Source organism: Burkholderia sp. MS389 (genome assembly GCF_016899425.1).
Lineage (GTDB): Bacteria > Pseudomonadota > Gammaproteobacteria > Burkholderiales > Burkholderiaceae > Burkholderia > Burkholderia sola.
Genome location: NZ_CP045994.1, coordinates 3476556 through 3532688 on the forward strand (window position 1 = coordinate 3476556; position 56133 = coordinate 3532688).

Genomic DNA, 56133 nt, shown 5'->3' on the forward strand with positions numbered 1-56133 from the left:
TCCTGCTCGACATCTCGCTGCCCGACGCGAACGGCATCGAGGTGCTCAAGCGCCTCAAGCGCAAGCTCGCGCGTGCGCCGGTGCTGATGTTCTCGATGTACCGCGAGGATCAGTACGCGGTACGCGCGCTGAAGGCCGGCGCGGCCGGCTACCTGTCGAAGACGGTCAACGCCGCGCAGATGATCGGCGCGATCCAGCAGGTCGCGGCCGGCCGCAAGTACGTGAGCCCCGCGATGGCCGAGGCGCTCGCCGAATACGTGTCGTTCGAGAACGAACCGCTGCCGCACGAGAAGCTGTCCGATCGCGAATACCAGACGCTCTGCATGCTCGCGTCCGGCAAGCGGCTCACCGATATCGCGAACACGCTGTCGCTGTCGGTGAAGACGGTCAGCGTGTACCGGTCGCGGCTGCTCGAGAAGATGCGGCTGTCGAACAACGCGGAACTCACGTTCTACGTGATGAGCAATCGGCTCGTCGACATGGCGCCCACGGCCGGCGCCTGATCGCCCGGCCAGCCCCGCATTCGTCCGATCCGGCGACGCGGCGAACGCCGCGCCGCGCCGCGCTCGATCGCGCCCGCTTCGCCTCCGTTTCACCCCGTGTCGCGCGCAAACGCTTGTTTTTTCGGACGATTCCGCGACGCGCCGCTGCACCGCAACGGGGCTTGCACGCCAAATCGGCTAAAATTATCGGTTTTCACTCAGTCGGCGCGCCGTGCCCGCGCGTGCTGGCGATTCATCCGCAATGTCTCTCTTCCGCAAGAAAAACGTCGATCGCATGATCGCCGGCGCGCAAGCCGCCGGGCTCAAGAAAGCGCTCGGCGCGATCGACCTCACGTTCCTCGGCATCGGCGCGATCATCGGCACCGGTATTTTCGTGCTGACCGGCACCGGCGCCGTTCAGGCCGGCCCCGCGCTGATGCTGTCGTTCGTGATCGCCGCGATCGCGTGCGGCCTGGCCGCGTTGTCGTATGCGGAGTTCGCGTCGTCGATCCCCGTCGCCGGCTCGATCTACACGTATTCGTACGCGACGCTCGGCGAGCTCGTCGCGTGGATCATCGGCTGGGATCTGATGCTCGAGTACGGCCTCGCGTCGTCGGCCGTGTCGGTCGGCTGGTCGGGCTATCTGCAATCGCTGCTGCAGGGCTTCGGGCTGTCGCTGCCGACCGTGCTGACGGCCGCGCCCGGCGCGGTGCCCGGCGTCACCACGTGGTTCAACCTGCCCGCGTTCCTCGTGATGATCGTGATCACGACGCTGCTGTCGATCGGCATCCGCGAATCGACCCGCATCAACAACATCATGGTGTTCATCAAGGTGTCGGTCGTGCTGCTCGTGATCGCGGTCGGCCTGTTCCACGTGACGCCCGCGAACTGGAAGCCGTTCATGCCGCACGGCTGGAACGGCGTGTTCGGCGCGGCCGCCGTGATGTTCTTCGCGTTCATCGGCTTCGACGCGGTGTCGTCGGCGGCCGAGGAAGTGAAGAACCCGAAGCGCGATCTGCCGATCGGCATCATCGCGTCGCTCGCGGTGTGCGCGGTGCTGTACGTGACGGTCGCCGCGGTCGCGACCGGCATCGTGCCGTCGGCCCAGTACGCGAACATCTCGCACCCGATCTCGTATGCGCTGCAGGTCGCCGGCGAGAAGTGGGTCGCGGGCTTCATCGATCTCGGCGCGGTGCTCGGCATGCTGACCGTGATCCTCGTGATGAGCTACGGCCAGACGCGCGTGATCTTCGCGATGTCGCGCGACGGGCTGCTGCCGGCGGCGCTGTCGCGCGTGCATCCGCGTTTCGCGACGCCGTTCCTGACCACCTGGCTGGTCGGCCTGTTCTTCGGGCTGATCGCCGCGCTCGTGCCGCTCAACGTGCTCGCCGAGCTGATCAACATCGGCACGCTCGCGGCGTTCTCGATGGTGTCGATCGCCGTGCTCGTGCTGCGCCGCACGCACCCCGAGCTGCCGCGCGCGTTCCGCTGCCCGGGCGTGCCGGTGGTGCCGATCCTCGCGGTCGCGGCGTGCCTGTTCCTGATGCTGAACCTGCAGCCGGTCACGTGGGCCGCGTTCGGCATCTGGCTCGTGATCGGCCTCGTGATCTACTTCCTGTACTCGCGGCACCATTCGAAGCTCGCGCACGGTCACCCCGACGCGCACTGAGCGCCGTCATGGCGGCGCCTCCGCGGCGCGCCATGACGAACCCACGCGGGGCCCGTCGCGGCCCCGCACACCTTCTTTCCCCGAACCCTCCGCCAGCGCGCGATCACTGTCCGATCGTCGCGATCTCTTGCCCGATCGTCCGGATTTGCCGGCGCCGGCCCGCGCGCCGCCTGCACACGCGCGCCGAGCGGTTCATAATCCCGCCATCGAACGACGGCGCCGCGCGGCGGCCCGTCCGGCAACAGGAAAACACGATGGAAAGCGTCGATCTCGATGTACTGAAATCCAGCGCGCGCTGGCTCGAAGAAGGGCGCCGCGTGCTGCTCGTGACGGTCGTGAAGACATGGGGCTCGTCGCCGCGCCCCGAAGGCGCGATGCTCGCGGTGCGCGAGGACGGCCTGGTGGTCGGCTCCGTGTCCGGCGGATGCATCGAGGACGACCTGATCGCCCGCGTGCATGCGAGCGGCATCGCGGCCGATGCGCGCCCGGAAGCGCTCAAGTACGGCGTGACGGCCGAGGAAGCGCACCGCTTCGGGCTGCCGTGCGGCGGCACGATCCAGCTCGTGCTCGAACCGCTCACGCGCGACAGCGGGATCGCGGCGCTGTGCGCGGAAGTCGAGGCCGGCCGCCTTGTCACGCGCACGATGACGCTGGCGACCGGTCGCGCGTCGCTGTCGCCCGCGCAGGCGGCCGACGGGCTCGCGTTCGACGGCGAACGGCTCGTGACGATCCATGGGCCGCGCTACCGGATGCTCGTGATCGGCGCCGGCCAGTTGTCGCGCTATCTGTGCCAGATCGCGGTCGGGCTCGACTATCAGGTGACGGTCTGCGATCCGCGCGACGAATACACGGATGCGTGGGACGTGCCGGGCACGCGCGTCGTCCACACGATGCCCGACGATACGGTGCTCGACATGAAGCTCGATGCGCGTTCGGCCGTGATCGCGCTCACGCACGACCCGAAGCTCGACGATCTCGCGCTGATGGAGGCGCTGAAGACGCCCGCGTTCTACGTGGGCGCGCTCGGCTCGCGGCGCAACAACGCGGCGCGGCGCGAGCGGCTGCGCGAATTCGACCTGAGCGAAGGGGAACTGGCCCGGCTGCACGGGCCGGCCGGCATCTACATCGGCAGCCGGACGCCGCCGGAAATCGCGATCTCGATCCTCGCGGAAATCACCGCCGCGAAGAACAACGTGTCGCTGCCGACGATCCTGCAGGTCGAAGGCGCGAAGGCCGCGCGCGAAATCGCGGCGAACAGCGGCGCGGCCTGCGGGCTCTGACCCGCGGCGGCGGGCGGCCGCGCGTGCGCCGGGCGCTGGCCCCGGCCGGCGCGACCGTCGGTCAGGTCAGGCCGGCGGCCAGCGCGGCGGCGACCGAACCGACCACCAGCACGACGCCGACCGTGCGGCGCTTGTTCAGCTCGGTCCACAGCAGCACGCCCGTCAACGACAGCAGGATCAACGAGCCCGCGATCGTATCCATCAGCAGCACCCAGCCGAGATTCATCCCGACGCCGCGATGCAGGTTGTTCAGCGTCGTCAGGAACGTGTTGCCCGTGCGCTTCACCGACACGTAGCCGTTGCCCACCCAGTATTCGCCCTGCAGGTTCTGGTGCGGCCCGAACACGCCGAATTGCCAGTGCTCGGGCTGCATCACGCGCTTGTCGCCCCACGCGACGGCCTGCGCGGGCTCCTTGCGCATGCGGCCCGGCTTGCCGTCGAAATGCAGCTCCTGCTGGAGCCACTTCATCATCGCGGCGGGCGTCTTCGGCACCGGATCCGGCAGCGCGATCTGCATCTCCTCGACCTGCGGCTCGCCGGTCGAGATCTTCAGCGGCGGCGCGCGGTGGTTCAGCACCACGCCCGTCACACCGAACAGCAGCCCGAGCACCGCGCCCCACAGCCCGACCCAGCCGTGCACCTTGCGCAGCCACTTGATGAAGGTCGCGCGGCGCGAGCGCCGGCGGCGCGCGGCGAGCTCGTCGTCGTTCAGCGGGCGGCCCGCCGGGTGCAGCACGGTGACGCCGGCGCGCGGCAGGCCCGTCTTGGGCGGGTCGATCGTTTCGGGCGCGTTCACGCGAAGATATCCATTCGTTCAAAACGACGGGCGGCGCGCAGGGAATGCGCGCCGCCCGGGCAACATGAAAATGAGAATGGATATCATTACATAAATCGGAAGGCGGCTCAATCGGGTGCGCGTACGGAGCAGCAGGTTCAATGCGCGCGCGAATGCGCAAGAAGGCATGCGTCGCGACACGATGGCGATCGATAGACGCAAAATGTCGGCGGAACCATCCCGCTGACCACGGACTGCCATCCGCAAGAAGCCGCCCGACGGCAGGCCGTTCAGCGCAACGGCGGCAACGGAAAACGCGGCGCGACGCCATCCGGCGCAGGCTCGGTGCGATCGAGCGCGTACAGCCACGCGAGCAGGTCGGCGACCGCCTGATAGAGCTGCGGCGGAATCCGGTCGTCGAGATCGACCTGCATCAGCAGCGACACCATCTCCGGCGCCGTGTGCACGTACAGCCCCGCATCGTGCGCGCGCGCGACGATCATCTCGGCGAGCACGCCATAGCCCTTCGCGACCACGCGCGGCGCCGCATCGCCGCCTTTCGGGTCGTAGACGAGCGCGGCCGCGCGCTTGCGGGACGTCATGCTCATCGCAGCGCCTCGTCATCGTCGCCCGGCACCCGCGCATCGGGGCCGCCGGCCGCACCGCGCGCATACGCGGCGGCGGCGGCCTGGGCGGCGAACAGGTCGAAGCCGTCCGGCCCGTCGTCGACCGCGCGGATCGACAGCCCGCCCACCTTGAGCCCCGAGCCTTCGAGCCGCTGCCGCAGCGCGGCTTCGTGGCGCGTGAGACGGTCGGCGCCCGTCTGGTTCGCGCGCAGCCGGGCGACGAGCTGCGCGCCGTTCAGCACCAGTTCGGCATCGACCGTGCCGAGCGACGGCAGCGTCAACGTGAGGCGCGTGCGCCACGCGATGCCGTCGCCCGTGTCGTCGCCGCCGCCGCGCGGCGCGCGGTGGCCCGGCTCGTCGGGTTCGATCGTCCAGTCGAGCCGCGCACCGGGCCACGCCTCGCCGGTCCAGCGAAACTGGTCGGTCGCGAGCGCATCGAGCTGCTGCCGAACGAGCGGCACGGCGGCCGGATGCACGGTCGCGAGCGGCTGCGCCTGCGGATCGGACGATGCGGCGGCCAGCTCGGCGCGCGCGGGCGTCCAGCGCGTATCGGCGTGCGCAGCCAGCGGATCGGCGGTATCGGGCGGCAACGACGTGCCCGGCCGGGCTGCTGCCGGTGCGGCCTGCGCGGGGTCGCGCGCCGATGCGCCGCCCTGGGCCGACGGTGGCGCGCTGGCCCGCGCGGCGGCCGGCAGCGGCGGGCGCTGCGCGAGCAGTTCGTCGAGCACGTCGGTCGAGTCGTGCGGGACGACTGTCGGGTCGGCCGGCGCGAGCGCGGTCGCGAGGCGTGCCTGCGGCTCGCGCATCAGCGCCGCGAGCGGACGCTGGCCGGCCAGCCACTGCGCGAGATGGGATTCGTAGAAGAGGCCGCTTTCGCTCACGGTCTGCGCCAACGCCGCACGCAACGCCGCGACCGGCGGCGGCGCGGCCGCTTCGCGCGTCGCCGCGGCGGACGACGCTTGAGCGGAAGCCGGCGTGGCAGCCCCGGTGGGTGCGGACGCAGCCGGCGCGGGCGTCGGCGCGGGCACCGGCGTATCGGTGAGCAGCACGGCCGGATCGGCGAGCAGCGGCAGCCGGCCGACGATCGCCGGCGTCGCATCGCCGCCCGAGCGCGAGATCGCGTCGAGCACGCGTCCGACATCGGACAGCGCGGTCTGCGTGGAAGCCGGCGGCGCGGCGGGCGGGCTGCCGGCCGGCGGCGAGGACGACGCGCCGGCGCCCGGCGTGCCGACCTGCGCGGTCGCGCCGCCGCCGGCGGACGCCGCGACGGTGCCGGTCAGCAGGCTGTCGAGGCGGCTCGCCAGCAGCGCGGCCGCAACGGAGTCGATACCGGTCATGATCGGGGCCTGCTCAGCTCAGCCAACGGGTTGCGAATCCGCGCGCGGCACGCCGGCGCCGCACACGGGAACAGCGCGCGCCGCGTGCGGCGCCGGGTCCGGGCGCCTCGCGCCGGTCGCCCGGCGCACGGCCCTACCCGCGCGCGCGATAAAGATCGGTCAATACCTGGGTCGAGCGCCGCGCCTCGAACAGCGCGGACAGCCGCGCGACGTCCGGGCTCGCGAGATCGCGGATCGCGGCGTCGTCGGCCAGGATGCGGCGGATCAGGTCGAGCTTGCGGCCGAGATCCGATTCGTCGAGCACGACGGCCGGATCGGCCTGCTTCAACCCGTCGACGAGTTGCATGAATTCGGCCTGCAACTCCGGCAACGCGTTCCAGTCGGCGCCGCGCGCGGCGCACAGCATCCGGCCCGACACGGCGGCGAGCGCCTCGTAACGCGCGAAGTATTCGGCCTTGTGATTCATCGTGATGCTTCCGCTACCTGTTGCGCGGCCATCCGCGCGACTTCCGGGGCGATGCCCGTCCATGCTTCCTCGAGCGTCGCGAGCAAGCCGTCGACCTCGATCAGCATCGCGTCGCTCGCCTGCGCGTTCGCTTCCAGCAGGCGCCGGCCGATATAGGTGTACAGCGCATTGAGCCGTTCGGCGATCTCGCCGCCCGCGTCGCGGTTCAGCGACGCCTGCAGGCCGCTCTCGACGATCCGGATCGCCTTGCCGATCGCTTCGCCGCGCCCGGCGACGTTGTCCTGCTGCAAATGCATGCGCGCCAGCGCGATCGCCTGCCGCGCGCCCTGGTACAGCATCGCGATCAGCCGGTGCGGGGAAGCGCCCATCACCCCGGTCTCGACGCCGACACGCGCGTACGCACTGGCTCCAGCGTGTCCTGGGGAAAACATGCGCTTCTCCTTGTTATTTGCGTTGGCTGGTCGGGAGCCGCCGCCGTGCGTCGCACGGTGCGGCCTTCACCGCAGTTATCGGAAGGGATTTGAAAAGCTTTAGGTGCGCGGGGGCCGCCGATGCCGGCTCGCCGGCCCCGTTCCGCAAGCCTGGAGCCATTCCTGGATGCCCGCCGCCGGTTAGCCGTCCCCGAATGCCCGCCCGCGGATGCCCATCGCCTGATGGCCCCTCACACCGCCATCTGCATGATGTCGTTGTAAGCGCTCACTAGCTTGTTGCGGACCTGGAGCCCGAACTGGAAGCCGATGTTGGCTTTCTGCATGTCGACCATCACGTCGTTCAGCGAGATGTTCGGCGCGCCGACCTCGAACGCCTTCGCCTCGCCGAGCGCGTGCTGCTGGTCGCCGCTGATCTTGTCGAGCGACGCCTTCATCGCGCTCGCGAACGTGCCGGCCGTCGCCGCGCCCGAGCCGGCCAGCGCCGCCGTCGGGCTCGCGACGCCGCCGGACGCCTGCGCGGCCATCGACTGCATCTGTTGCAACACCGAACCGATTCCGCTGACGTTCGCAGTCATGCTGCCCCCAAACCTAGAGAAGAGACCCGGACGCACCGGGCGACCCGCCGGCGCCGCACGACGCGCACCATGCCGGATCGCGAAAAAGGATAGCAGCGCGGCGCGCGTCAAAGCCGCGAAAGTACGGGGGAAACCCCGCTCTTTTCGGTCGATCGGAGTGCGCCGCGGGTCACGATAATCGCATCGTGTCATTGTCCGCCCGCTCGTCCGAGCGAGCTCAGTCGTCCCGCTCCGGAGAAACTCGACGCATGGATTCGCAGGCCAACTCGCTGATCAACCCAGACGCCCGCGCGGGCCTCAGCCCGGCGCCAGGCGCCGCCGCGGCCGCCGCGTTGCCGGGCGCGGGCGGCGCAGGCGCGGACTTCGGGCTGGGCGGCTTCGCCGAACGCATCCCCGGCATCTCGCGGATGAAGGGCAACCCGAAGCTGCCGTTCGTGATCGCCGTCGCGTTCGCGATCGCCGCGATCACCGCGCTCGTGCTGTGGAGCCGCGCGCCCGACTACCGCGTGCTGTACAGCAACCTGTCGGACCGCGACGGCGGCGCGATCATCGCCGCGCTCCAGCAGGCAAACGTTCCCTACAAGTTCGCCGATGCCGGCGGCGCGATCCTCGTGCCGTCGGGCCAGGTGCACGAAACGCGCCTGAAGCTCGCCGCGATGGGGCTGCCGAAGGGCGGCTCGGTCGGCTTCGAGCTGATGGACAACCAGAAATTCGGCATCAGCCAGTTCGCCGAGCAGATCAACTACCAGCGCGCGCTCGAAGGCGAGCTGCAGCGCACCATCGAATCGATCAACGCCGTGCGCGGCGCGCGCGTGCACCTCGCGATCCCGAAGCCGTCGGTGTTCGTGCGCGACAAGGAAGCGCCGAGCGCGTCGGTGTTCGTCGACCTCTACCCGGGCCGCGTGCTCGACGAGGGCCAGGTGCAGGCGATCACGCGGATGGTGTCGTCCGGCGTGCCCGACATGCCGGCCAAGAACGTGACGATCGTCGACCAGGACGGCAACCTGCTGACCCAGACCGCGTCCGCGTCCGGCCTCGACGCGAGCCAGCTCAAGTACGTGCAGCAGGTCGAGCACAACACGCAGAAGCGCATCGACGCGATCCTCGCGCCGATCTTCGGCGCCGGCAACGCGCGCTCGCAGGTCAGCGCCGATCTCGATTTCTCGAAGATCGAGCAGACGTCGGAAAGCTACGGCCCGAACGGCAATCCGCAGCAATCCGCGATCCGCAGCCAGCAGACCAGCAGCGCGACCGAACTCGCGCAGGGCGGCGCGTCGGGCGTGCCGGGCGCGCTGTCGAACACGCCGCCGCAGCCGGCCTCCGCGCCGATCGTCGCGGGCAACGGCCAGAACGGGCCGCAGACCACGCCGGTCAGCGACCGCAAGGACCAGACGACCAACTACGAGCTCGACAAGACGATCCGCCATACCGAACAGCCGATGGGCAGCGTGAAGCGGCTGTCGGTCGCGGTCGTCGTCAACTACCAGCCGGTCGCCGACGCGAAGGGCCACGTGACGATGCAGCCGCTGCCGCCCGCGAAGCTCGCGCAGGTCGAACAGCTCGTGAAGGATGCGATGGGCTACGACGCGAAGCGCGGCGACTCGGTCAACGTCGTGAACAGCGCGTTCTCGACCGTGAGCGACCCGTACGCCGACCTGCCGTGGTGGCGCCAACCCGACGTGATCGCGATGGCGAAGGAAGCCGCGAAGTGGCTCGGCATCGCAGCGGCCGCGGCGGCGCTCTACTTCATGTTCGTGCGCCCGGCGATGCGCCGCGCGTTCCCGCCGCCCGAGCCGGCCGCGCCGGCGCTCGCCGCGCCGGAAGACACGGTCGCGCTCGACGGCCTGCCCGCGCTGGAGAAGCCAGCCGACGAAGCCGATCCGCTGCTGCTCGGCTTCGAAAACGAGAAGAACCGCTACGAACGCAACCTCGACTACGCGCGCACGATCGCCCGCCAGGATCCGAAGATCGTCGCCACCGTCGTGAAGAACTGGGTGTCCGATGAACGCTGAAGGCTTGACCAAGAGCGCGCTGCTGCTGATGTCGATCGGCGAGGAAGAGGCCGCGCAGGTATTCAAGTTCCTCGCGCCGCGCGAGGTCCAGAAGATCGGCGTGGCGATGGCCGCGCTGAAGAACGTCACGCGCGAGCAGGTCGAGGACGTGCTGCAGGAATTCGTGAAGGAAGCCGAGCAGCACACCGCGCTGTCGCTCGATTCCAACGAGTACATCCGCTCGGTGCTGACGAAGGCGCTCGGCGAGGACAAGGCCGGCGTGCTGATCGACCGCATCCTGCAGGGCAGCGACACGAGCGGCATCGAGGGCCTCAAATGGATGGATTCGGCCGCGGTGGCCGAACTGATCAAGAACGAGCATCCGCAGATCATCGCGACGATCCTCGTGCACCTCGACCGCGACCAGGCGTCCGAAATCGCATCGTGCTTCACCGAACGGCTGCGTAACGACGTGCTGCTGCGGATCGCGACGCTCGACGGCATCCAGCCGGCCGCGCTGCGCGAGCTCGACGACGTGCTGACGGGCCTGCTGTCCGGCAGCGACAACCTGAAGCGCAGCCCGATGGGCGGCATCCGCACCGCGGCCGAGATCCTGAACTTCATGACCAGCGTGCACGAGGAAGGCGTGCTCGAAAGCGTGCGCCAGTACGACGCCGATCTCGCGCAGAAGATTATCGACCAGATGTTCGTGTTCGAGAACCTGCTCGACCTCGAGGATCGCGCGATCCAGATGATCCTGAAGGAAGTCGAGTCGGAAACGCTGATCATCGCGTTGAAGGGCGCACCGCCCGCGCTGCGTCAGAAGTTCCTCGCGAACATGTCGCAGCGCGCGGCCGAACTGCTCGCCGAGGATCTCGACGCACGCGGCCCGGTACGCGTGTCCGACGTCGAGACGCAGCAGCGCCGCATCCTGCAGATCGTGCGCAACCTGGCCGAGAGCGGCGCGATCGCGATCGGCGGCAAGGCGGAAGACGCGTATGTCTGATTCGGCGAGCGATCGCGTGGGCACCCTCACCGCATACCAGCGGTGGGAGATGGCGTCGTTCGACCCGCCGCCGCCCCCGCCGCCGCCCGACGACGCGGCGGCCGCTGCGGCCGCGCTCGCCGAGGAATTGCAGCGCGTGCGCGACGCCGCGCACGCCGAAGGCCATGCGGCCGGCCACGTCGAAGGCCAGGCGCGCGGCTACCAGGCCGGTTTCGAGCAGGGCCGCGAACAGGGCTTCGAGGCCGGCCAGGCCGACGCACGCGAACAGGCCGCGCAGCTCGCGGCGCTCGCCGCGTCGTTCCGCGAAGCCGTGGCGACCGTCGAACACGATCTCGCGTCCGACCTCGCGCAACTCGCGCTCGACATCGCGCAACAGGTCGTGCGCCAGCACGTGAAGCACGACCCGGCCGCACTGGTCGCCACCGTGCGCGACGTGCTCGCGGCCGAACCCGCGCTGTCCGGCGCGCCGCATCTCGCGGTCAATCCGGCCGACCTGCCCGTCGTCGAAGCGTATCTGCAGGACGATCTCGACACGCTCGGCTGGAACGTGCGCACCGACGCGTCGATCGAGCGCGGCGGCTGCCGCGCGCACGCCGCGACCGGCGAGGTCGACGCGACGCTGCCCACGCGCTGGCAGCGCGTCGCCGCCGCGATCGGCAAGGTGAGCACGTGGTGACGCGCTCGCCCGACGCGCTCGCGCACGACGGCATGACGCCGCTCGAACGCGAGCTCGCGCTCGCGTCGTTCGGGCCGGCGGCCGCGCACGATGCCACGCCGCACCCCGCGTCCGCCAGCGTCGCCGCCGCCCCGCGCGCGCCGCACAACCCGCATCTCGCGCACTGGCGCACGCACCTGAACGGGCTCGCCGCGCGCAGCCACCACGCGCTGCCGCTGCGCCCGTGCGGGCGCCTCACGCGCGCGGCCGGCCTCGTGCTCGAGGCGATCGGGCTGCGCCTGTCGGTCGGCGCCGAATGCACGATCGAACTGCCGCCCGGCAGCACGCTGCCGCACGCGGAAGCGGAAGTCGTCGGCTTCGCCGGCGACCGCCTGTTCCTGATGCCGACCACCGACGTCGCAGGCGTCTTGCCCGGCGCACGCGTGTGGCCGCGCGAAAGCGCGCCCGTCGCCGATCCGCTCGCGGGCGCGAAGCGGCTGCCGGTCGGCTGGGAGATGCTCGGGCGCGTCGTCGACGCGTCGGGCCGCCCGCTCGACGGCCTCGGCCCGCTCGCGTCGAAAGTCGATGCGCCGCTGTCGGCGCCGTCGATCAACCCGCTCGATCGCGAACCGATCCACCACGTGCTCGACGTCGGCGTGCGCGCGATCAACGCGCTGCTCACCGTCGGCCGCGGCCAGCGGATGGGCCTGTTCGCGGGCTCCGGCGTCGGCAAGTCGGTGCTGCTCGGCACGATGGCGCGCTACACGAGCGCGGAAGTGATCGTGATCGGGCTGATCGGCGAACGCGGCCGCGAAGTGAAGGAATTCATCGAACAGATCCTCGGCGAGGACGGGCTCGCGCGCTCGGTCGTCGTCGCGGCGCCGGCCGACGTGTCGCCGCTGCTGCGGATGCAGGGCGCCGCGTACGCGACGTCGCTCGCCGAGTATTTCCGCGACCAGGGCAAGCACGTGCTGCTGCTGATGGATTCGCTGACGCGCTACGCGATGGCGCAGCGCGAGATCGCGCTGGCGATCGGCGAGCCGCCCGCGACCAAGGGGTATCCGCCGTCGGTGTTCGCGAAGCTGCCCGCGCTCGTCGAGCGCACCGGCAACGGGCCCGAAGGCGGCGGCTCGATCACCGCGTTCTACACGGTGCTGACCGAAGGCGACGACCAGCAGGACCCGATCGCCGATTCGGCGCGCGCGATCCTCGACGGCCACATCGTGCTGTCGCGCGCGCTCGCCGAGGCCGGCCACTATCCCGCGATCGACATCGAAGCGTCGATCAGCCGCGCGATGACCGCGCTGATCGACGAAACGCATCTCGACCATGTGCGGCAGTTCAAGCAGATGCTGTCGCGCTACCAGCGCAACCGCGACCTGATCGCGGTCGGCGCGTACGCCCCCGGCCGCGACGCGCAGCTCGACCGCGCGATCGCGCTCTACCCGCGCATCGAGGCGTTCCTGCAGCAAGGCTTTCGCGAATGCGCGCCGTTCGCATCGAGCCTCACTGCGCTCGATGCGCTGTTCGACGCTTACGGAGGCTGATCCCGATGGCCCACGGCTTTCCCCTTCAGTTGCTGCTCGACCGTGCGCAGGACGACCTCGACTCGGCCGCGAAGCAGCTCGGCACCGCGCAGCGCGACCGCACCGCGGCGGCCGAACAGCTCGACGCGCTGCTGCGCTATCGCGACGAATATCACGCGCGCTTCGCGCAATCCGCGCAAAGCGGGATGCCGGCCGGCAACTGGCGCAATTTCCAGGCGTTCATCGACACGCTCGATGCCGCGATCGCGCAGCAGCGCAGCGTGCTCGCCGCGGCCGACGTCCGCATCGACGAGGCGCGTCCGAACTGGCAGCAGAAGAAACGTACCGTCGGCTCGTATGAAATCCTGCAGGCGCGCGGCGTCGCGCAGGAAGCACAGCGCGACGCCCGGCGCGAACAGCGCGACGCCGACGAACACGCCGCGAAGATCCTGCGCATGCGGGCCGACGCGGCCCGTTCGTCGTAACCGACCACCGCATTCGAACGAGAGAACCGTCATGCCTCCCCTGCCCCTGCTCGGCGCGCTGCTCGACACCGCCGGCGCCGCACTCAAGGCCGCCCGCGGCTCGGGTTCGTCCGCCGCCAACGATGCGTCGGCCGCCACGAGCGCCGCGCCGTTCGCGCAGACGCTCAAGCAAAGCGTCGCCACGCGCGGCGATACGGCCAACGCCGGCACGCCGGACGCGTCGACCCAACAGGCTGCGTCGAAGCCGGCCGCCGGCGCGAAACCGTCCGGCACGGATGACGACAAGGCGACCGACGACACGACCGCGAACGCCGCCGTCAACCCCGACGCCGCCGCGCTTGCGGCCGCCGCGGCCGTGCAGGCGCAATTGCAGGCGCGCCCGGACACCGCGACGCCGGCCGACGCGGCGACCGCCGCGGCCGTTGCCGCCGCGGCCACGACGCAAAAGACGGCCGTGTCCGGCCAGCCGGACGCCACGGCGACGCTCGCCGATCATGCAGCCCAGGACGCGGCCACCCAACCGACCGACCCGGCATCGAGCCGCGACGCGCTGCAAGCGGCGCTCGCCAAGCTGACGGGCGGCGCGGGCGCGATCGCGATGCCGGCGACCGGCGCGACCGCCGCCGCCACGCCGACGACGCCGGCCGCAACCGCATCGAACGCCGCCGCACCGCTGACGCCGAAAGTGCCGACCTTCGACCGCACGCTCGCCGACGCGAAAGGCGCGCTCGCCACGCAACCGACGCCGACCCAGATCACCGCGCAGACACTGCAGGCCGACGCGAACGCGCAGTCCGGCGTCCAGCACGCGCTCGCGGCGGCCAGCAACGCGACGGACCCGGCCGCCAGCGCGACGCTCGCGGCCGGCGCAACGGCTGCCGCCGCCGCGCAGGCGAACCTGCAACTGTCGCCGGCAGCCGGCGCGATCGCCGCCGCCAACGCGCACGTGCTCGCGCCGCACGTCGGCACGGCCGACTGGACGGATGCGCTGAGCCAGAAGGTGGTGTTCCTGTCGAATGCGCACCAGCAGAGCGCCGAGCTGACGCTCAACCCGCCCGATCTCGGGCCGCTGCAGGTCGTGCTGCGCGTCGCGGACAACCATGCGCACGCACTGTTCGTGTCGCAGCACGCGCAGGTGCGCGACGCGGTCGAAGCCGCGCTGCCGAAGCTGCGCGAAGCGATGGAAGCGGGCGGGCTCGGGCTCGGCAGCGCGACCGTCAGCGACGGCGGTTTCGCTTCGCAGCAACAGCAGCAAAACCCGCAGCAGACCTTCGCCGGCGGCCAGTCGCCGCGACGCGGGAACGGCGGACCGTCAGCCGTCGATGCACCCGTCGACGCCGCGCAATCCGCACCGGTCGCCGCGCGCGCGAACCGCGCCGGCCTCGTCGATACGTTTGCCTGAGCATGGGCTGCTGCTGCCGTGCGCGCGCCGCGTTCAGCGGCCGTGCACCGCGGCAGCCGCCTCGCCGCGCGGGACGCCGCCCTTGCGCGCGGCGACGATGAAGTCCGCCGCGCGTTCGCCGATCATCACCGACGGCGCATTCGTGTTCCCGCCGACCAGCGTCGGCATCACCGACGCATCCACCACCCGCAGCCCGTCGACGCCGCGCACGCGCAGTTGCGGATCGACGACCGCGCGCACATCCGAGCCCATCCGGCAGGTGCCGACCGGGTGATAGATCGTGTCCGCATGCGCGACGATCGTCGCGCGCAGCTCCGCTTCGCTCTGGTCCGGCCGCGTGTACAGCTCGCGCCCGCCGTGCGACGCGAGCGGCGCCTGCGACAGGATGCGGCGCATCGCGTGCGTACCGCGCACCAGCAGGTCGAGGTCGCGTGAATCGCTGAAGAAGCGCGGATCGATCAGCGGCGCGTCGCGCGCATCGCCGCTCGCGAGCGCGACCGTGCCGCGGCTGAACGGCCGCAGCGCGCACACGTGCAGCGAATAGCCGAAACCCCAGTGCATCTTGCGGTTGTGATCGTCGACGAGCGCCGTGCAGAAATGCAGTTGCAGGTCGGGCCGCGCGAGCGACGGATCGCTCTTGATGAAGCCGCCGGCCTCCGCGACGTTGCTCGTCATCATCCCCGTGCGGCTCGAGAAATAGCGCACGAGCGCGGGCGTCATCTTCGCGATCCCGCGCACGCACACGCCGACCAGTTCCGACGAATTCACGCGGGTGTTGATGATGAAGTCGATGTGGTCGATCAGGTTCGCGCCGACGTCCGGCGCATCCTGCACGACCGCGATCCCGTGCCGGCGCAACTGATCGGCCGGGCCGATCCCCGAACACATCAGCAGTTGCGGCGAATTGAACGCGCCGGCCGACAGGACCACTTCCGCGCGCGCGCCGAGCGTCTCGACCCGCCCGTTGCGCGACACGACGACGCCGACCGCGCGCTTGCCGTCGAAGCCGACGCGCAGCACCGTCGCATCGGGGATCACGTGCAGGTTCGGCCGGTTGCGGCCGTAAATGTACGCACGCGCCACGCTGCAGCGCGAGCCGTCGCGATGCGTGACCTGATAGAAGCCGACGCCTTCCTGCGTCGCCCCGTTGAAGTCGTCGTTCAGCGGATAGCCGGCCGCGTGCGCGGCCTGGATGAATCGTTCGGAGAACGGATTGCGAAAGCGCAGATCCGATACCGACAGCGGCCCGTCCGCGCCGTGCCATGCGTCCGCGCCGCGTTCGTTGCCTTCCGCGCGGCGGAAATACGGCAGCACGTCCTGCCAACCCCAGCCCGTCGCGCCGAGCTGCGCCCACTCGTCGTAGTCGGTCGGGTGGCCGCGCGTGTAGATCATCGCGTTGATCGCGCTCGAGCCGCCCATCCCGCGCCCGCGCGGCTGATAACCGCGCCGCCCGCCGAGGCCCGGCTGCGGCACCGTCTCGTAGCCGTAGTTGGTGCCGAGCTTGAACGGCACCAGCGCCGCGATGCCGACCGGCATGTTGACGAGCAGGTTGCGCTCCGTATGCGAGCCGGCCTCGATCAGCGCGATCGTCGCATCGGGGCAGGCATCGGCGAGACGGCCGGCGAGGCTCGAACCGCCCGAGCCGCCGCCGACGATGATGTAGTCGTATTGCATGTCACGTCTCCGTCGTGTCATGGAAGGCGCCCGGCACCGCCGCGCGACCGCGTCTCCTCTGGAGGGTCTGTTTGCAGATGGAACACGCATGCGAATGCCCGAAATCGCCCGTAGGGCAAGGAGCGAGGAGCGCCGTTTGGCCGAGCCAAACAAGCGACGAGCGACGCCGCCATACGGGCGATTTCGGGCATTCCCGTTACATGATTTTTTAATTTGGCGTTGCCATCTGCAAACAGACCCTCGGGGCATTGTAGGAATGGCCGTCCCGTGCGCGGCGCGCCGATTCAAGAGCGATTCCTCTAAACGCCCGCGTGAACTAAATTTAAGATGTATCGAGTCGCGTCGCGCGATGCACCGGCCACGAGAAGCCGATTCGTCGCGAAACGGGAGGAACGACGATGCAGCGCCAACGCCTGCCGGCCGCGTGCCGACCGGGTGATCCGGCGGTCACGCGCGCGGTCCGCATTTCATTTCAAACGGCGGCCCGCGCGACGATGCACGGCGCCATGCGCGCAGTCGGTCGAAATCGAACGGCACGTGTCGTCGCCGACCGTTTGGACGGTGTGTCGCCGCCGCCGAACGATCCGCGGCGAGCCACCGCCGCGGATCTGTCGCGCTGCGCCGCCGCGGTACACCGGCAGACGATCGCGAGACGGCATCGCGTGCCCGCGCGTCACCGTATCGGCTCGTATGCGCATGCCGTGCGGCACGACGTTCGGACGCGGACACCGTCGCGCGGATACGACGCTTGCCGCGTGCTGAAACCGGTTTTCGAGCACCCGTCGCATCCGGCCCCGCGCCGGGCGACACGCATCACCCGATCCGCGTCGCCGCGCTCGCCGAGCGTGCGCGTGCGGCGTGACGGCCGGCCGATCAGCCAGGCCCAACTGGAGGAGACGACATGAAGAACGACCTGCCCGAACTGGCCCCGCAAGCACTGCCGTCGGTCGATGCGCTGACGTCGCTGCTGCACGACCAGCGCGCGGCGTACCTGCGCGCACCGTACCCGGCATGGGACACGCGCGCGCAGCACCTGCGCGCGCTGCGCACGATGCTGATCGATCACGCGGATGCGCTCGCCGACGCAATCAGCGCCGATTTCGGCCATCGCGCGAAGCAGGAAGTGCTGCTGTCGGAAATCTGGATGGCGAAGGAAGAGATCGACGATGCGCTGACGCACGGCAAGCGCTGGATGAAGCCGATCCGCAAGCCGATGAACAAGTGGCTGCGGCCGGCGCGCGCGAAGGTGATTCCGCAACCGCTCGGCGTGGTCGGCATCGTCGTGCCGTGGAACTACCCGGTGCTGCTCGCCGCGGGCCCGCTGATCTGCGCGCTCGCCGCCGGCAACCGCGCGATCATCAAGATGTCCGAACTGACGCCGCGCACGTCGGCGCTGTTCGAGCAACTGATCGGCAAGACCTTCACGCGCGACCACGTCGCGGTCGTGAACGGCGACGCGGAAGTCGGCGCCACGTTCAGCGCACTGCCGTTCGACCATCTGCTGTTCACCGGCTCGACGCAGGTCGGCCGCCACGTGATGCGCGCGGCCGCCGACAACCTCACGCCGGTCACGCTGGAGCTCGGCGGCAAGTCGCCGGCGATCGTCGGCCCGAATGCGCGCTTCGACGCGGCCGTCGACGCGATCGTCGCCGGCAAGACGCTGAACGCCGGCCAGACCTGCATCGCGCCCGACTACGTGCTGCTGCCGCGCGGCATGGAAGGCGCGTTCATCGAACGCGCGCGGGCCCGCTTCGCGAAGCTGTATCCGGACCTGTCGACCAACGGCGACTACACGACGATCGTGTCGCCGCGTCACTACGCACGCCTGCAGCAACTGGCAAGCGATGCGCAGGCCGCCGGCGCGCAGCTGCATCCGCTGTCCGACGCGCAGTCCGATCCGGTGTCGCGCCGCTTCGTGCCGTGCGCGGTCACGCAGGTGCCGGCCGCGTCGCCACTGATGCAGGAGGAAATCTTCGGGCCGCTGCTGCCGCTCGTGCCGTACGAACGGCTCGACGAAGCGATCGCGTACGTCAATGCGCGCCCGCGTCCGCTCGCGCTATACCTGTTCGACGAGGATGGCGGCACGATCGACCGCGTGATGCGCGAAACGGTCTCGGGCGGCGTGTCGATCAACGAAACGCTGATGCACATCGCGTGCGGCAGCTTGCCGTTCGGCGGCGTCGGCGCGAGCGGCATGGGCGCGTATCACGGCTACGACGGCTTCGTGACGTTCTCGAAGATGAAGCCGGTGCTCACGCAGGCGCGGCTGAACGCGCGCAACCTGCTCGCACCGCCGTACGGCAAGCGCTTCGCCGCGCTGATCAAGCTGATGCTGAAGTTCTGAGGGGGCGGGCCGCGTCGCGCCGCGGCCCCGGCGAAGCTGCCGCGCGGCATGGATGCCGCGCATGCAGCCGCCACACGTCACACGGGCCAGAGCGGCCCTTCCTGCATCGCGCCGATCTGCTCGCGCAGTTCGAGCACGCGCGCTTCCCAGTAACGATGCGTGTTGAACCACGGGAAGGCGGCCGGAAACGCGGGATCGTCCCAGCGCCGCGCGAGCCACGCCGCATAGTGGATCAGCCGCAGCGTGCGCAGCGCTTCGACCAGATGCAGCTCGCGCGGCTCGAATTCGCAGAAATCCTCGTAGCCGGCGAGCAGGTCGGCCAGCGCGCGCGATGCGCCTTCGCGATCGCCCGGCAGCAGCAGCCACAGATCCTGCACGGCCGGCGCCATCCGGCTGTCGTCGAAGTCGACGAAATGCGGGCCGGCATCGGTCCACAGTACGTTGCTCGGATGACAGTCGCCGTGCGTGCGCAGCAGGCGGATCTCTCCGGCGCGCTCGAACGCGGCCTCGACGCCTTCGAGCGCGAGCTTGACCGCGGTCTCGTACGCCGGTCTTACGTCATCCGGAATGAAATCGTGCGCGAGCAGGTAGTCGCGCGGCTCGTAGCCGAACGTGGCGATGTCGAGCACGGGACGCGCGACATACGGCTGCGTCGCGCCGACCGCATGAATGCGGCCGATGAAGCGGCCGAGCCATTCGAGCGTGTCGCTGCGGTCGAGATCGGGTGCGCGGCCGCCGCGCCGCTCGAAGATCGAGAATCGGAAGCCGTCGAACGCATGCAGCGTGCGGCCGTTGAAGGCACGCGCGGGCACCGCCGGAATCTCGCGCGCGGCGAGTTCGGCGACGAACGCATGCTCTTCGAGGATCGCGTCGTCGGACCAGCGCGCCGGGCGATAGAACTTCGCGACGACCGGCGGGCCGTCTTCGATGCCGACCTGGTAGACGCGGTTTTCGTAGCTGTTGAGGGCGAGCAGGCGCCCGTCGGTGCGCAGGCCGGCCGGCATCAGCACGCTGTCGAGCGCGTCGAGCACGCACTCGGGCGTGAGGCCGGCGAACGGCGGGCTGGCGGAGGAAGCGGGAGCGGAAGTGGCGTCTGTCATGCCCCGCATTGTGCCGCCAGCCGGACCGAAAGACGAGCCTTAGTGAAGCGCCGCGCCGGCCGGCAGAACGGATTCGCCGGTGTCGATCAGGTCCTCGAGAAAGAAAGGCTCGGTGTTGAGTTCTTTCGACTCACCCGGCACGCCCGCGTACCAGGTCACCATGGCCATGTCGCCCAGGATGCGCTGGACGATGCCGCGCGCGCCCTTCGGCACCGCGATATGGGTAGTGCAGACGATCGACCCGATATGCATGATGGTTCCCCACTCTTGAATCTTGAAACCCGGCCCGCTGGCGAGCCGGCAAATGCACGATCCGCGCCGCTCTCGGCGGAGCGTTGCGCGTGATCCCATTGTTCACGGTTTATCGAAGCGCGAAAAGAAGAAGAAGCAGGCGAAGTGCCGCGAATTCGTCGAATGTCTCCAATCAACCACTGCGTCGGGCACGTACTTGCCCGCCCGGTTACCCCCATCATACCCTGTCGAATGTGACTGCCCACCGAAACCGCCCGGCGCCGCCGCGCGCGCATGTTGACGCAACGCGCGTGCCGCTTCGCTTCGCCGCTGCGGAATCATCGGAACACTTCGCGCGGCCGACCGGAATCACGTCGCGCGCATCGCATGCCGATCGCTATCCACCGTTCGTCGAACGCTTGCGCGCGCACCGGCATCGGCCTGCATCGGCGCGACATGTCGCTCGCGATATGCAGCCGCCGACAGCAGTTGCGTTCGATGGCTGCCTTGCGGTACCTTAACCTTTCATTCGCGTTCAACCGCACTCCGACACGATGTATCCGCTCACGTCCGCCCTCGCAAAATCCCGGCCGCAGTTCGACTCGCGGCCGCGGGCGTGCGCGCATCCGTCGGTCCTTCCTCCCCCTGTCGCACCGCCGCTCGTCTGCGCCGCGCCGCCCCCTTCGGCGGCACGCGCCGGCTGACTCGCCGGCATCCGTTTTCGTCTTCCATTCGCCCCGTTGGTCACAGGTACGTGCGTCATGACGCACGACGTGTTGCCGCGCGCGCGAATGGAACGTTTCGATCCGTTCGACAGGTGGATTCACATGGTTTCGTTCAAACGCGCGCTCGCCGCGCATGGCGCGACGTCGCTCTTCGTACTGCTGTGGAGCAGCGGCGCGATCTTCGCCGAACTCGGTCTGCGTCACGCGTCCGCGTTCGCCTTTCTCACCGCCCGCTTCGCGCTCGCATCGCTCGTGCTGCTCGCGCTGGCGTTCATGCGCAAACGCTGGCTGCCGCCGCGCGGCGAGCGGCGCATGGCCGCGCTGACCGGCTTGCTGATGATGGGCGGCTATTCGATCTTCTACCTGCTCGCGCTCGAGCGCGGCATCGCGCCCGGCGTGCTCGCGACGATCCTCGGCGTGCAGCCGATCCTCACGCTCGCGATCGTCGAGCGTCGCTGGCAACCGGTGCGCATCGCGGGACTCGCGCTATCGCTCGCCGGCCTCGCGCTCGTCGTCGGCCGCGGCGTGAGCGGCGGGACGGGCGGCCTGTCGGCTGCCGGCGTCGCGTGCGCGCTCACGGCGCTCGTCGCGCTGACCGTCGGCTCGCTGCTGCAAAAGCGCGTCCGCGCGGCGCCCGCCGACGTGCTGCCGCTGCAGAATGCGATCGGCCTCGCGCTGTGCGTCGCGATCGTGCCGTTCCGGCCGGTGTCGTTCGATATGAGCTGGGCGTTCGTCGTGCCGCTGCTGTGGCTCGGCATCGTGATCTCGGTGATCGCGCAACTGCTGTTCTACCGGTTGATGCAGCGCGGCGATCTCGTCAACGTGACGAGCCTGTTCTATCTCGTGCCCGTCGTCACCACGCTGATGGACGCCGTGTGGCTCGGCAACCGGCCCGAGCCGCTCGCGCTCGCCGGCATGGGCGCGATCATCGCGGGGCTCGCGCTCGTGTTTCGCGCGCCGGCCGGCCGCCCGCAACCCGACCGCGCGTGAGCGGGCGGGCCGCCGCGCCCGCGGGTGCGGCGGCCCGCATCGGACACATACGACGATTCCGCGAAAATCGAAAGGAACGGGAAAGATACGCGCAAGGCGTTCGTCTTGTTTGCGCGAAAACCGCGGGATTCCCGAGGCTTTCCGCTGATTTTTAATGGTTCGGATAGCGAAAAACGCCGCCGGTTGCCTATACTCGAATTGACCGGCCCGCGTACGACGGGCCGGACCCACTAGAAACACCCGGCATGGGACCGGGGTGAGCGCACGCGTGCCGTTTCGGGCCGATATCCCGCAGGGATGGAGCCGCTAGGCAAGCACTGAAGCGCCCACTTCGGCCGACACTGGAGACACGCATGACGACCTATTTCACGATCGGCGACTTCATTCTGTTGATTCCGATGGCGCTGGCCGGAGCGCTATTTCTCGGCGCGGTGCCATGCGCCACACAATTCCGTCACAACCTGCTGCGCGTGCTCGGCGTCATTCTCGGCGTCGGCGTCGCTGTGTTGCTCGTTGAAGGCCTGCCTGCGCTGATCTAGCGCCATCGGCGCGTGACGTGCGTCGCTGCCCCGCAGCGACGCGACGGACTGCCTGCGCGTGACCGATACGGCACGCGATGTTTCGCATCCCGTATCGACTTTCGATCAGATCGCCTGATCCGTGGAGGGCTTTTCCCACAGATTGATGCCGCCTTCCGTCGCGTAACGATCGATCTCCGCGAGTTCCTCAGCGGAGAATTCGAGGTTCTTCAACGCACCGACGTTCTCGCGCACCTGCTCGGCCCGGCTCGCACCGATCAGCGCGGACGTCACGCGGCCGTTACGCAGCACCCACGCCAGCGCCATCTGTGCAAGGCTCTGGCCGCGCCGTTCGGCGATCGCGTTGAGCTTGCGCACATGCTCGAGGTTGTCCGCGCTCAGGTGATCCTGCTTCAGCGAGCCGCCGCCCGGCTTGTTCACGCGCGCGTCGGCCGGCACGCCGTTCAGGTACTTCGACGTGAGCAAACCCTGCGCGAGCGGCGTGAACGCGATGCTGCCCGCGCCGACGTCGTCGAGCGTGCCGAGCAGATCCTCTTCGATCCAGCGGTTCAGCAGGTTGTACGACGGCTGGTGAATCAGCAGCGGCACCTTGTATTGCGCGAGCAGCGCGGCCATCTCGCGCGTCTTCGCGGCTGAGTACGACGAGATGCCGATGTAGAGCGCCTTGCCCTGCTGCACCGCCGACGCGAGCGCGCCGGCGGTTTCCTCGAGCGGCGTATGTGCGTCGAAACGGTGCGAGTAGAAGATGTCGACGTAGTCGAGCCCCATCCGCTGCAGGCTCTGGTCGAGGCTCGCCAGCACGTACTTGCGCGATCCGCCGCCGCTGCCGTACGGCCCCGGCCACATGTCCCAGCCGGCCTTCGTCGAGATCAGCAGCTCGTCGCGATACGGCCGGAAATCCTCCTTCAGCAGTCGGCCAAAGTTGGTTTCGGCGCTCCCGTACGGCGGCCCGTAGTTGTTCGCGAGGTCGAAGTGGTTGATGCCGAGGTCGAACGCGGTGCGCAGGATCTCGCGCTGCGTCGAGATCGGCGTCGAATCGCCGAAGTTGTGCCACAGACCGAGCGACAGGGCGGGCAGTTGGAGCCCGGATTTGCCGCAGGTGCGGTATTGCATGCCGGCATAACGTTCGGAAGCTGCTTCGTAGGCCATGAGTCTGTTCCGTCAGGACATCGGGGGAAGGGACGCGCGCCGGCCGCGCCCATGGCGCGACGGCGGCGAAGAAGTCATACGACGACTATGGTAGCGAAAGCGGCCGGATCGTGCACGGCGGCACGACGATGGACGCGACCGCGGCGCTCGCCTACACTGCGGCGTCTCGAATCACCGTTTCAGCGAGGTTGGTATGTCCCGGGTCATCTCGGTTGCACTGCTCGTCGGCGGCGTCGTGCTGCTGTATTTCGGCGGCCAGTCGTTCCATTCGATCAACGACAACGTGTCGCGCTTCTTCACCGGCTCGCCGGCGACGAAGACGATCCTGCTGATCGTCGGCGGCGCCGTCGCGTCGTTCGTCGGCCTGATCGGCCTCGCGATGCCGGGCGGCAAGCGCTGAGCGCGCCGCCGCGCGACATACGAACGGCCCGCGTCGCTCGGCTCGGGCCGCGTCAAACGAAACGGGCGGCCAGGCCGCCCGTTGCTTCAAACGCCCGCGATGCGCCGCATCGCGTGACCGCCGCGGTGTCGCCGCCCGTCCGATCCGAACCTAGAACGGCACTTCCGGCTTCGACGCCGAGCGTGTGCCGGGCAGCGGCCGGTTGCTCGCGCCGTGATACGTGTACACGAGCGAGAACTTCACCTGGTCGGAACGGTTCTGCCCGGCCGAATGCAGCGTGTTGCTGTGGAAGAACACGACGTCGCCCGTCTGCAGCGACGGGCACGTGGCCGCGTCGATCATCCTGCGGTTTTCCGGCAGATCGCTGCGGAAGAACTTCGCGTCGTCGAACGCTTCCGGCCCGAATTCGGCCGTATGCGAACCCGGCACCAGCCACAGCGCGCCGTTCTCGTTGGTTTCCGGCCCGAGCGCAAGCCACACCGAGACCATGTCCGGGCGCTCGAACGCCCAGTAGCGGAAATCGCGATGCCAGCCGGTCAGGCTGCCGTACGCCGGGTGCTTCGTCATCATGCAGTTGTGATGCGCGCGCGACAGCACCGGCTCTTCACCGAAATACTCGCGCATCCATGCGCCGATCTCGGGCGCGATCGCGCGCGCGGCGAACGCCGGATCGCGCGAATACGCATCGAGCAGCCGTCGCACCGTATGCCCGCCCGGCGCATGCTTCGACTCGGGCGCGCCCGGATAGCGCAGGTCGGCCTCGAACTCGATCGGCTCGGCGGCCTCCCGCAACTGGCGCTCCGCGATCTGCCTGAGCGCCGCGCACTGCGCTTCGCCGACGAGGCCGCGCGCGACGACGAAGCCGCGCTCGCGCAATTCCGCGACTTGCGCGCGGATCGATTCCGACTGCAATGGAGACGACATGGGATGCCAGACGTTTATTGTGTGAATGTGACGATTGTAAATCGGCGCCGGATACCACGAACAGCGCCATTGTCGTGCGCAGGGGCATGCCAATCGCGGATTTGATCCAGCGCAAGGGAACTGTGCGACGCGGCGCCTGCCTCAGCGACAGGCGGTATGCGGCACACGCGTTGCGGCACAAGGGTTTATCGCGACTTTTGCGCGTCATGAATCCCCTGTAGCCTGACGCGGCCTGTCAATTCTGGCGGGCGCGGCGCGCAACGGGTTTCGATAAGATCCGTTGCGTCATCCGAGGCCGTTCATACCAGTGTGCTCTGCAGGGCGCCACCCATACAAGCGAAGCATCGTTCACATGCCATTCCGTCTGACTTCCCGTTTCAACCGCACTGCCAAGCGCGTCGTGTCGCCCGCTCCTGTCCGCTCGCTGCGCCATCATCGCGCACGCACGCAGGCGCTGGCCGAACGTACGCACCCGCACAGCCGGCTGGACGGCATCCGTGCGTGGTTCCACGCGTTTTTCTCGATGATGAGCGCGCAGGCGTTCGCTCGCCGCGCCGGCCTGCGCTCGCTGCTGCAGAAGCCGTCGTCGCTGCGCGCGCTCGCGCTGCGCCGCAAGCTCGGCCCGCAGCGCCGCATCAACCGCCCGCGCCGCCTCGCGGCCAGCAACGGCTGGTTCGGGTTCGGCGCGCGTTGAGCGGGCGCCCGGCGGGCGTTGTCCGCCCGATCGCCACCGTTGCCCCGGCGATCGAACCCATAAAAAAAACCCCGGCCTGGCCGGGGTTTTTCATTTCAGGCGGACGACGCTTACGCGACGCGTGCCGTCGGCTCCACGCCGGCCGCTTCGGCCAGCACGAGCGCCTTGTCGGTCGCTTCCCACGAGAATTCCGGCTCTTCGCGGCCGAAGTGGCCGTAAGCTGCCGTCTTCTCGTAGATCGGGCGCAGCAGGTCGAGCATCTTGATGATGCCCTTCGGACGCAGATCGAAATGCTCGCGCACGAGCTTCGTGATCACCGCATCCGACACGCGGCCCGTGCCGAACGTGTTGACCATCACCGAGGTCGGCTCGGCCACGCCGATCGCGTACGACACCTGGATCAGCGCGCGCGACGCGAGGCCGGCCGCGACGATGTTCTTCGCGACGTAGCGGCCCGCATACGCAGCCGAACGGTCGACCTTCGACGGATCCTTGCCCGAGAACGCGCCGCCGCCGTGCGGTGCGGCACCGCCGTAGGTATCGACGATGATCTTGCGGCCGGTCAGGCCGCAATCGCCTTGCGGGCCGCCGATCACGAACCGGCCGGTCGGGTTCACGAGGAACTTGATGTCGCCCTTGATCAGGTCGGCCGGCAGCGTCGGCTTGATGATTTCCTCGATCACCGCTTCGCGCAGCGCCGGCAGCTCGATGTCCGGCGCATGCTGCGTCGACAGCACGACGGTGTCGATCGAATCGGGCTTGCCGTCGACGTAGCGGACGGTGACCTGCGACTTCGCGTCCGGACGCAGCCATTGCAGGCGACCGTCGCGGCGCAGGCTGGCCTGGCGCTCGACGAGCCGGTGCGACAGGTAGATCGGCAGCGGCATCAGTTCCGGCGTTTCGTCGCACGCATAGCCGAACATCAGGCCCTGGTCGCCCGCGCCTTGGTCGAGGTTGTCGTCGTGCGCGCGATCGACGCCCTGCGCGATGTCCGGCGACTGCTTGTCGTACGCGACGAGCACCGCGCAACCCTTGTAGTCGATGCCGTAGTCGGTGTTGTCGTAGCCGATGCGCTTGATCGTATCGCGCGCGATCTGGATGTAATCGATGTTGGCCGTCGTGGTGATTTCACCAGCCAGCACGACGAGACCCGTGTTGCACAGCGTTTCGGCCGCAACGCGGGAGTATTTGTCCTGCTCGAGGATGGCGTCGAGAATCGCGTCCGAGATTTGGTCCGCGACCTTGTCCGGATGGCCTTCGGAGACGGATTCGGACGTGAAGAGATAATCGTTTGCCACTTTTTCAGGCTCCTGTGTGGTTACGGTTGGTTTCACGTAGCCAGCTTCGTTGGGCCTGAAGCGGCGACGCTTTAGCGGATTACCAGGACCGGGCAGCGTGTGTCGCGCCAGCCGGCTTCGCCCCGCAAGTTGTCAGTTAACTCGGCGAAGCCCGTATTATAGCGGCTTTCCTGAATTGTCACAGAGCGCCGCCCGTGCTGCATCTTCCGCTGTCTTACCACCCTGTTCGCAACGTGCCGGCCAGCCGGCCCCACGGAGATTCCGCATGCTAGGCCGCCTCGGCACGCACCTCGCCATCGGCTTGCTGAAGCTGCTCGCCCTGCTGCCGTACGGTCTGACCGCACGGTTCGGCGATGGCCTCGGCTGGCTGCTGTATCAGATCCCCAGCCGGCGAAAGCGCATCGTACATACGAATCTGAAACTCTGCTTCCCCGACTGGAGCGACGAACGGCGCGAGGAAGTGGCCGGCCAGCATTTCCGTCATGCGATCCGCAGCTACGTCGAGCGCAGCGTCCAGTGGTTCGGCTCGGAGAAGAAGCTCGCGAAGCTGATCCAGGTCGACAGCGCGGTCGATCTCGACGATCCCGACCTGCCGCCGACGCTGTTCCTCGGCCTGCACTTCGTCGGCATCGAGGCCGGTTCGATCTGGCTGAACCGGTCGCTGCACCGCCGCTGCGGATCGCTTTACCAGCCGTTCTCGAACGCGGTGCTCGAGGAAGAGGCGAAGAAGGCGCGCGGGCGCTTCGACGCCGAGATGGTCGGCCGCGCGGACAGCGCGCGCGTCGTGCTGCGCTGGCTGCGCGACCGCAAGCCGGTGATGCTCGGCGCGGACATGGACTACGGGCTGCGCAACTCGACGTTCGTCCCGTTCTTCGGCGTGCCGGCCTGCACGCTGACGGCCGTCGGCCGGCTCGCGAAGACGGGCCGCGCGCAGGTCGTGCCGTTCATCGGCGAGGTGCTGCCGAACTACAAGGGCTACCGTCTGAAGGTATTCAAGCCGTGGGATCACTACCCGACCGGCGACGACGATCTCGACGCGCGGCGGATGAACGCATTCCTCGAGGAACAGATTCCGCTGATGCCCGAGCAGTACTACTGGGTGCACAAGCGCTTCAAGACGCGCCCGCCCGGCGAGCCGAGCCTGTACTGACCCTGCCGCGACGTTCGCGGGTGCGCCGCCATGCGCGCGCCTGCGCCCTCGCCACCTTCGGCGCACCCTTCGCGCGCGCCTGCCCGAGATCGTAGGCCGACTGCTGCGCGAGCCACAGATCGGCCTTTCCCCCGTTTTCCTCGCCGAGCCACGCCTCGAGCCGCAACGCCATGTCCAGTCGGCCGATCGGCAAATAGCGCCCCTTCCCATCTGCACGACGGACGCGCGGCCCCGCCCGCGCGGGACGCCCCCGTCGGCTGCATGTATCATTTGCGGTTGAGATCAGCACGACGAACGAGGCCGCCCGGCATGGCCGGCGGCCGTCCGTGTCGTGCCGACCGCCTTGTTCGCCATGGAATTCCGGACCCAGTGAAACTCTCGTTCACCAAGATGCACGGCGCGGGCAACGACTTCGTCGTGCTCGACGGCTATTCGCGCGCGCTGCCGCCGCTCACCGACGCGCAGGTGCGCGCGCTCGCCAACCGCCACTTCGGCATCGGCGCCGACCAGTTGCTGCTGGTCGAGAAGCCGACCGTCGACGGCGCGGATTTCAAGTACCGGATCTTCAATTGCGACGGCGGCGAGGTCGAACACTGCGGCAACGGCGCGCGCTGTTTCGTGAAGTTCGTCAGCGACCGCGGCCTGACCGACAAGCGCAGCGTGCGCGTGCAGGTCATGAAGGGCCTGATTACGCTGACGCTGCAGGACAACGGCGAAGTCGTCGTCGACATGGGCGCGCCCGTGTTCGCGCCGGCACAGGTGCCGTTCGATACGGCCGGTCCAGGCGCGACGGGCCTCGACGGCCGCAAGGAAGGCAACGACACGCTGTGGCCGCTCGACGTCGGCGGCGCGACGCGCTGGATCTCGACGGTGTCGATGGGCAACCCGCACGCGGTGCAGGTCGTCGACGATGTCGAGGCGTATCCGGTGCTGGAAGAAGGCCCGCTGATCGAGCGCCATGCGCGCTTCCCGCAGCGCGTGAACGCCGGCTTCATGCAGATCGTGTCGCGCCACGAGGTGAAGCTGCGCGTGTACGAACGCGGCGCGGGCGAGACGCTCGCGTGCGGCACCGGCGCATGCGCGGCGGTCGCGGCCGGCATCCGGCGCGGCCTGCTCGATTCGCCCGTGACCGTGCACACCCACGGCGGCACGCTGACGATCGGCTGGGACGGCGCGCGCGACGAAGCCGCCGCGCTGATGATGGCCGGCCCCGCCACGACCGTGTTCGAAGGCGAGATCGACCTGAACGCCTGACCCTGCAACGTCCTTGATAACTGAACGCGCCAGCCACATGAACGATCGCGAAGTCGCCGACTACCTGCTCGCCAATCCCGAATTCTTCGCGCAGCACGCCGAGCTGCTCGCGACGATCCGTCTCGCGAACCCGCACGGCAAGGCCGCGATCTCGCTGCAGGAGCGGCAGATGGAGATGCTGCGCGACAAGAACAAGCATCTCGAGCGCCGGCTCGCCGAACTCGTGCGCTACGGCCACGAGAACGACAGCCTGTCCGCGAAGTTCAGCCGCTGGACCGCGCGCGTGATCGCGGAACGCGATCCGTACGCGCTGCCGCGCACGATCGCCGACGGCATCGCCGACGTGTTCGACGTGCCGCAGACGGCGCTGCGCGTGTGGGACGTCGCCGACACCTACGCGCAAGCCGATTTCGCCCGCCAGGTCGGCGAGGAAGTGCGCCTGTTCGCGAACGGCCTGTCGACGCCGTACTGCGGCGCGAACACGGGCTTCGAGGCCGCCCAGTGGCTCGCCCCCGCGCTCGCCGCCCCGGCCGCGAGCGCGGCGGAAGGCGCCGAAGCCGCGCCGGCCGGCGACGGTGCGGCCGCATCGGTCGCGCTGCTCGCGCTGCGCGCGCCGCTCGCCGGCAACGACGCGCCCGCGTTCGGGCTGCTCGTGCTCGGCTCGCCCGATCCGCGCCGCTTCCACGACGGGATGGCGACCGACTTCCTCGCGCAGATCGCGACGCTCGCGAGCGCCGCGCTCACGCGCCTGCTGCCGCACTGATCCGCCGCACGCGATGACCGACGATCCGATCGCCGCCTACCTGTCGAACCTGAAGCATGTCAGGCAGTTGTCGGAACACACGCTGCGCGCGTACACGCACGAACTGGACGAACTGAAGAAGCTCGCGGCCGGCCGGCCGCTCGACGCATTGACCGCCGCCGACATGCGCGGCGCGGTCGTGCGCGGGCACGCGGCCGGGCTGTCCGCGCGCTCGATCTCGCACCGGCTTTCCGCATGGCGTGCGTTCTATCGCTGGTTCGCGCAGCGCGTCGAGATGCCCGCGAATCCCGTCGCCGGGGTCCGCGCGCCCAAACGCGAGAAATCGCTGCCCAAAGCGCTGTCGGTCGACGATGCGGTCACGCTCATGGATACGCCGCTGCCCGACACGACCGAAGGCATCCGCGATCACGCGATCCTCGAGCTGTTCTATTCGTCGGGGCTGCGCCTCGCCGAGCTGGTCGGGCTCGACGTCCGGTACACGCAGGCCGACAGCTACCGCTCGGCCGGCTGGCTCGACCTCGCCGAAGCCGAGGTCACCGTGCGCGGCAAGGGCAACAAGGAGCGCAAGGTGCCGGTCGGCCACAAGGCGATCGACGCGCTGAACGCGTGGCTCGCGGTGCGCGACGAATTCGTGAAGCACGATCCGCATCCGCTGTTCGTGTCGGTGCGCGGCAACCGGATGTCGCCGGGCGTCGTGCGCGAGCGCGTGAAGCGCGCGGCGCTCGCCGCCGGCATTCCCGCCAACGTCCACCCGCACGTGCTGCGCCACTCGTTCGCGACGCACGTGCTGCAGTCGAGCGGCGACCTGCGCGCGGTGCAGGAACTGCTCGGCCACGCGAGCGTCGCCGCGACGCAGATCTATACGTCGCTCGACTTCCAGCATCTCGCGAAGATTTACGACAGCGCGCATCCGCGCGCGAAGAAGCGCGACTGACGCGCGCCCCGTGTTACCCGCCGCGCGCGGCGGCCGGCACCGGCCGGCGTCGCGCGCGGCCCATTTCGATCTCATCATGCAAACCGTCACCCTCAAGCCGTCCAAGGAAAAATCGCTGCTGCGCCGCCATCCGTGGATCTACGCCAATGCGATCGACCGCGTCGACGGCAAGCCCGCGCCCGGCGCGACCGTGCTCGTGCGCGCGCACGACGGCCGCTTCCTCGCGCGCGGCGCGTACAGCCCGCAGTCGCAGATCCGCGTGCGGGTGTGGAGCTTCGACGAGCACGAGCCGATCGATCACGCGTTCTTCAAGCGCCGCGTGCAGCGCGCGGTCGCGCACCGCACGACGATGGTGTCGGGCACGGGCGCGGTGCGGCTCGTGTTCGGCGAAGCCGACGGGCTGCCGGGGCTGGTCGTCGACTACTACGTCGCGGATACCGCCGAAGCCGGCGCCGCGCCGCGCGGCCAGCTCGTCTGCCAGTTCATGGCCGCGGGCGTCGAAGCGTGGAAGGACGCGATCGTCGCGGCGCTCACCGGCGCGACCGGCTGCCCGAACGTGTACGAGCGCTCGGACGTGTCGATCCGCGACAAGGAAGGGCTGGAACAGACGACCGGCGTACTGGCCGGCGACGCGCCGCCCGCGACGCTGATCGCGAACGAAAACGGCGTGCGCTATCACGTCGACGTGCCGAACGGCCACAAGACGGGCTTCTACGTCGACCAGCGCGACAACCGCGCGCTCGTCGCGCAGTACGCGGCCGACCGCGACGTGCTGAACTGCTTCTGCTACACGGGCGGCTTCTCGCTCGCAGCGCTCAAGGGCGGCGCGAAACGCGTCGTATCGATCGATTCGTCGGGCGATGCGCTCGCGCTCGCGCAGCAGAACGTCGTCGCCAACGGCTTCGACGCCGAACGCGCGACCTGGCTCGACGCCGATGCGTTCAAGACGCTGCGCCGCCTCGTCGACGAAGGCGAGCGTTTCGACCTGATCGTGCTCGATCCGCCGAAGTTCGCGCCGACGCGCGACAGCGTCGATCGTGCGGCGCGCGCGTACAAGGACATCAACCTGAGCGGCTTCAAGCTGCTGCGTCCGGGCGGCCTGCTGTTCACGTACTCGTGCTCGGGCGCGATCGACATGGACCTGTTCCAGAAGATCGTCGCGGGCGCGGCCGCCGACGCGAAGGTCGACGCGCGCATCCTGAAACGGCTCGGCGCGGGCGTCGATCATCCGCTGCTCGCCGCGTTCCCGGAAGGCGAATATCTGAAGGGCCTGCTGTTGCAAATCGTCTGATCGCCCCGATCTAGCGCGGACAACCGCGCCCGTCCCATTGGCGGCGCTGCGTTGCCGCCTGTCGTCCGGACGACGGGCGGGAACTTGACAGGTATGTTTCAATTGTTGGTTGTGCGCCCCGGCTCGCAGCGCGAGGGCGCGACGCACATCCTGTTTTGACCCCGATTCACGAACCACAGGCGATTGACATGGCCACTCCCGTCACCATCCTCACCGGCTTCCTCGGCAGCGGCAAGACGACGCTGCTCAAGCGCATCCTGAACGAACAGCACGGCATGAAGATCGCCGTGATCGAGAACGAGTTCGGTGAAGAGAACATCGACAACGAAATCCTCATCCAGGATTCGAACGAGCAGATCATCCAGATGAGCAACGGCTGCATCTGCTGCACGATCCGCGGCGACCTCGCGCGCACGCTCGGCGATCTCGCCGCGAAGAAGCGCGAAGGCAAGCTCGACTTCGACCGCATCGTGATCGAGACGACCGGCCTCGCGAACCCGGGCCCCGTCGCCCAGACGTTCTTCATCGACAGCGAAATCGCCGACGATTTCCTGCTCGACGCGGTCATCACGCTGGTCGACGCGAAGCACGCGAACGCGCAGCTCGACGAACACGAGGTCGTGCAGCGCCAGGTCGGTTTCGCCGATCGCCTGTTCATCACGAAGTCGGACCTCGTCGACGACCAGACTGTCGCGGGCCTCAAGCACCGCCTGATGCACATGAACCCGAAGGCCGCGATCAAGGTCGTGAATTTCGGCGAAGCGGACATCAAGGAAATCTTCGACCTGCGCGGCTTCAACCTGAACGCGAAGCTCGAGATCGATCCCGATTTCCTCGCCGAGGACGATCACGCGCACGCTCACCACGATCACGACCATGATCACGATCACGCGAATTGCGACCACGATCACGGTCAATGCGCGCACGATCACGACCATGGCCACCATCATCACCACCACCACGCGCACCACGACGACAAGATCAAGTCGTTCGTGTACCGCAACGACCGCCCGTTCGACCCGAACAAGCTGGAAGACTTCCTCGGCGGCATCCTGCAGATCTACGGCGAGCGGATGCTGCGCTACAAGGGCGTGCTGTACATGAAGGGCGTCGACCGCAAGGTCGTGTTCCAGGGCGTGCACCAGATGATGGGCAGCGACCTCGCGGCGAAGTGGCTGCCGGTCGAGAAGAAGACCAACAAGATGGTGTTCATCGGCGTCGACCTGCCGCAGGACCTGATCACCGACGGCCTCGACGCCTGCCTCGCCTGACCCGCGCGGGCGCCCGCCGCGCCCCGCCGCCCGGCCGCCAGCCCGGGCGGTGGCGGCCGCCGCGCGGCGCCTTTTTCGGGCAGGGTTTCGCCGTCATCGCTTTTTCGCGATTTGCGCGTTATATTTTCTAGATATTGGCGCAGCCGACGGGGATCGACCCGATACGGCGCCCGCTTGCGATTCAGTTACAATACGTGCCCGCTGGAGTACGGCAACAAACAGGCCCGGTTCTTGCTGAACCAGTTTTCCGGGCATCGCAACCGCGCCGGATCGCCCATCCGCCTCCCGGCCGCGGCCGATGCGATGTGCCGCGCAGCACACCGGTTCGCAGCGCGCACAACTCCGCGCCAGGCCTATCCTGGTATTTGAGAACCGGTTTCCAGAGGCTTTCGGCCCCGCGGCGGCAAATCGCAAATGAATGCAAACGCGGTTGCGGGTAATCCCAAAGTGCAGGCAATATCTCTCGATTTGCCGCACATTGAAGAAGCAAGCAGATGACGAAGAAACTCTTGACCGAAGCCGAAATCCTGAAGATGAGCGACAAGGATTACATGAATGAGGATCAGCTCGCCTTCTTCAAAAATCGGCTCGAACAGTTGCAGGCGGACATCCTCAAGAATGCAGGCCAGACGACCGAGAACCTGCGCGAGACGGTGATCGTCCCCGATCCCGCCGACCGCGCGACGATCGAGGAAGAGCACGCGCTCGAGCTGCGTACGCGCGACCGCGAACGCAAGCTCCTCAAGAAGGTTCAGCAGTCGCTCGCCCGCATCGATTCCGGCGATTACGGCTGGTGCGAGGAAACCGGCGAGCCGATCGGCATTCCGCGCCTGCTCGCGCGTCCGACCGCCACGCTGTCGCTCGAGGCGCAGGAGCGCCGCGAGCTGCGCCAGAAGCTGTTCGGCGACTGATCGGGCGGCATTCCGCTCAAACACGCTGCTTCCCGAAAGCGCGCGGCCTGCCGCGCGCTTTTTGTTTTTCCGGCACCGATTCCCGGCCGCCGGCCGATTTGCCTTCCCCTCTTGATATCCCGGCGCCCGCCCTAAAATGAAACGGACGCGCGCCGGGCCGCTTCCCGGCGCACTGCGAGATTTACGCGGCGGCGCCCCGCGCCCCCGCCTTCCCCCGTTTTTCTCAAGGAACGCAGATGGAGCAATTTCACGGCACGACCATCGTTTCGGTCCGGCGCGGCGACAAGGTCGCGCTCGGCGGCGACGGCCAGGTAACCCTCGGCAACATCGTCATGAAGGGTGGCGCGCGGAAAGTGCGGCGGATCTACAACAACCAGGTGCTGGTCGGATTCGCGGGCGGCACCGCCGATGCGTTCTCGCTGCTCGACCGCTTCGAGGCGAAGCTCGAGAAGCACCAGGGCAACCTGACCCGTGCGGCCGTCGAGCTCGCGAAGGACTGGCGCACCGACCGGATGCTGCGCCGCCTCGAGGCGATGCTGATCACGGCCGATGCGACCACCACGCTCGTGATCACCGGCAATGGCGACGTGCTCGACCCGGAAGGCGGGATCTGCGCGATTGGCTCGGGCGGTGCGTACGCGCAGGCCGCGGCCCGCGCGCTCGTCGAGAACACCGAGCTGTCGCCGCGCGAGATCGTCGAGAAGTCGCTCGGGATCGCCGGCGACATGTGCATCTACACGAACCACAACCGCATCATCGAAACGATCGAGTAAGGACAGCCCCATGAGCACCATGACCCCTGCCGAGATCGTCTCGGAACTCGACAAGCACATCATCGGCCAGGCGAAGGCGAAGAAGGCCGTCGCCGTCGCGCTGCGCAACCGCTGGCGCCGCCAGCAGGTCGCCGAGCCGCTGCGCCAGGAAATCACGCCGAAGAACATCCTGATGATCGGGCCGACGGGCGTCGGCAAGACCGAAATCGCGCGCCGCCTCGCGAAGCTCGCCGATGCGCCGTTCATCAAGATCGAAGCGACCAAGTTCACCGAAGTCGGCTACGTCGGCCGCGACGTCGACAGCATCGTGCGCGACCTGATCGAGATCTCGGTCAAGCAGACGCGCGAATCCGAAATGCGCAAGGTGCGCAGCAAGGCGACCGACCAGGCCGAAGACCGCATCCTCGACATCCTGCTGCCGCAACCGCGCGCGGTCGGCTTCGGCGGCAATGCCGAGCACGCGAACGACGACAACAACGCAACCCGTCAGACGTTCCGCAAGCGCCTGCGCGAAGGCCAGCTCGACGACAAGGAAGTCGAGCTCGACCTCGAGCAGCCGTCGGTCGGCATGGACATCATGGCGCCGCCCGGGATGGAAGAGATGACCGAGCAGATCCGCTCGATGTTCTCGAACCTCGGCAGCGGCAAGAAGCAGCGCCGCAAGGTGAAAATCAAGGAAGCGCTGAAGCTGCTGACCGACGAGGAAGCGGCGAAGATGCTGAACGAAGAGGAAGTGAAGACGAAGGCCGTGCAGAACGTCGAGCAGAACGGCATCGTGTTCCTCGACGAGATCGACAAGATCACGTCGCGCAACAACGAAGGCAGCGGCGGCGAAGTGTCGCGCCAGGGCGTGCAGCGCGACCTGCTGCCGCTCGTCGAAGGCACGACGGTCAACACGAAGTACGGGATGGTGAAGACCGATCACATCCTGTTCATCGCGAGCGGCGCGTTCCACCTCGCGAAGCCGAGCGACCTGATTCCGGAACTGCAGGGCCGCTTCCCGATCCGCGTCGAACTCGATTCGCTGTCGGTGAACGACTTCGAAGCGATCCTCGTCGCGACCGACGCGAGCCTCGTCAAGCAGTACCAGGCGCTGCTCGCGACCGAAGACGTACAGCTCGAATTCGCCGACGACGGCATCCGCCGTCTCGCGGAGATCGCGTTCGCGGTCAACGAGAAAACCGAGAACATCGGCGCGCGCCGGCTGTACACGGTGATCGAGAAACTGCTCGAGGAAGTGTCGTTCTCGGCGGGCAACCATGCGAGCGAGCGCGTGACGATCGACGCGAAGTATGTCGACCGCGCACTCGGCGAAGTGTCGCAGGACGAAGACCTGTCGCGCTACGTGCTGTAACGCGCGCGGCGCCGGATGCGAGACGGGCGGCCCCTTCGGGGGTCGCCCGTTTTCGTTGGTGCGCCGCTTACTGGCGCACCGGCTTCTTCGCGAGCTTGCGCTGCAGCGTGCGGCGGTGCATGTTCAGCGCACGCGCGGTCGCCGAAATGTTGTTGTTGTTCTCGGCCAGCACGCGCTGGATGTGCTCCCATTCAAGCCGGTCCACCGACAGCACGACCGGGTTCTCCAGCGCCTCGTCGGCCTGCACTTCGGTCGCGTTGGTCTGCAGCGCGGCCAGGATCGACTCGACGTTCGCCGGCTTCGCGAGGTAGTTGTCGGCACCTTCCTTCACGGCCTGCACGGCGGTCGCGATGCTCGCATAGCCGGTCAGCACGAGAATGCGCGCGTCGGGCTGCAGGTCGCACAACGGCGCGATCAGGCTCAGTCCCGAATCCTCGCCGAGATGCAGGTCGACGGTGATGAACTGGAACTTGCCGCCCGCGGCGAGCCGCAGCGCCGCCTCCTTGTCATGCGCCTGCTGGACCGCGTAACCGCGGCGCTCGAGGCCGCGCGCGAGCGTGCCCGCGAACACCTCGTTGTCGTCGATCACCAGGAAATTGTTCTCGCTCATGGGGTTTCTCCGTCTACGTGTTGGTTGAGGCCGCCGGCAGCGCGACGCGCACGACCGGCAGGCGCAGCACGGCCCGCGTGCCGCGCCCGGCGGTCGTGCCGGCCGCGCGGCTGTCCGGCGCGCCGCTTGTCCGTTCGGTCAGGCGCTGGCCCGCGCGCTGTGCCGATCCCGCCGCGGCGTGACCATTCGCCGCACTGCCCGCCCGCCCGTTGCCGCCCGCCGCGCGCGGCGTGACGTCGGACAGTTCGATCTCGCCGCCCAGCCGCGCGGCCGCACTGAACGCCAGATACAGGCCGACACCGTGCCCGCCCTGCGTGCTGTCGACCGGCATCGCGCCGAGCGATTCGCGCAGCGAGGCCGGAATGCCGGGCCCGTCGTCGCATACCTCGAATTCGATCTCGTCGGCCGTGCCGCCATGCGCGACCTTCGCGGCCAGCGTCACGCGCTGCGGGCTCGCGCGCGCGGCGTTGTCGAGCAGGATCGTCAGGATCTGGCCGGCCGCGACCGTATCGTCGAGCGCGACGCCCGCCGGGCGCGCGCCGAGCAGTTCGAACTGCACGTGCGGATGCCGCAGACGCCAGTGCTCGACGAACGTGTCGAGCCAGTCGTCCACCGGCTGGCGGCTCGCCGGCGCGCTCGCGCGGCTGCGCAGGCGCGCGAGCGCCGACGTGCACAGCGACATCTGTTCCTCGAGCACCTTCAGGTCGGCCTCGTAGCGTGCGAGCCCCGGATCGGCGCGCGCCGCGTCGCGCAACTCCTCGGCGAGCATCGCGATCGTCGACAGCGGCGTGCCCATTTCATGCGCGACGGTGGCGGCCTGCACGCCGAGCGCGACGGCCCGCTCGTCGCGCAGCAGATGCTGCTGCGCCTCGCCGAGCGCCGCGTCGCGCTGGCGCAGCGCGTTCGACATGCGCGCGACGAACCACGCGATCAGCCCGACGCTGACCATGAAGTTCGCCCACATCCCGGTACGGTAGTAATCGAACAGGTTCGCCGGGTTGTCCATGTTGAGCGGCACCGAATCGAAGCCGAGCGCCGCGTAGCAGGCGACGGCGAACGCCGCGAGCCAGATCATCAGGTGCCACGGCAGCACGGCCGCCGCGATCGCGAGCGAAGGCAGGTACAGCGACACGAACGGGTTGGTCGTCCCGCCCGACAGGAACAGCAGCGCGGACAGCGCACCGAGGTCGACCCACAGCTGGCCGAGCAGCTCGAAATTGGTCTCGGGCCGCGCGCGCAGCACGCGCACCCAGGTCAGTGCGTTGAAAACGATTTCGAGCGCGATGACCATCAGCATCGCAGGCAGCGGCAGATGCACGCCAAAATAGGTCTGCACGACGCCGATCGTCACGAGCTGGCCGATGATCGCAAGATTGCGCAGCCAGAACAGGTGACTGAGGTTGACGCGCCCGGTGGTGGTGATTCGTTGCATCCGGGCAGTTTACCCGTTTAGCGCCCGACGCCTCTAGCGGGGCCGGATCGGCACGAGGCGAACGGGCCGCCCACGCGTACGCGGCCGATGCCGTCACCCGGCCGCGCCGGCCATCCGCCGCGCGATCTCGTCGGCCAGGCACTCGGGGCAGAGGCAGCGTGCGCCGGCCGCCGGCTGGGCGCCGCCGGGCGGCACCGGCATCGACGCGCACCAGCAGTCGAACGGCTGCGTGTGCGCGCCGCAGTCGAAGCCGCGCCCGCAGTGCGGGCAGCGCGCACGGCGCGGGGCAGAACGGGCGTCGGCGGCGGAATCGGTCATGGTGCAATCGCGGAAGCGGGCGGGACATCGCCCCACGCGACAAGCATAGCGCGGCGGCCGGATTTTGCACGTCGGCCGCGTGGCCGAGATCCACCGCAAACTCACGCGCGCCAGCCCGCCGGCGCCACCCGCGCGGCGCCGCCCGAATCGCGCCGCGCCATAGCCGGCGGGCCGCCGCGCGCTGTACCCGCCTCGCGCCGCCGGTGTTCCGGCCGGCCCAAAAACCCGATGCTGCGCTGCGCCACTCCTGTACAATTCGGCCTGTTTCAACCGTTCCCAGCCAGAGCCGCCGCCATGTCCGAGCCCATCGACCTCTCGCAGATCGCCCCCACGCTGAAAGCAGAAATCCTCGCGGAGGCGCTGCCGTACATCCGCCGTTACCACGGCAAGACCGTGGTCATCAAATACGGCGGCAACGCGATGACGGAAGAGCGGCTCAAGCAGGGCTTCGCGCGCGACGTGATCCTGCTGAAACTGGTCGGCATCAATCCGGTGATCGTCCACGGCGGCGGTCCGCAGATCGATCACGCGCTGAAGAAGATCGGCAAGGCCGGCACCTTCATCCAGGGCATGCGCGTCACCGACGAAGAGACGATGGAAGTCGTCGAATGGGTGCTCGGCGGCGAAGTGCAGCAGGACATCGTGATGCTGATCAACCACTTCGGCGGCCACGCGGTGGGCCTGACGGGCAAGGACGGCGGCCTGATCCACGCACGCAAGCTGCTGATGCCGGACCGCGACAACCCGGGCCAGTACATCGACATCGGCCAGGTCGGCGAAGTCGAGGCGATCAACCCGGCGGTCGTGAAGGCGCTGCAGGACGACGCGTTCATCCCGGTGATCTCGCCGATCGGCTTCGGCGAGGATGGCCTGTCGTACAACATCAATGCCGACCTCGTCGCCGGCAAGCTCGCCACGGTGCTCAACGCCGAGAAGCTGCTGATGATGACCAACATCCCCGGCGTGATGGACAAGGACGGCAACCTGCTGACCGATCTCTCCGCACGCGAGATCGACGCGCTGTTCGAAGACGGCACGATCTCGGGCGGCATGCTGCCGAAGATCTCGTCGGCGCTCGACGCGGCGAAGAGCGGCGTGAAGTCGGTGCACATCGTCGACGGCCGGATCGAGCACTCGGTGCTGCTGGAAATCCTGACCGAGCAGCCGTTCGGCACGATGATCCGCTCGCATTGAGCGCGCGCCGCCCGCCTGCCAGCCCCGACCTGCCGGCGTCGTTGCGACGCCGGCGCATTTCGCGCAGCCGGCCGCGTGCCGGCGCGCCCGTCTGGCTGTTCGATCTCGATAACACGCTGCACCACGCATCGCACGCGATCTTTCCCGAGATCAACCGTGCGATGACGCAATACATCATCGACGCGCTGCAGGTCGGGCACGCCGAAGCCGATCGCCTGCGCAACGGCTATACCGAGCGCTACGGCGCCGCGCTGCTCGGCCTCACGCGCCATCACCCGATCGATCCGCACGACTTCCTGCGCGTGGTCCACACGTTTTCCGACTTGCCTGCAATGGTGCGCGCAGAGCGTGGTCTCGCGCACATCATCGCCGCGCTGCCGGGCCGCAAGTTCGTGCTGACCAACGCGCCCGCGAACTACGCACGCGCGGTGCTGCGGGAGCTGCGCATCGAGCGGCTGTTCGAGCGCGTGATCGCGATCGAGCACATGCGTGATCGCCGCACGTGGCGCGCGAAGCCCGATCGTGCGATGCTGCGCAGGACTTTGCGCGCCGTGCATGCACGGCTCACGGATGCGATCCTCGTAGAAGACACCCGCAGCCACCTGAAGCGCTACAAGCGCCTCGGCATCGGCACCGTATGGATCACCGGCCACCTGCCGGGCCATCTGCCGAACATCGGCCGACCGCATTATGTCGACCAGCGCATTCGTTCGTTAAAATCGCTGCGACTGGGCACACGATCGGGGCGACAGAAATGCAGCCGACTTACCCGCAGGACCACGCCGTAAAGGAAGACCAGGCAACACCGTCCCGCCCGCGCCCGAAACCGGGCGAGCGGCGCGTGATGATCCTGCAGACGCTCGCCGCGATGCTCGAGGCGCCGAAGCCCGAGAAAATCACGACCGCCGCGCTCGCGGCCCGGCTCGACGTGTCGGAGGCCGCGCTGTACCGGCATTTCACCAGCAAGGCGAAGATGTACGAAGGGCTGATCGAGTTCATCGAGCAGGCGCTGTTCGGGCTCGTGAACCAGATCGTCGCGAAGGAGCCGAACGGCGTGCAGCAGGCGCGCACGATCGCGCTGACGATGCTCAATTTCGCCGCGAAGAACCCGGGCATGACACGCGTGCTGACCGGCGAGGCGCTGGTCGGCGAGGACGAGCGGCTGACCGAACGCGTAAACCAGCTGCTCGACCGGATCGAGGCGACCGTCAAGCAATGCCTTCGGGTCGCGCGCACGGAAGCCAACGCGCCGCAGGACGGCGCCGCACCGTTCGCGCTACCGGCCGACTACGATCCGGCCGCCCGCGCGAGCCTGCTCGTCTGCTACGTGATCGGCCGATGGCACCGCTTCGCAAAGGGCGGGTTCCAGAAGCCGCCGGGCGAGCAGGCCGATGCGCATTTGCGGTTGATCCTGCAGTAACGCCCGAGGCGCGGACGTGCGCGCTGCGAGCACGCCGTCTGGCGTCGCACTCGCTTGGCGACACGCGTCAATGCCCAGGCGCCGATTCCGCGCTCGCCGTGGCACACGGCATCGCCTCACCTGTCCGCACCCGCGGTACTGACGGCCTGAATCGGCGCGGGGTTCATATCCCGCGCACGCCGTCATTAATTCGCCATCCTCAATATATCCCTGCCTGAATCGGCCGCCGAGGCGAGCCGAATCCATCAGACAGCCTCTCGATCCTTGCGGCGCTCCCGCAACGTCGACGTCCCGGCACGGGTGTGCGGCATGCGAGTCACGGCCCTTGACGATTCTTAAAAGAAATTTAGTACTCGAACTAGATTAAAGCCACTCAACTTAGAAATCGTCCCATTCTTTCGAATGACTTACTTCGGAACAATAGCACCTGTTTCCCGCAGCTGCTGCCGCCCCGCAGCAGCGATGCGCGACAGCGCGATGGAAACGTCCGTGCGTCGTCTTTCGACGCGAGGCCCTTACTAACAGGTACTTAAATGTCCAAAAAAGCACTTTCCATTCTGATGGCGACAGCAGGTCTCCTCGCCGCGGCCTCGTCGGCTCAGGCAGCTGACGGCACGATCACGATCACCGGCGAAATCACCGCCCAGACCTGCAACATCTCGGGCGACGGCGGCGGCAAGGATTTCACCGTCACGCTGCCCAACGTGTCGGCCTCGGCACTCTCGGCGGCCGGCTCGACGGCCGGCCGCAAGCCGTTCCGCATCAACCTGTCGAACTGCTCGCCGAATTCGGGCAACGCATCGGTGTACTTCGAGCCGGGCACGACGGTCAACGCGCAAACGGGTCAGCTGTTCAACGCGACGGGTGACGCGAAGAACGTCGAGGTCGGCCTCCTGAACAAGGACGGCTCGAACATCAAGCTCGGCGCGGCACAAGCGCAGCAGAACTCGCAGACGGTGCCGATCGCAAGCGGCTCGGCGGAGCTCAACTACTACGCGCAATACGTTGCAACCGGCGGCGCGGCCACGGCCGGCACGGTCAATACGTCGGTCATGTATTCGGTCTCGTACCAGTAACGCGGTCTGCCGACCGGCGGCCCGGGCACGCGATGCAGTGGTGCTGCACGGGCCGCGTCCGACCAACAGTGAACTGTCCATCTATAAGGAGAAATCGGCGATGGGAATGCCAATGAACTTGCGTTTGAGCGTGGGCGCAGCAATGCTGATCGCGTCGCTGTCCGGCCTGACCACCGCGGATGCAAGCGTCGTGATCGGCGGAACGCGTGTGATCTATCCGGAAAAGGAGCGCGAGGTCACGGTCAAGATGACCAACGAGGGCGACCGGCCTTCGCTCGTCCAGGCATGGATCGACGACGGCCACGCGAACGCACTGCCCGACGACTCGAAGGTACCGTTTACGCTGACGCCGCCGTTGTTCCGTCTCGATCCGAAGAAAGGCCAGAGCCTGCGGCTGATCTATACGCAGGAACCGCTCGCGCAGAATAAGGAAACGCTGTACTGGCTCAACGTGCTCGACGTCCCACCTCAGGCGACCGGCGATTCGAATGATCCGAACATGCTGCAGCTCGCGTTCCGCACGCGCATCAAGCTGTTCTTCCGCCCGGCGGCACTGCAAGGCGTCGCCGACGAATCCGCGGAAAAGGTCACCTGGAATTTCGCGCCGAAGTCCAGCGGCGGCTATGCGCTGCAAGCGACGAATCCGACGCCCTACCACGTGACATTCACCAAGCTGGTCGTCAAGTCCGGCGGCGCGACCTGGACCGACGACAAGGGCGGCATGGTCAAGCCGGGCGCCACCGAACAATTCGACGTCGGCAACGTGCCGTCACCGTTGGGCGCGCCGATCGAAGTCGACTATACGTTCCTCAACGATTACGGCGCCGCCATCGAAGGCCGTTACGCGCCGAAAAAGGCGCACTGACACAGCCCGACCGTTTCTGACTCAACCCGTCGTTGACCTGCGGTGCGGCCCTCGCACCGGCACAGGTAGACCGTCGCTCGCGTTATGACGATGCGGCATCAACATATTGAATTCATGCGAGCGAATCATCACATTCAACCACTGGAGTCCCCGCGTTTAGCCCTCAAGCCGGGCTATCTGCTCGTCATGGCGACGCTCGGCGGCTGGACGGCCGGTGCATTTGCCGCCGACGCGTCAACCACTCCGGCAGAGCACTTCGATGTCGCGCAGGTTCAGTTCAATGACACGTTGATGATGAAACCGCGCGGCCAGCGGCTCGACCTCGATCGCTTCGCGAAAGGCAACCCGGTTCCGGCCGGCGAGTACCTGGTCGACCTCTACGTGAACGAAACGTGGACCGGCCGCTCGACCGTACGCTTCGATGCACCGGCAGGCGCGGTCAGCGCGACGCCGTGCCTCGATCGCACGGTCGTGAGCCGGCTCGGCCTCGACAGCGAGACGCTGACCGATGCGGCGCGCGCCGAGCTGGCTCGCGTGCAGGCCGGCGAGTGCACGGACGTCGCCAGTCTGGTGGCCGGCGCTACGATTGAATTCGACCTGTCCGAGTTGCGGCTGAACGTGAGCATTCCGCAGGCATCGCTGCTGCGCAATCCACGCGGTTACGTGAGTCCGGAACTGTGGGACAGTGGCGTGCCGAGCATGACGCTCAAGTACGACGCAAACGTGTTCCGGAACATGTCGTCCGGCTATGACAGCACGCAGGCCTATCTCGGGTTGCACGGGGGCGCCAATCTCGGCAACTGGCATTTCCGCCACAACGGGTCCTACAGCGCGCAATCCCAAGGGCCGAGCCGCTACCGGAGCCTCAATACCTACCTGCAGCGCGACCTGCCCGCATGGCGCAGCCAGCTGAAGATCGGTGAGACCTATACCGACGGCACGCTGTTCGAGAGCGTCGGCATGCGCGGCGCCACGCTCGAATCGGACGACCGGATGCTGCCCGATTCGATGCGCGGCTATGCGCCGATGATCCGCGGCGTCGCCACGAGCAATGCGCACGTCGAAGTGTCGCAGAACGGCGCGCTGCTGTACGAAACCAACGTCGCGCCCGGCCCGTTCGAGATCAACGACCTGTACCCGACCGGTTACGGCGGCAACCTGCTCGTCACGGTCACCGAGGCCGACGGCAGGAAGCACAGCTTCACAGTGCCATATGCGGCGGTCGTGCAGTCGCTGCGCCCTGGCATCTCGCGTTTCGGTGTCGCAGTGGGCCAGTTGCGCGAGCCGCTGCTCGAGCGTCACCCGAATTTTGCGCAGGCCACCTATCAGCGCGGCATCAGCAACCTGCTGACCGGCTATGTCGGGGCCATCGTCGCGGAAAACTATCTGGCCGGGCTGGTCGGTGCCGCGTTCAACACGCCGGCCGGCGCTTTCGCGGTCGATGTCACGCAGGCGAGCGCCCGCATCCCGGGCGTGTCGGCCACGAGCGGCCAGAGCGTGCGCGTCAGCTACAGCAAGTCCGTCGAAGCGACGGGCACCAACGTCGCGGTCGCCGCGTACCGTTACTCATCGCGCGGATACTGGGGCATGCGCGATGCGATGCATGCCCGGGAACAAGCGGCGGCAGGCCGGGATCCGGGCGACGTGTACCGGCAGCGCAACCAGGTTCAACTGACGCTGAACCAGACGCTCGGCGAAGGGCGCGGCACGCTGTTCGCGATCGGCTCGTCGTCCAGCTACTGGAATCGGCAAGGCACGACCACGCAGTTCCAGGTCGGCTACAACAACAGCCTGCGGATCGCCGGCCTCAACGTGAGCTACAACCTGTCGGTGTCGAGGCAGCGTGACGGCTATTCGGGCAACCTGAACAATCAGGTCTATGCGAACGTGACCATCCCGCTCGGCCGGCGCTCGTACTCGCCGACGTTGAGCTCGAGTATCGCGCACGACAACCAGGGCGGCACCACCGGCCAGATGTCGCTGACCGGCACGCTCGGCGAATCCGGCGCGCTCACCTACGGCTTGAACACCACCACCGGCGGCGGCACGACGTCGGGCGGCGGCAACGTGCAGTATCGCAGCCCGTTCGCGACTTTCTCGGGCAGCGCGACCGGCGGCAGCGGCTACTCGAGCGTATCCGTCGGCGTATCGGGCGGCGTCGTCGGTCATGCGGGCGGTGTCACGCTGGCCAACGATCTCGGCGATACCGTCGCGATCATCGAGGCCAAGGACGCCGTCGGCGCCCGTATCACCAACGGCACGGACGTTCGGATCGGCCGGCGCGGCTATGCGGTGCTGCCGTATCTGACGCCGTACAAAATGAACTCAATCGAGCTCGACCCGAAGGGCATTCCGCTCGACGTGGAGATGCTGACGACGAGCCAGCAGGTCGCACCGCGCGCGAATTCGGTGGTGAAGCTCAAGTTCGGCACCATCAGCGGACGCGCGGTGCTGCTCGGGATTCATCAGCCGGACGGCACGCCCATTCCGTTTGGCAGCGCGGTGGTCGACGAGGAAGGCAATTCGATCGGCATGGCGGGCCAGGGCGGCACGGTATTCACGCGCGGCCTGAATGATTCGGGTGTGCTGACCGCGAAATGGGGCGACCGCGCCAATCAGGCCTGTTCGTTCTCCTACAGTTTGCCGACGGAGCGGAGCAAACATTCCGCATACGCGCGGATGGACGCGAAATGCGATTACTCGCTGGTCAAGGCCCGGCCGTAAGCCGTTCCACATGCTGCCGACTCCTTCGAACACACAATTTTTTACGGTGAGGTTTCATGAAGTTCACCCCACGCAGATTCGTCATTCATCTTCTCAGGCTGCTCATCGTCTGGTTGATACCGGTGACATGCGGTTTCGGCACTGCGCATGCGCAAGCATGCAAGTTCGACAAGCCCAACCAGGTATCTAGCTGGTACTTCACCTTCGGTAATGGAGGGAAACTCGTCATTCCACCCAATTTGCCGAATGGCGCCGTACTTGGAACCGCCACTACGGAATTTGAGTACGTCTGTGACACCAATCCCCCCCTGCACGGCAAGCCCGGCGGATGGGAGATCCAGTTCGGGCAGTGGTTCTGGCAGACCAAAATGCCGGGTGTCTACAGCATCGGCACTTTTACCGGCTGGGAGCACTATCTATACATCGGCATTCGCACGACGAACCTGGATACGGGTGAAGTCATGATGCTCCCCTCTACTGCTCAGCGGTGGGCGCCACCGTTCGGTGAGACCGGGCCCGTCCGAGGCGTGGTGAGGGTCAAGAAAGAGCTGATCAAAGTGGACGACATGATCTACAACTATCCCAATGCAACGCTATTCTCACCTACTCAATTCGATTCGGAGATACGAATACACAACAGGAATACCAATGCACCTGCGGCGATTTGGAGAAGCTATTGGAAGGAAACCGGGAACATCGCGCTCACCCCGGTCAGCTGTACCGTCCTGACGAAAAACCAGACCGTCCCGCTGCCACCGGTCGCCGCCAGCAAGCTGAATGCGGTCGGCATGACAGCTGGCGATCGCGACTTCGCCATCGGCCTGTCCTGCAAGTCCGGCACGAGCCTCTACGTGACGCTGACGGACCTGACCAATCCGGGAAACATGGGCAATGCCCTCACGCTCACGCCGGACGCCACGGCGAAGGGCGTCAAGCTGCGGATTCTCAGGAACGGCCAACCCGTCAGCTACGGTCCCGATTCGGGCGCGGTCGGCAACCCGAACCAGTGGTACGTCGGATCGTCAGGGTCGGTAAGCAGCATCCCGCTGAGCGCGCAATACATCGCGACCGGAGCCGTATCGGGCGGGACGGTCAAGGGCGCCGCGACGTTCACGTTGAGCTATCAGTGAACGCGTCGCACTCGATCAAAGCAATTCGGCAGTGCGCCGGCCGCAACCCAATTTCAAGCGGTAGGCGCGCTCCATCGGTCACCGTCCGATCGGTGACCAAAACAAGCTTCTGATTAGCAGTCCGACAGGACTTCATCGGAAGGTGCTTATCGGATGAACTCGACATGCCGCACGCACGGCCAATCCCGGCGTGCAGGCGGCACGACGACGGAGTCCGCGTTTTTTCCAACCAGTACTTGAGGAAATTGATATGAAATTCGCTCTCTCCAGCATCGCTGCTCTCACCGTCGCAGCCGCAGCCATGATGCCGGCCGTCTCGCACGCCGCCGACGGCACGATCACCATCAACGGCAAGATCGGTACGCAGACCTGCACGATCGACGGCAACGGCACGGGCGGCAAGGACTTCACGGTCGCGCTGCCGAAGGTGTCGACGTCGTCGCTCGCCAGCGGCGGCTCGACGGCAGGCCGCACGCCGTTCAAGATCGGCCTGAAGAACTGCTCGCCGGCCACCGGCAACGTCTTCACGCATTTCGAGGCAGGCACGACGGTCAACTCGACCACCGGTCAGCTGCTCAACGCATCGGGCACCGCGAAGAACGTCGAAGTCGGCCTGCTCAACGGCGATACGACCAATATCGGCGTCGGCAAGGCCGATGAAAATTCGAAGGCGGTCGCGCTGAAGGACGGCGCTGCAGACCTGCCGTACTACGCCCAGTATGTCGCGACGGGCGGCGCAGCAGGTCAAGGCACGGTGAACACCTCGGTGATGTACTCGATCATGTATCAGTAAAGTCCGAGCGCCGGTGCGCGTCCTGCGCGCCGGCTCGTACCAGGGCGCGGGGGCGCGCGCCCCTTCCCCGACATCCTCGGCGGACCAACGCGCCATCGATCCGCGTGCCGACGGAATTGTCGTTCGAGCAGTCGTCACTGCCTCTCGCCTCTTTCAGGATTCCCTCATCAACCCGGCCGGCAACGCTCACGCCGGGCGGCACGCAATTGGCCAGCGCAGTTCCAGGCCCGCTACACACCACCCACGCCTCCAATCATTCAGGCAACGGGCACCGAAGCACCTTCCCGCCTCACGTGTCCCCCGTGCCGTTCGTCGGTTTCCTCCGAAAATTCGAACTCGTCCAATATCCAAACCTGCTCAACAAAACTACTTTTCACCTGTTCAAGACAAGAAAGGTGATCTGGTGAACCGCAGTTATTTCCTCTCGTCCCGAGCGCGCGTCCGCCTGTACGTCGCACATTCGGCCCTGCTCGCCGGCGCGGCGATGTCGTCGCCGTCAACCGCACAAGTCACGGGCGGCGGCCCGCAGCAAGCCGACGGCATTGAACTCGAAGTCGCGCCGGGTGAATATTCGACGCACGAGGCCGGCAAAGCGGTGCTTTCCGCGATCAACGGCGGCATCCTGACGACCGGCGGCAGGACCCGCGTTTTTTCAACCGGCAACGGCGCGGCGGGCGCCGCCGCATGGGGCAGCGCGTCGCGCGTCGTGCTGCGCGATACGGAAATCCGGACCCGCGGCGGCTCCAGCGCCGGCATCGATCTTCGTAATGGTGCCAACGCGACTGCGGAGCGCATTTCCATCGATACCGACGGCGACTACGCGCATGGCGCGTCCGTCGACGGCACCAACGCGCGCCTCACGCTCTCCGACAGCGTGATCGTGACACGCGGCAAGGAAGCGCATGGCATCACGGCGATCCTGGCGCCGGGCGGCACCATCGAGGTGGCCGACACGCTGGTCCGTACCAGCGGCCTGTTCGGCGTCGGCCTGTCCATCAGTTACGGCGGTGTCCGCGCGACACTGACCCGCACCGATATCCGCACGGACGGCGACTACGCGTCGGTGCTGTACCTGCCGAGCGCCTCCACGGTCGCACTGAACGACTCGCACCTCGAAACCGCCGGCGACTACGCGCTCGGCGTGGACACGCGCGAGGGCAGCGTCGAACTCGCGGGCACGCGCGTCATCACGCACGGCAAGAGCGCGCACGGGCTTTATGCATCGAAGGAATACACCGATACGCCTGTCGTCGATGCAACCGATACGTTGGTGACCACCACCGGCGACCGCGCAATCGGCGTGATCGCCCGCCTCGGCGGCAAGATCTCGATGACGCGCGGCGGCATCACCACGAGCGGCGAACGCGCGCGCGGCGTGATGTCGGCCGGCGCGGACTCCGTCGCGTCGCTCGTCGATACGAGCGTCGAAACGCAGGGCAAGCAAGCCGTTGCGCTTTATTCGAGTTCAGGCGGCACAATCGACCTGGTGCGGACCAGCGCGCGCGCGACCGGCGAAGGCGCCCCCGCAGCGGCCGTCTACGGCGGTACGCTGACGATCGACGACGGTTCGCTGGTCAGCGAACGCCACGGCGCGATCGACGCGTCCGACGCGACCATCGCGCTGAAGAACGGCACGCGCGCCATCGGCGGCAACGGCACACTGCTGTCGGTCCATGCAGAGTCAAGCGCACCCGTGCGCCTCACGCTCGACACCGGCTCCCGTGCCGACGGCGACATCGTCAACCTGCCGACCGACGACGGCAGTGCGACCGATGCCGTGACGAACGTCGCGCTCGCCAATGCATCCGAGTGGACCGGCGCGACCGACGTGGTCCGCACGCTGTCGCTCGACACGAACAGCCGCTGGACCGTCACCGCCGATTCGACGGTCGGCTCCGTCGCCCTGAACGATTCGACGATCGAGTTCGCCGCGCCCGCGGCACGCGGCATGCCGACGCCGCGCACGCTCGTCGTGACGGGCGACTATGCGGCCCGCAACGGCCGGCTCGTCCTCCATACGACGCTGCAGGACGACGCGTCGCCCACCGACCGCCTCATGATCGACGGCGGCCGAGCGTCCGGCGACACCGGTATCGTCGTCAAGCGTTCGGGCGGCGACGGTGCGCCGACGACCATCGGCATCCCGCTCGTCGAAACCCGCAATGGCGGCACGACGGACGTGTCGGCATTCACCCTCGATGCGGGATCCGACGGCTACCGGAATGGCTTCGGCACGTTGTCCGCGGGCGGCTACGACTACATGCTCAAGCGCGGCGGCAACGGCGGGCAGGAAGAAGACTGGTATCTCGTGTCCGCTGCGAAGCCTCAGCCGCCGGTTCCACCCGGCCCCGTCGACCCGGTTCCGCCCGGCCCGGTCGATCCCGAGCCGCCGATCGTGCCGGAAATCACTCCGCCGCCGCGTGCCGCCGCACCGGAGCCCGATGCGTATCTGGCGAATGCCGATGCAGCCTCGATGATGGCCGTCCATACGCTGCATCAGCGTGAAGACGCGTCACTGCGCACGGGCGCGGCCGCGACAGGGCCGCTCGACGGCGCGATATGGCTGCGCGCCGAAGGCCAGATGACGTCGATGTCGGGCGGCAATCGCAGCGTGTCGGGCAACGGTCGGTTGATTCACGCCGGCGCCGACCTGCTCCGCTTCGAAGACGGTCACGGCGGCAGCGTGCGCGTCGGCGCGATGGGCATGTACGGCAGCCAGACGAACTGGTCGACGCGTCCGCTGTGGAATGCGATCGAGCACCGCGTGATGAACGCCACCGCGCGCGGCAGCGTCTCCGGCTACAACGTCGGCCTGTATGGCACGTGGTACGGCAACCGTGACATCCTGACCGGCCCTTATGTCGACGCATGGTTCATGTATGGCGCCTACGCGAACAGCGTCGGCGGCAGCCTCGCTGCCGACTCGTACCGTTCGCGCACCCTCACGGGCTCGGTCGAAACGGGCTATTCATTGCCCTTCTACGAGCGGGGCGACACACGATTCTTCGTCGAGCCCGAAGCGCAGCTCGTCGTATCCGACTATCGCGCGGATGCACACGGCACGGCCGGCGGCCGCGTCGACGGCCAGGGCTCCACCGACGTGCTCACCCGCCTGGGCGTGCGCGTGCATGGCATCACCGCGATGCCGCATGGACGCGAACTTCGGCCGTTCATCGAGGCAAACTGGTGGCACGGCCCCGGCTCGCGCTCGCTGACGCTCGATCGCAATGCGTTCTCGTTCAGCGTGCCGCGCGACCGGGCTGCCGTCCGGATCGGCGCAACCGGGCAGTTGAGCCGGCAATTCTCGATATCGGCGAGCATCGGCGTGGAAGGCAATCTGTCCGACTACTCGGTGGTAAAGGGACAGTTCTCGGCGAAATACCGCTGGTGAAGTCGTCGGCGGCCGGCGAGGTGTGAAATCCGCGCCCTGCGGAATTCCGCTATACTCCTCCGACTGCCGCCCGCTTGGCGGCAGTCGGAAGCGCGCCGATTTGCTGACTCGATTGCGGGCGCGCGAACCGGCCGGGGCGTTGATGTGTCGATGCGTCGTTCCCTGGCGGTTCACTACAAATGCGGCTAAAGAGGTCGTCAGCCGCGCATCTCCGACTCCGCGCCTCGCCGACACCATTTAGCCGCCCAGTCATAAGGCGGAACGAATGGAATCGATCGGCATCGTCGCTCCACAGACCATGCACTTCGCCGAACCGCTGCGCTTGCAAAGCGGCAGCGTGATCGGCAACTATCAGCTCGTCGTCGAGACGTACGGCGAACTCAACGCCGCGCGCTCGAACGCGGTGCTCGTCTGCCACGCGCTCAACGCGTCGCACCACGTCGCCGGCATCTACGCGGACGATCCGCGCAGCACCGGCTGGTGGGACAACATGGTCGGCCCCGGCAAGCCGCTCGACACCAACCGCTTCTTCGTGATCGGCGTGAACAACCTCGGCTCGTGTTTCGGCTCGACCGGCCCGATGAGCATCGACCCGTCGACCGGCAAGCCCTATGGCGCGAGCTTCCCGGTCGTCACCGTCGAGGACTGGGTGCACGCGCAGGCGCGCGTCGCGGATGCCTTCGGCATCGAGCGCTTCGCCGCGGTGATGGGCGGCAGCCTCGGCGGGATGCAGGCGCTCGCGTGGAGCCTGATGTATCCGGAGCGCGTCGCGCACTGCATCGACATCGCGTCGACGCCGAAGCTGTCCGCGCAGAACATCGCGTTCAACGAGGTCGCGCGCTCGGCGATCCTGTCCGATCCCGACTTCCACGGCGGCGACTACTACGCGCACGGCGTGAAGCCGAAGCGCGGCCTGCGCGTCGCGCGGATGATCGGCCACATCACGTACCTGTCCGACGACGACATGGCCGAGAAATTCGGCCGCGCGCTGCGCCGCGCCGACGGCGCGCTCGACGCGTACAACTTCAGCTTCGACGTCGAATTCGAGGTCGAGTCGTACCTGCGCTACCAGGGCGACAAGTTCGCCGACTACTTCGACGCGAACACCTACCTGCTGATTACGCGCGCGCTCGACTACTTCGACCCGGCGAAGGCGTTCGACGGCAACCTGACGGCCGCGCTCGCGCACACGCAGGCGAAATACCTGATCGCGAGCTTCTCGACCGACTGGCGTTTCGCGCCGGCACGCTCGCGCGAGATCGTGAAGGCGCTGCTCGACAACAAGCGCACGGTCAGCTACGCGGAAATCGATGCGCCGCACGGCCACGACGCGTTCCTGCTCGACGACGCGCGCTATCACAACCTGCTCCGCGCGTATTACGAACGAATTGCCAACGAGGTGGGCGCATGAACCAGCAAGCGCTGAATTCCCTGTCCGCGCGCGCGGACTTCCGCACGATCGCGCGCTGGGTCGAACCGCGCTCGACGGTGCTCGACCTCGGTTGCGGCGACGGCTCGCTGCTCGCGCTGCTGATGGAAGAACTGGACGTGACCGGCTACGGGATCGAGCTGAACGACGCGGGCGTGCTCGCCAGCGCGAAGAACGGCATCAACGTGATCCAGCAGAACCTCGAAGACGGCCTGCGCCTGTTCGAGGACCACAGCTTCGACATCGCGATCCTGTCGCAGACGTTGCAGACGATTCACCAGACGGCTGCGATCCTGCGCGAAACCGCGCGGGTCGGCCGCGAGTGCATCGTGTCGTTCCCGAACTTCGGCTACTGGCCGCACCGGCTGTCGGTGCTGAACGGCCGGATGCCGGTGTCGAAGTCGCTGCCTTACCAGTGGCACAACACGCCCAACGTGCGGGTGCTGACGATCGAGGATTTCGAGGCGCTCGCGCCCGAAGTCGGTGTGACGATCCTCGACCGCGTGGTGCTGCACGAAGGCCAACCGATTCGATGGGGAGCGAACTGGCGTGGTAGTCTTGCTGTCTACCGCGTCAAGCGCAGCTGAGCCGGGGAGCCGTTGACGGACGCCGACGGCCCGCACGCACGTGCGGCCGCGCCGCTGCGCGACCCGCGCCGCCGCCTGTGCTGCCGCCGCCATCAGTCAACGCTACCCAGTTCCAGTCCATGTCGAAAACGCCACACGAGGCGCCCGCACTCACCGCTCACGAGGATCACCCCGGCTGGCGCGCCTATCTGAACACGCACATGCTGATCTGCGTGTTCCTGGGCTTCACGTCGGGTCTGCCCCTCTTCACGCTCGTCTACCTCGTGCAGGCATGGCTGCGCTCCGAGGGCGTGAACCTGAAGGAAATCGGCCTGTTCGCGCTGATCCAGTTCCCGTATACGTGGAAGTTCCTGTGGGCGCCGCTGATGGACCGCTACGTCCCGCGACTACCCGGCTGGCGGCCGGGCCGCCGGCGCGGCTGGCTGCTGCTCACGCAGGTACTGGTCGCGGGTGCGATCGCCGCGCTCGGCTTCGTGTCGCCGCGCGACTCGATCTGGACGGTCGCCGCGCTCACGACGCTCGTCGCGTTCTTCGGCGCGAGCGCCGACATCGTGATCGATGCGTACCGCCGCGAACTGCTGCGCGACACCGAGCAGGGGCTCGGCAACGCGGTACACGTCAACGCGTACAAGCTCGCCGCGCTGATCCCCGGTTCGCTGGCGCTGATCCTGTCCGACCACCTGCCGTGGGACGCCGTGTTCGCGATCACCGGCGCGTTCATGCTGCCGGGCATCCTGATGACGCTCGTCGTGCGCGAGCCCGAAGTGGTCGGCGCACCACCGCGCAACCTGCGCGACGCGATCGTGCTGCCGTTCCGCGAATTCATCCAGCGCGACGGCTGGGCCGGCGCGCTGCTCGTCATCGCATTCATCTTCCTGTTCAAGATCGGCGACACGATGGCCACCACGCTGTCGACGTCGTTCTTCCTCGACATCGGCTTCTCGCGCACCGAGATCGGCATCGTCGCGAAAACCACCGCGCTCGTCGCGAGCGTCGCGGGCGGCATCATCGGCGGCATCTGGCTCGTGAAGATCGGCATCGGCCGCGGGCTGTGGATCTTCGGCGCGCTGCAGATGGTGTCGACGCTCGGCTTCGCGTGGCTCGCGCAGCTCGGCCCGGGCTCGCCGGTGCTCGCGGTGCTGTACGACTTCACGGTCGCGGCCAGCCACGCGCTCGCGTCGTTCATGTCGGTGTTCGGTATCGAGATCACGCCAAGGCTGAGCCCGATGACGGTCGCGCTCGCGATCGTCTACGGCTTCGAGACCTTCACGACCGGCCTGACGATGGCCGCGTTCGTCGCGTATATCGCGAGCACGACCGACCCGCGCTACACGGCCACGCAGTTCGCGCTGTTCACGAGCCTCGCGTCGGTGCCGCGCACGCTCGCGTCGGCCGCGAGCGGCTTCGTCGTCGCGAAGATCGGCTGGTACGACTATTTCATCGTGTGTACCGTGCTCGCCATCCCCGGCATGCTGCTGCTGTTCAGGATCGCGCCGTGGAACGGCACCGCGCGCAACGGCGAGGCGAGCCGTGCGCGGTAACCGCCCGCGTCGGCTCGCACACGCGGCGGCGGCGTTGAGCGTCGGCGCCGCGGCGCTGGCCGCGACGCTCGCGCACGCGACCGACACCGGCGCGGCCGCGGCAAGCTCCGCGCCGGCCGCCGCGCAAGCCGCGCCGCCCGCCGCTGCAACCTCTGCCGCGCCCGTCCCGCCGTCCGCCGAAGGCGCGCAGCCGACCGGCGCCGCGGTGCCGGCAAAGGCCTATACGCCGACGCCGACGCAAGTCCGCTACGGCAACGCGATCGCGTTCCGCACGCTGATCCCGTCGCCGCTGCTCGAACAGCTCACCGCGAACGAATACGCGCAGATCGTGCAGACGGCCGCCGACAGCAACCGGCTGCTGCCCGCGAACCAGCCGCGCGTGAAGCGCCTGCGCGCGATCGTCGCGAAGCTCGCGCCGTATTCGGTGAAGTGGAACGACCGCGTGAAAAGCTGGGCGTGGGACGTGAACGTGATCCGCTCGCGCGACATCCGCCTCACCTGCCTGCCGGGCGGCAAGGTGCTCGTGTACGGCGGCATGCTCGACCGCGTGCGCCTGAACGACGACGAGTTCGGCGTGCTGCTCGCGCACGGCATCGCGCACGCGCTGCGCGAACACGCGCGCAGCAACTTCAGCGTGGCCTCGCAGACGTCGCTGCGCGCGGCCGCGCTGCCGCCGCTGTTCGGCGTCGGCGATCCGCTGCCGCAGGCGCTGAACCTCGGCGAGCGCCTGCAGTCGCTCCACTACGATCCGACCGACGAGACCGAGGCCGACGTGATCGGCGGCGACATCGCCGCACGCGCGGGCTTCGATCCGCGCGCGGCGATCACGCTGTGGGACAAACTCGCGGTCGCGACGCGCGCGAACAAGACGTCGGGCTTCATCTACACGCACCCGTACAGCACCGCGCGCCGCCAGGATCTGCTGAACCGGCTGCCGGACCTGATGCCGCTGTACGCGAAGGCGACGGGCAAACGCGTCGAATCGCTGCCCGACTACGCGGGCATCAGCGCGCAGCGACGCAAGATCGTGCGGCGCTGAGCCGCCGCGCGGCGCCGGACGCTACGCGTCCACGTCGGCCATGGCCGGCCGCACCCCGCTGTCGCGCATCCAGCGCACTTCGTCGCCGGGGCTGCGGCCGAACAGCCGC

At 68.0% G+C, this 56133-nt stretch carries 53 protein-coding genes and 1 pseudogene (2 of these 54 running past the window's edge); 37 read left to right on the top strand and 17 right to left on the bottom strand.

Annotated features, from left to right (window positions below; translation table 11 throughout):
• The 3 genes from rqpR to GJG85_RS16170 all read left to right on the top strand — a co-directional run.
• Nucleotides 1-503, top strand: the 3' portion of a protein-coding gene (gene rqpR, locus GJG85_RS16160) for a response regulator transcription factor RqpR (protein WP_050014234.1). It extends 154 nt beyond the left edge of the window; 503 of the gene's 657 nt are visible here — the last part of the coding sequence; its start codon lies beyond the left edge, outside the window; its stop codon occupies nucleotides 501-503.
• A gap of 241 nt (nucleotides 504-744) precedes the next feature.
• A complete protein-coding gene (locus GJG85_RS16165; RefSeq protein ID WP_050014233.1) occupies nucleotides 745-2151 on the top strand; it encodes an amino acid permease in 1407 nt (468 codons plus the stop codon).
• A 254-nt stretch (nucleotides 2152-2405) separates the two neighbouring features.
• Nucleotides 2406-3431 carry an XdhC family protein gene (locus GJG85_RS16170; RefSeq protein WP_050014232.1) on the top strand — a complete coding sequence of 342 codons (1026 nt, stop codon included), beginning with the start codon at nucleotides 2406-2408 and terminating at the stop codon, nucleotides 3429-3431.
• 61 nt (nucleotides 3432-3492) lie between these two features.
• Here GJG85_RS16170 and GJG85_RS16175 read toward each other — a convergent pair whose 3' ends face one another.
• The 6 genes from GJG85_RS16175 to fliE form a co-directional block, all read right to left on the bottom strand.
• Nucleotides 3493-4227 carry a PepSY-associated TM helix domain-containing protein gene (locus tag GJG85_RS16175; RefSeq protein ID WP_050014231.1) on the bottom strand — a complete coding sequence of 245 codons (735 nt, stop codon included), beginning with the start codon at nucleotides 4225-4227 and terminating at the stop codon, nucleotides 3493-3495.
• Nucleotides 4228-4496: 269 nt separating this feature from the next.
• A complete protein-coding gene (locus tag GJG85_RS16180) occupies nucleotides 4497-4814 on the bottom strand; it encodes an EscU/YscU/HrcU family type III secretion system export apparatus switch protein (protein WP_050014230.1) in 318 nt (105 codons plus the stop codon).
• Entirely contained in the window at nucleotides 4811-6169 is a 1359-nt protein-coding gene (locus GJG85_RS16185) for a flagellar hook-length control protein FliK (RefSeq protein ID WP_089488902.1), read from the bottom strand. The genes GJG85_RS16180 and GJG85_RS16185 overlap by 4 nt, the downstream gene beginning before the upstream one ends.
• Nucleotides 6170-6302: 133 nt before the next feature.
• A complete protein-coding gene (locus GJG85_RS16190) occupies nucleotides 6303-6635 on the bottom strand; it encodes a flagellar protein FliT (protein WP_050014227.1) in 333 nt (110 codons plus the stop codon).
• Nucleotides 6632-7066, bottom strand: coding sequence for a flagellar export chaperone FliS (fliS, locus tag GJG85_RS16195; protein ID WP_050014226.1), 435 nt, complete (start codon nucleotides 7064-7066; stop codon nucleotides 6632-6634). The genes GJG85_RS16190 and fliS overlap by 4 nt, the downstream gene beginning before the upstream one ends.
• Before the next feature lie 230 nt (nucleotides 7067-7296).
• Complete coding sequence (gene fliE / locus GJG85_RS16200) at nucleotides 7297-7641, bottom strand: flagellar hook-basal body complex protein FliE (RefSeq protein ID WP_050014225.1); 345 nt, start codon at nucleotides 7639-7641, stop codon at nucleotides 7297-7299.
• 248 nt (nucleotides 7642-7889) lie between these two features.
• On the opposite strand from fliE, the gene fliF reads away from it, so the two are divergent.
• Genes fliF through GJG85_RS16230 form a run of 6 tightly spaced genes read left to right on the top strand, consistent with a single transcriptional unit; the run spans nucleotide 7890 to nucleotide 14706 of the window.
• Nucleotides 7890-9653 carry a flagellar basal-body MS-ring/collar protein FliF gene (gene fliF / locus GJG85_RS16205; protein ID WP_050014224.1) on the top strand — a complete coding sequence of 588 codons (1764 nt, stop codon included), beginning with the start codon at nucleotides 7890-7892 and terminating at the stop codon, nucleotides 9651-9653.
• Nucleotides 9643-10638, top strand: coding sequence for a flagellar motor switch protein FliG (gene fliG, locus GJG85_RS16210; RefSeq protein WP_050014223.1), 996 nt, complete (start codon nucleotides 9643-9645; stop codon nucleotides 10636-10638). Before fliF ends, fliG begins: the two co-directional genes overlap by 11 nt.
• Nucleotides 10631-11314: a flagellar assembly protein FliH gene (gene fliH / locus GJG85_RS16215; RefSeq protein ID WP_204383468.1), complete on the top strand. Its 684-nt coding sequence runs from the start codon at nucleotides 10631-10633 to the stop codon at nucleotides 11312-11314. The genes fliG and fliH overlap by 8 nt, the downstream gene beginning before the upstream one ends.
• Nucleotides 11308-12840 (top strand): flagellar protein export ATPase FliI, encoded by a 1533-nt coding sequence (gene fliI / locus GJG85_RS16220; protein ID WP_050014221.1) that lies wholly within the window; start codon nucleotides 11308-11310, stop codon nucleotides 12838-12840. The genes fliH and fliI overlap by 7 nt, the downstream gene beginning before the upstream one ends.
• A gap of 5 nt (nucleotides 12841-12845) precedes the next feature.
• A complete protein-coding gene (gene fliJ / locus GJG85_RS16225; RefSeq protein WP_050014220.1) occupies nucleotides 12846-13304 on the top strand; it encodes a flagellar export protein FliJ in 459 nt (152 codons plus the stop codon).
• A gap of 31 nt (nucleotides 13305-13335) precedes the next feature.
• Entirely contained in the window at nucleotides 13336-14706 is a 1371-nt protein-coding gene (locus GJG85_RS16230) for a flagellar hook-length control protein FliK (protein ID WP_204383469.1), read from the top strand.
• Between the two features lie 33 nt (nucleotides 14707-14739).
• Here GJG85_RS16230 and GJG85_RS16235 read toward each other — a convergent pair whose 3' ends face one another.
• Nucleotides 14740-16380 (bottom strand): GMC family oxidoreductase N-terminal domain-containing protein, encoded by a 1641-nt coding sequence (locus GJG85_RS16235; RefSeq protein ID WP_204383470.1) that lies wholly within the window; start codon nucleotides 16378-16380, stop codon nucleotides 14740-14742.
• Between the two features lie 398 nt (nucleotides 16381-16778).
• Here GJG85_RS16235 and GJG85_RS16240 point away from each other — a divergent pair, with 398 nt between their 5' ends.
• Both GJG85_RS16240 and GJG85_RS16245 read left to right on the top strand, forming a co-directional pair.
• Complete coding sequence (locus GJG85_RS16240) at nucleotides 16779-17285, top strand: hypothetical protein (protein WP_204383471.1); 507 nt, start codon at nucleotides 16779-16781, stop codon at nucleotides 17283-17285.
• Nucleotides 17282-18724: a coniferyl aldehyde dehydrogenase gene (locus GJG85_RS16245; RefSeq protein WP_050017947.1), complete on the top strand. Its 1443-nt coding sequence runs from the start codon at nucleotides 17282-17284 to the stop codon at nucleotides 18722-18724. Before GJG85_RS16240 ends, GJG85_RS16245 begins: the two co-directional genes overlap by 4 nt.
• A 77-nt stretch (nucleotides 18725-18801) precedes the next feature.
• Here GJG85_RS16245 and GJG85_RS16250 read toward each other — a convergent pair whose 3' ends face one another.
• The gene (locus tag GJG85_RS16250; RefSeq protein ID WP_080334409.1) at nucleotides 18802-19824 is read right to left on the bottom strand and encodes a serine/threonine protein kinase; all 1023 of its coding nucleotides are present in this window, start codon (nucleotides 19822-19824) and stop codon (nucleotides 18802-18804) included.
• A gap of 39 nt (nucleotides 19825-19863) precedes the next feature.
• Nucleotides 19864-20076, bottom strand: coding sequence for a hypothetical protein (locus GJG85_RS16255; protein ID WP_006477514.1), 213 nt, complete (start codon nucleotides 20074-20076; stop codon nucleotides 19864-19866).
• A gap of 806 nt (nucleotides 20077-20882) precedes the next feature.
• Here GJG85_RS16255 and GJG85_RS16260 point away from each other — a divergent pair.
• A complete protein-coding gene (locus tag GJG85_RS16260; RefSeq protein WP_050017949.1) occupies nucleotides 20883-21770 on the top strand; it encodes a DMT family transporter in 888 nt (295 codons plus the stop codon).
• A gap of 353 nt (nucleotides 21771-22123) precedes the next feature.
• A complete protein-coding gene (locus GJG85_RS16265) occupies nucleotides 22124-22309 on the top strand; it encodes a hypothetical protein (protein WP_006482800.1) in 186 nt (61 codons plus the stop codon).
• A 105-nt stretch (nucleotides 22310-22414) separates the two neighbouring features.
• Here GJG85_RS16265 and mgrA read toward each other — a convergent pair whose 3' ends face one another.
• Entirely contained in the window at nucleotides 22415-23458 is a 1044-nt protein-coding gene (gene mgrA / locus GJG85_RS16270) for an L-glyceraldehyde 3-phosphate reductase (protein WP_089488907.1), read from the bottom strand.
• A gap of 193 nt (nucleotides 23459-23651) precedes the next feature.
• Between mgrA and GJG85_RS16275 the strand changes: the two genes are divergently transcribed.
• Nucleotides 23652-23858, top strand: coding sequence for a DUF3185 family protein (locus tag GJG85_RS16275; protein ID WP_006477510.1), 207 nt, complete (start codon nucleotides 23652-23654; stop codon nucleotides 23856-23858).
• 150 nt (nucleotides 23859-24008) lie between these two features.
• Here GJG85_RS16275 and GJG85_RS16280 read toward each other — a convergent pair whose 3' ends face one another.
• Complete coding sequence (locus GJG85_RS16280) at nucleotides 24009-24782, bottom strand: phytanoyl-CoA dioxygenase family protein (protein WP_050017942.1); 774 nt, start codon at nucleotides 24780-24782, stop codon at nucleotides 24009-24011.
• 352 nt (nucleotides 24783-25134) lie between these two features.
• On the opposite strand from GJG85_RS16280, the gene GJG85_RS16285 reads away from it, so the two are divergent.
• Nucleotides 25135-25476, top strand: coding sequence for a hypothetical protein (locus GJG85_RS16285; protein WP_050017941.1), 342 nt, complete (start codon nucleotides 25135-25137; stop codon nucleotides 25474-25476).
• Between the two features lie 110 nt (nucleotides 25477-25586).
• Here GJG85_RS16285 and metK read toward each other — a convergent pair whose 3' ends face one another.
• Complete coding sequence (metK, locus tag GJG85_RS16290; protein WP_050017940.1) at nucleotides 25587-26774, bottom strand: methionine adenosyltransferase; 1188 nt, start codon at nucleotides 26772-26774, stop codon at nucleotides 25587-25589.
• Between the two features lie 265 nt (nucleotides 26775-27039).
• On the opposite strand from metK, the gene lpxL reads away from it, so the two are divergent.
• Nucleotides 27040-27924 (top strand): lauroyl acyltransferase LpxL, encoded by an 885-nt coding sequence (gene lpxL, locus GJG85_RS16295; protein ID WP_089488908.1) that lies wholly within the window; start codon nucleotides 27040-27042, stop codon nucleotides 27922-27924.
• Here the strand turns inward: lpxL and GJG85_RS35005 are convergent.
• Nucleotides 27887-28099, bottom strand: a pseudogene (locus GJG85_RS35005) (hypothetical protein); the annotation flags it as partial. The gene lpxL and the pseudogene GJG85_RS35005 overlap by 38 nt on opposite strands.
• Nucleotides 28100-28233: 134 nt before the next feature.
• On the opposite strand from GJG85_RS35005, the gene dapF reads away from it, so the two are divergent.
• The 8 genes from dapF (at nucleotide 28234) to hslU (ending at nucleotide 36475) form a co-directional block, all read left to right on the top strand.
• Nucleotides 28234-29178: a diaminopimelate epimerase gene (dapF, locus tag GJG85_RS16300; RefSeq protein ID WP_080334404.1), complete on the top strand. Its 945-nt coding sequence runs from the start codon at nucleotides 28234-28236 to the stop codon at nucleotides 29176-29178.
• A gap of 37 nt (nucleotides 29179-29215) precedes the next feature.
• Nucleotides 29216-29941, top strand: coding sequence for a DUF484 family protein (locus tag GJG85_RS16305; protein ID WP_050017936.1), 726 nt, complete (start codon nucleotides 29216-29218; stop codon nucleotides 29939-29941).
• Between the two features lie 13 nt (nucleotides 29942-29954).
• Nucleotides 29955-30875, top strand: coding sequence for a tyrosine recombinase XerC (gene xerC, locus GJG85_RS16310; protein ID WP_204383472.1), 921 nt, complete (start codon nucleotides 29955-29957; stop codon nucleotides 30873-30875).
• Between the two features lie 76 nt (nucleotides 30876-30951).
• Nucleotides 30952-32166, top strand: coding sequence for a class I SAM-dependent rRNA methyltransferase (locus GJG85_RS16315; RefSeq protein WP_050017945.1), 1215 nt, complete (start codon nucleotides 30952-30954; stop codon nucleotides 32164-32166).
• Nucleotides 32167-32354: 188 nt separating this feature from the next.
• Nucleotides 32355-33437, top strand: a complete 1083-nt coding sequence (locus tag GJG85_RS16320; RefSeq protein WP_204383474.1) for a GTP-binding protein — start codon at nucleotides 32355-32357, stop codon at nucleotides 33435-33437.
• 494 nt (nucleotides 33438-33931) lie between these two features.
• Complete coding sequence (gene dksA / locus GJG85_RS16325) at nucleotides 33932-34348, top strand: RNA polymerase-binding protein DksA (protein WP_006477498.1); 417 nt, start codon at nucleotides 33932-33934, stop codon at nucleotides 34346-34348.
• Nucleotides 34349-34584: 236 nt separating this feature from the next.
• Nucleotides 34585-35121 carry an ATP-dependent protease subunit HslV gene (gene hslV / locus GJG85_RS16330; protein WP_006477497.1) on the top strand — a complete coding sequence of 179 codons (537 nt, stop codon included), beginning with the start codon at nucleotides 34585-34587 and terminating at the stop codon, nucleotides 35119-35121.
• Nucleotides 35122-35131: 10 nt separating this feature from the next.
• A complete protein-coding gene (gene hslU, locus GJG85_RS16335) occupies nucleotides 35132-36475 on the top strand; it encodes an ATP-dependent protease ATPase subunit HslU (RefSeq protein WP_050017933.1) in 1344 nt (447 codons plus the stop codon).
• Nucleotides 36476-36542: 67 nt separating this feature from the next.
• Here hslU and GJG85_RS16340 read toward each other — a convergent pair whose 3' ends face one another.
• The 3 genes from GJG85_RS16340 to GJG85_RS16350 all read right to left on the bottom strand — a co-directional run bounded on the left by GJG85_RS16340 (nucleotide 36543) and on the right by GJG85_RS16350 (nucleotide 38835).
• Nucleotides 36543-37085 carry a response regulator transcription factor gene (locus tag GJG85_RS16340; protein WP_021156278.1) on the bottom strand — a complete coding sequence of 181 codons (543 nt, stop codon included), beginning with the start codon at nucleotides 37083-37085 and terminating at the stop codon, nucleotides 36543-36545.
• Nucleotides 37086-37098: 13 nt separating this feature from the next.
• On the bottom strand, nucleotides 37099-38517 hold the full coding sequence (locus GJG85_RS16345) for an ATP-binding protein (protein ID WP_204383476.1): 1419 nt from the start codon (nucleotides 38515-38517) through the stop codon (nucleotides 37099-37101).
• Between the two features lie 93 nt (nucleotides 38518-38610).
• On the bottom strand, nucleotides 38611-38835 hold the full coding sequence (locus tag GJG85_RS16350) for a cysteine-rich CWC family protein (RefSeq protein ID WP_050017931.1): 225 nt from the start codon (nucleotides 38833-38835) through the stop codon (nucleotides 38611-38613).
• Nucleotides 38836-39129: 294 nt separating this feature from the next.
• Here GJG85_RS16350 and argB point away from each other — a divergent pair, with 294 nt between their 5' ends.
• The 13 genes from argB (at nucleotide 39130) to GJG85_RS16415 (ending at nucleotide 56024) form a co-directional block, all read left to right on the top strand.
• A complete protein-coding gene (argB, locus tag GJG85_RS16355) occupies nucleotides 39130-40029 on the top strand; it encodes an acetylglutamate kinase (protein WP_006490510.1) in 900 nt (299 codons plus the stop codon).
• Nucleotides 40026-40817: an HAD-IA family hydrolase gene (locus GJG85_RS16360; protein ID WP_050017930.1), complete on the top strand. Its 792-nt coding sequence runs from the start codon at nucleotides 40026-40028 to the stop codon at nucleotides 40815-40817. The genes argB and GJG85_RS16360 overlap by 4 nt, the downstream gene beginning before the upstream one ends.
• Nucleotides 40784-41449: a nucleoid occlusion factor SlmA gene (slmA, locus tag GJG85_RS16365; protein WP_050017929.1), complete on the top strand. Its 666-nt coding sequence runs from the start codon at nucleotides 40784-40786 to the stop codon at nucleotides 41447-41449. Before GJG85_RS16360 ends, slmA begins: the two co-directional genes overlap by 34 nt.
• Before the next feature lie 533 nt (nucleotides 41450-41982).
• On the top strand, nucleotides 41983-42525 hold the full coding sequence (locus GJG85_RS16370; RefSeq protein ID WP_050017928.1) for a fimbrial protein: 543 nt from the start codon (nucleotides 41983-41985) through the stop codon (nucleotides 42523-42525).
• 37 nt (nucleotides 42526-42562) lie between these two features.
• Nucleotides 42563-43390 (top strand): fimbria/pilus periplasmic chaperone, encoded by an 828-nt coding sequence (locus tag GJG85_RS16375; protein ID WP_306427009.1) that lies wholly within the window; start codon nucleotides 42563-42565, stop codon nucleotides 43388-43390.
• Nucleotides 43391-43504: 114 nt separating this feature from the next.
• Nucleotides 43505-46114: a fimbria/pilus outer membrane usher protein gene (locus GJG85_RS16380; RefSeq protein ID WP_176016702.1), complete on the top strand. Its 2610-nt coding sequence runs from the start codon at nucleotides 43505-43507 to the stop codon at nucleotides 46112-46114.
• Nucleotides 46115-46170: 56 nt separating this feature from the next.
• Nucleotides 46171-47244 carry a fimbrial protein gene (locus GJG85_RS16385; RefSeq protein ID WP_176016701.1) on the top strand — a complete coding sequence of 358 codons (1074 nt, stop codon included), beginning with the start codon at nucleotides 46171-46173 and terminating at the stop codon, nucleotides 47242-47244.
• Nucleotides 47245-47494: 250 nt separating this feature from the next.
• Nucleotides 47495-48037 carry a fimbrial protein gene (locus tag GJG85_RS16390; RefSeq protein ID WP_050017925.1) on the top strand — a complete coding sequence of 181 codons (543 nt, stop codon included), beginning with the start codon at nucleotides 47495-47497 and terminating at the stop codon, nucleotides 48035-48037.
• 484 nt (nucleotides 48038-48521) lie between these two features.
• Complete coding sequence (locus GJG85_RS16395; RefSeq protein ID WP_204383478.1) at nucleotides 48522-51428, top strand: autotransporter outer membrane beta-barrel domain-containing protein; 2907 nt, start codon at nucleotides 48522-48524, stop codon at nucleotides 51426-51428.
• Nucleotides 51429-51693: 265 nt separating this feature from the next.
• The gene (locus GJG85_RS16400; protein ID WP_050017923.1) at nucleotides 51694-52839 is read left to right on the top strand and encodes a homoserine O-acetyltransferase; all 1146 of its coding nucleotides are present in this window, start codon (nucleotides 51694-51696) and stop codon (nucleotides 52837-52839) included.
• Nucleotides 52836-53444: a methionine biosynthesis protein MetW gene (gene metW / locus GJG85_RS16405; protein WP_006755281.1), complete on the top strand. Its 609-nt coding sequence runs from the start codon at nucleotides 52836-52838 to the stop codon at nucleotides 53442-53444. The genes GJG85_RS16400 and metW overlap by 4 nt, the downstream gene beginning before the upstream one ends.
• 119 nt (nucleotides 53445-53563) lie before the next feature.
• Nucleotides 53564-54985, top strand: a complete 1422-nt coding sequence (locus tag GJG85_RS16410) for an AmpG family muropeptide MFS transporter (protein ID WP_050017922.1) — start codon at nucleotides 53564-53566, stop codon at nucleotides 54983-54985.
• A complete protein-coding gene (locus GJG85_RS16415; protein WP_050017921.1) occupies nucleotides 54975-56024 on the top strand; it encodes a M48 family metallopeptidase in 1050 nt (349 codons plus the stop codon). Before GJG85_RS16410 ends, GJG85_RS16415 begins: the two co-directional genes overlap by 11 nt.
• 21 nt (nucleotides 56025-56045) lie before the next feature.
• Here the strand turns inward: GJG85_RS16415 and GJG85_RS16420 are convergent, their stop codons facing one another.
• Nucleotides 56046-56133, bottom strand: partial view of an AraC family transcriptional regulator gene (locus GJG85_RS16420; protein ID WP_204383480.1) — the 3' end only. Its footprint extends 857 nt past the window's final position; only the last 88 of its 945 coding nucleotides appear in the window; the start codon falls outside the window, past its right edge; it ends in the stop codon at nucleotides 56046-56048.

What these genes read in the sequence shown, in the direction of transcription:
- GJG85_RS16340 (WP_021156278.1), bottom strand. Translation starts at nt 37,085, where the DNA reads ATGAGCGAGAACAATTTCCTGGTGATCGACGACAACGAGGTGTTCGCG.
- dksA (WP_006477498.1), top strand. Translation starts at nt 33,932, where the DNA reads ATGACGAAGAAACTCTTGACCGAAGCCGAAATCCTGAAGATGAGCGAC.
- metW (WP_006755281.1), top strand. Translation starts at nt 52,836, where the DNA reads ATGAACCAGCAAGCGCTGAATTCCCTGTCCGCGCGCGCGGACTTCCGC.
- fliG (WP_050014223.1), top strand. Translation starts at nt 9,643, where the DNA reads ATGAACGCTGAAGGCTTGACCAAGAGCGCGCTGCTGCTGATGTCGATC.
- dapF (WP_080334404.1), top strand. Translation starts at nt 28,234, where the DNA reads ATGGCCGGCGGCCGTCCGTGTCGTGCCGACCGCCTTGTTCGCCATGGA.
- GJG85_RS16305 (WP_050017936.1), top strand. Translation starts at nt 29,216, where the DNA reads ATGAACGATCGCGAAGTCGCCGACTACCTGCTCGCCAATCCCGAATTC.
- GJG85_RS16235 (WP_204383470.1), bottom strand. Translation starts at nt 16,380, where the DNA reads ATGCAATACGACTACATCATCGTCGGCGGCGGCTCGGGCGGTTCGAGC.
- fliS (WP_050014226.1), bottom strand. Translation starts at nt 7,066, where the DNA reads ATGTTTTCCCCAGGACACGCTGGAGCCAGTGCGTACGCGCGTGTCGGC.
- GJG85_RS16265 (WP_006482800.1), top strand. Translation starts at nt 22,124, where the DNA reads ATGACGACCTATTTCACGATCGGCGACTTCATTCTGTTGATTCCGATG.
- fliH (WP_204383468.1), top strand. Translation starts at nt 10,631, where the DNA reads ATGTCTGATTCGGCGAGCGATCGCGTGGGCACCCTCACCGCATACCAG.
- GJG85_RS16345 (WP_204383476.1), bottom strand. Translation starts at nt 38,517, where the DNA reads ATGCAACGAATCACCACCACCGGGCGCGTCAACCTCAGTCACCTGTTC.
- GJG85_RS16260 (WP_050017949.1), top strand. Translation starts at nt 20,883, where the DNA reads ATGGTTTCGTTCAAACGCGCGCTCGCCGCGCATGGCGCGACGTCGCTC.
- GJG85_RS16190 (WP_050014227.1), bottom strand. Translation starts at nt 6,635, where the DNA reads ATGAATCACAAGGCCGAATACTTCGCGCGTTACGAGGCGCTCGCCGCC.
- GJG85_RS16395 (WP_204383478.1), top strand. Translation starts at nt 48,522, where the DNA reads ATGTCGTCGCCGTCAACCGCACAAGTCACGGGCGGCGGCCCGCAGCAA.
- GJG85_RS16180 (WP_050014230.1), bottom strand. Translation starts at nt 4,814, where the DNA reads ATGAGCATGACGTCCCGCAAGCGCGCGGCCGCGCTCGTCTACGACCCG.
- fliJ (WP_050014220.1), top strand. Translation starts at nt 12,846, where the DNA reads ATGGCCCACGGCTTTCCCCTTCAGTTGCTGCTCGACCGTGCGCAGGAC.
- hslU (WP_050017933.1), top strand. Translation starts at nt 35,132, where the DNA reads ATGAGCACCATGACCCCTGCCGAGATCGTCTCGGAACTCGACAAGCAC.
- GJG85_RS16255 (WP_006477514.1), bottom strand. Translation starts at nt 20,076, where the DNA reads ATGCATATCGGGTCGATCGTCTGCACTACCCATATCGCGGTGCCGAAG.
- GJG85_RS16390 (WP_050017925.1), top strand. Translation starts at nt 47,495, where the DNA reads ATGAAATTCGCTCTCTCCAGCATCGCTGCTCTCACCGTCGCAGCCGCA.
- lpxL (WP_089488908.1), top strand. Translation starts at nt 27,040, where the DNA reads ATGCTAGGCCGCCTCGGCACGCACCTCGCCATCGGCTTGCTGAAGCTG.
- slmA (WP_050017929.1), top strand. Translation starts at nt 40,784, where the DNA reads ATGCAGCCGACTTACCCGCAGGACCACGCCGTAAAGGAAGACCAGGCA.
- mgrA (WP_089488907.1), bottom strand. Translation starts at nt 23,458, where the DNA reads ATGGCCTACGAAGCAGCTTCCGAACGTTATGCCGGCATGCAATACCGC.
- GJG85_RS16380 (WP_176016702.1), top strand. Translation starts at nt 43,505, where the DNA reads ATGCGAGCGAATCATCACATTCAACCACTGGAGTCCCCGCGTTTAGCC.
- xerC (WP_204383472.1), top strand. Translation starts at nt 29,955, where the DNA reads ATGACCGACGATCCGATCGCCGCCTACCTGTCGAACCTGAAGCATGTC.
- hslV (WP_006477497.1), top strand. Translation starts at nt 34,585, where the DNA reads ATGGAGCAATTTCACGGCACGACCATCGTTTCGGTCCGGCGCGGCGAC.
- GJG85_RS16185 (WP_089488902.1), bottom strand. Translation starts at nt 6,169, where the DNA reads ATGACCGGTATCGACTCCGTTGCGGCCGCGCTGCTGGCGAGCCGCCTC.
- GJG85_RS16315 (WP_050017945.1), top strand. Translation starts at nt 30,952, where the DNA reads ATGCAAACCGTCACCCTCAAGCCGTCCAAGGAAAAATCGCTGCTGCGC.
- GJG85_RS16240 (WP_204383471.1), top strand. Translation starts at nt 16,779, where the DNA reads ATGCAGCGCCAACGCCTGCCGGCCGCGTGCCGACCGGGTGATCCGGCG.
- fliF (WP_050014224.1), top strand. Translation starts at nt 7,890, where the DNA reads ATGGATTCGCAGGCCAACTCGCTGATCAACCCAGACGCCCGCGCGGGC.
- GJG85_RS16385 (WP_176016701.1), top strand. Translation starts at nt 46,171, where the DNA reads ATGAAGTTCACCCCACGCAGATTCGTCATTCATCTTCTCAGGCTGCTC.
- GJG85_RS16285 (WP_050017941.1), top strand. Translation starts at nt 25,135, where the DNA reads ATGCCATTCCGTCTGACTTCCCGTTTCAACCGCACTGCCAAGCGCGTC.
- GJG85_RS16275 (WP_006477510.1), top strand. Translation starts at nt 23,652, where the DNA reads ATGTCCCGGGTCATCTCGGTTGCACTGCTCGTCGGCGGCGTCGTGCTG.
- fliE (WP_050014225.1), bottom strand. Translation starts at nt 7,641, where the DNA reads ATGACTGCGAACGTCAGCGGAATCGGTTCGGTGTTGCAACAGATGCAG.
- GJG85_RS16230 (WP_204383469.1), top strand. Translation starts at nt 13,336, where the DNA reads ATGCCTCCCCTGCCCCTGCTCGGCGCGCTGCTCGACACCGCCGGCGCC.
- GJG85_RS16370 (WP_050017928.1), top strand. Translation starts at nt 41,983, where the DNA reads ATGTCCAAAAAAGCACTTTCCATTCTGATGGCGACAGCAGGTCTCCTC.
- GJG85_RS16410 (WP_050017922.1), top strand. Translation starts at nt 53,564, where the DNA reads ATGTCGAAAACGCCACACGAGGCGCCCGCACTCACCGCTCACGAGGAT.
- GJG85_RS16170 (WP_050014232.1), top strand. Translation starts at nt 2,406, where the DNA reads ATGGAAAGCGTCGATCTCGATGTACTGAAATCCAGCGCGCGCTGGCTC.
- GJG85_RS16245 (WP_050017947.1), top strand. Translation starts at nt 17,282, where the DNA reads ATGAAGAACGACCTGCCCGAACTGGCCCCGCAAGCACTGCCGTCGGTC.
- GJG85_RS16165 (WP_050014233.1), top strand. Translation starts at nt 745, where the DNA reads ATGTCTCTCTTCCGCAAGAAAAACGTCGATCGCATGATCGCCGGCGCG.
- GJG85_RS16350 (WP_050017931.1), bottom strand. Translation starts at nt 38,835, where the DNA reads ATGACCGATTCCGCCGCCGACGCCCGTTCTGCCCCGCGCCGTGCGCGC.
- GJG85_RS16320 (WP_204383474.1), top strand. Translation starts at nt 32,355, where the DNA reads ATGGCCACTCCCGTCACCATCCTCACCGGCTTCCTCGGCAGCGGCAAG.
- GJG85_RS16250 (WP_080334409.1), bottom strand. Translation starts at nt 19,824, where the DNA reads ATGACAGACGCCACTTCCGCTCCCGCTTCCTCCGCCAGCCCGCCGTTC.
- GJG85_RS16400 (WP_050017923.1), top strand. Translation starts at nt 51,694, where the DNA reads ATGGAATCGATCGGCATCGTCGCTCCACAGACCATGCACTTCGCCGAA.
- argB (WP_006490510.1), top strand. Translation starts at nt 39,130, where the DNA reads ATGTCCGAGCCCATCGACCTCTCGCAGATCGCCCCCACGCTGAAAGCA.
- GJG85_RS16280 (WP_050017942.1), bottom strand. Translation starts at nt 24,782, where the DNA reads ATGTCGTCTCCATTGCAGTCGGAATCGATCCGCGCGCAAGTCGCGGAA.